49 protein-coding genes (1 of these 49 running past the window's edge) are annotated in these 56,915 nt (G+C 67.0%); 15 read left to right on the top strand and 34 right to left on the bottom strand.

The window, feature by feature from the left end; genetic code table 11:
- The 3 genes from argF to HNO88_RS22715 all read right to left on the bottom strand — a co-directional run.
- A protein-coding gene (argF, locus tag HNO88_RS16535; RefSeq protein ID WP_184248050.1) for an ornithine carbamoyltransferase crosses the window boundary here: on the bottom strand, positions 1–790 show its 5' portion. The gene continues 155 nt to the left of window position 1, outside the view; the window shows 790 of its 945 coding nt (coding positions 1–790); it begins with the start codon at positions 788–790; the stop codon falls past the left edge of the window.
- Positions 787–1,977 (bottom strand): aspartate aminotransferase family protein, encoded by a 1,191-nt coding sequence (locus HNO88_RS16530; protein ID WP_184248047.1) that lies wholly within the window; start codon positions 1,975–1,977, stop codon positions 787–789. The genes argF and HNO88_RS16530 overlap by 4 nt, the downstream gene beginning before the upstream one ends.
- 143 nt (positions 1,978–2,120) lie before the next feature.
- Complete coding sequence (locus HNO88_RS22715; RefSeq protein WP_184248236.1) at positions 2,121–2,909, bottom strand: cold-shock protein; 789 nt, start codon at positions 2,907–2,909, stop codon at positions 2,121–2,123.
- Between the two features lie 250 nt (positions 2,910–3,159).
- Between HNO88_RS22715 and HNO88_RS16520 the strand changes: the two genes are divergently transcribed.
- On the top strand, positions 3,160–3,591 hold the full coding sequence (locus HNO88_RS16520) for a protein tyrosine phosphatase family protein (protein WP_184248044.1): 432 nt from the start codon (positions 3,160–3,162) through the stop codon (positions 3,589–3,591).
- 146 nt (positions 3,592–3,737) lie between these two features.
- Here the strand turns inward: HNO88_RS16520 and HNO88_RS16515 are convergent, their stop codons facing one another.
- From HNO88_RS16515 to HNO88_RS16505, 3 genes are all read right to left on the bottom strand, one after another.
- Positions 3,738–5,171 carry an ammonium transporter gene (locus HNO88_RS16515; protein ID WP_184248041.1) on the bottom strand — a complete coding sequence of 478 codons (1,434 nt, stop codon included), beginning with the start codon at positions 5,169–5,171 and terminating at the stop codon, positions 3,738–3,740.
- 11 nt (positions 5,172–5,182) lie between these two features.
- Entirely contained in the window at positions 5,183–5,521 is a 339-nt protein-coding gene (locus tag HNO88_RS16510; protein ID WP_159873644.1) for a P-II family nitrogen regulator, read from the bottom strand.
- Positions 5,522–5,670: 149 nt separating this feature from the next.
- On the bottom strand, positions 5,671–6,372 hold the full coding sequence (locus tag HNO88_RS16505) for an endonuclease/exonuclease/phosphatase family protein (protein WP_184248038.1): 702 nt from the start codon (positions 6,370–6,372) through the stop codon (positions 5,671–5,673).
- A gap of 158 nt (positions 6,373–6,530) precedes the next feature.
- On the opposite strand from HNO88_RS16505, the gene HNO88_RS16500 reads away from it, so the two are divergent.
- Positions 6,531–7,130 carry a phosphatase PAP2 family protein gene (locus HNO88_RS16500; protein ID WP_184248036.1) on the top strand — a complete coding sequence of 200 codons (600 nt, stop codon included), beginning with the start codon at positions 6,531–6,533 and terminating at the stop codon, positions 7,128–7,130.
- 121 nt (positions 7,131–7,251) lie between these two features.
- Here the strand turns inward: HNO88_RS16500 and HNO88_RS16495 are convergent, their stop codons facing one another.
- The 11 genes from HNO88_RS16495 to HNO88_RS16445 all read right to left on the bottom strand — a co-directional run bounded on the left by HNO88_RS16495 (position 7,252) and on the right by HNO88_RS16445 (position 18,134).
- Positions 7,252–8,781, bottom strand: a complete 1,530-nt coding sequence (locus HNO88_RS16495; protein ID WP_184248033.1) for a peptide chain release factor 3 — start codon at positions 8,779–8,781, stop codon at positions 7,252–7,254.
- 57 nt (positions 8,782–8,838) lie between these two features.
- A complete protein-coding gene (locus HNO88_RS16490) occupies positions 8,839–9,585 on the bottom strand; it encodes an SDR family NAD(P)-dependent oxidoreductase (RefSeq protein WP_184248030.1) in 747 nt (248 codons plus the stop codon).
- Positions 9,582–10,469 (bottom strand): aldose 1-epimerase family protein, encoded by an 888-nt coding sequence (locus HNO88_RS16485; RefSeq protein WP_184248027.1) that lies wholly within the window; start codon positions 10,467–10,469, stop codon positions 9,582–9,584. The genes HNO88_RS16490 and HNO88_RS16485 overlap by 4 nt, the downstream gene beginning before the upstream one ends.
- A gap of 4 nt (positions 10,470–10,473) precedes the next feature.
- Complete coding sequence (pheT, locus tag HNO88_RS16480; RefSeq protein ID WP_184248024.1) at positions 10,474–12,882, bottom strand: phenylalanine--tRNA ligase subunit beta; 2,409 nt, start codon at positions 12,880–12,882, stop codon at positions 10,474–10,476.
- A gap of 12 nt (positions 12,883–12,894) precedes the next feature.
- Complete coding sequence (gene pheS, locus HNO88_RS16475) at positions 12,895–13,968, bottom strand: phenylalanine--tRNA ligase subunit alpha (protein WP_376768781.1); 1,074 nt, start codon at positions 13,966–13,968, stop codon at positions 12,895–12,897.
- 57 nt (positions 13,969–14,025) lie between these two features.
- Positions 14,026–14,352: a GIY-YIG nuclease family protein gene (locus HNO88_RS16470; protein ID WP_184248018.1), complete on the bottom strand. Its 327-nt coding sequence runs from the start codon at positions 14,350–14,352 to the stop codon at positions 14,026–14,028.
- 192 nt (positions 14,353–14,544) lie between these two features.
- On the bottom strand, positions 14,545–14,904 hold the full coding sequence (gene rplT, locus HNO88_RS16465) for a 50S ribosomal protein L20 (protein ID WP_184248015.1): 360 nt from the start codon (positions 14,902–14,904) through the stop codon (positions 14,545–14,547).
- Between the two features lie 17 nt (positions 14,905–14,921).
- Positions 14,922–15,125, bottom strand: a complete 204-nt coding sequence (rpmI, locus tag HNO88_RS16460) for a 50S ribosomal protein L35 (RefSeq protein ID WP_184248012.1) — start codon at positions 15,123–15,125, stop codon at positions 14,922–14,924.
- Positions 15,126–15,515: 390 nt separating this feature from the next.
- Positions 15,516–16,211 carry a response regulator transcription factor CtrA gene (gene ctrA, locus HNO88_RS16455; protein WP_184248009.1) on the bottom strand — a complete coding sequence of 232 codons (696 nt, stop codon included), beginning with the start codon at positions 16,209–16,211 and terminating at the stop codon, positions 15,516–15,518.
- A gap of 382 nt (positions 16,212–16,593) precedes the next feature.
- Positions 16,594–17,964: a DUF5935 domain-containing protein gene (locus HNO88_RS16450; RefSeq protein ID WP_184248006.1), complete on the bottom strand. Its 1,371-nt coding sequence runs from the start codon at positions 17,962–17,964 to the stop codon at positions 16,594–16,596.
- Positions 17,961–18,134 (bottom strand): hypothetical protein, encoded by a 174-nt coding sequence (locus HNO88_RS16445; protein ID WP_184248003.1) that lies wholly within the window; start codon positions 18,132–18,134, stop codon positions 17,961–17,963. The genes HNO88_RS16450 and HNO88_RS16445 overlap by 4 nt, the downstream gene beginning before the upstream one ends.
- A gap of 65 nt (positions 18,135–18,199) precedes the next feature.
- Between HNO88_RS16445 and HNO88_RS16440 the strand changes: the two genes are divergently transcribed.
- The 5 genes from HNO88_RS16440 to HNO88_RS16420 all read left to right on the top strand — a co-directional run bounded on the left by HNO88_RS16440 (position 18,200) and on the right by HNO88_RS16420 (position 27,796).
- Positions 18,200–19,444: a TIGR04063 family PEP-CTERM/XrtA system glycosyltransferase gene (locus tag HNO88_RS16440; protein ID WP_184248000.1), complete on the top strand. Its 1,245-nt coding sequence runs from the start codon at positions 18,200–18,202 to the stop codon at positions 19,442–19,444.
- 54 nt (positions 19,445–19,498) lie between these two features.
- A complete protein-coding gene (locus HNO88_RS16435) occupies positions 19,499–20,896 on the top strand; it encodes an amino acid adenylation domain-containing protein (protein WP_184247997.1) in 1,398 nt (465 codons plus the stop codon).
- 242 nt (positions 20,897–21,138) lie between these two features.
- Positions 21,139–25,776, top strand: a complete 4,638-nt coding sequence (gene gltB, locus HNO88_RS16430) for a glutamate synthase large subunit (RefSeq protein ID WP_184247994.1) — start codon at positions 21,139–21,141, stop codon at positions 25,774–25,776.
- Between the two features lie 101 nt (positions 25,777–25,877).
- Positions 25,878–27,311, top strand: coding sequence for a glutamate synthase subunit beta (locus HNO88_RS16425; protein ID WP_184247991.1), 1,434 nt, complete (start codon positions 25,878–25,880; stop codon positions 27,309–27,311).
- A gap of 176 nt (positions 27,312–27,487) precedes the next feature.
- On the top strand, positions 27,488–27,796 hold the full coding sequence (locus tag HNO88_RS16420; protein ID WP_184247988.1) for an antibiotic biosynthesis monooxygenase family protein: 309 nt from the start codon (positions 27,488–27,490) through the stop codon (positions 27,794–27,796).
- 115 nt (positions 27,797–27,911) lie between these two features.
- On the opposite strand, the gene HNO88_RS16415 is transcribed toward HNO88_RS16420, so the two are convergent.
- Entirely contained in the window at positions 27,912–28,604 is a 693-nt protein-coding gene (locus HNO88_RS16415) for a uracil-DNA glycosylase (protein WP_184247984.1), read from the bottom strand.
- A gap of 53 nt (positions 28,605–28,657) precedes the next feature.
- Between HNO88_RS16415 and HNO88_RS16410 the strand changes: the two genes are divergently transcribed.
- From HNO88_RS16410 to HNO88_RS16400, 3 genes are read left to right on the top strand one after another with little or no spacing between them, the layout of a single operon-like run.
- Positions 28,658–29,281 (top strand): ribonuclease D, encoded by a 624-nt coding sequence (locus HNO88_RS16410; protein WP_184247981.1) that lies wholly within the window; start codon positions 28,658–28,660, stop codon positions 29,279–29,281.
- A 6-nt stretch (positions 29,282–29,287) separates the two neighbouring features.
- Positions 29,288–29,935: an LPS export ABC transporter periplasmic protein LptC gene (lptC, locus tag HNO88_RS16405; protein ID WP_184247978.1), complete on the top strand. Its 648-nt coding sequence runs from the start codon at positions 29,288–29,290 to the stop codon at positions 29,933–29,935.
- A complete protein-coding gene (locus tag HNO88_RS16400; protein WP_184247975.1) occupies positions 29,932–30,432 on the top strand; it encodes an LptA/OstA family protein in 501 nt (166 codons plus the stop codon). The genes lptC and HNO88_RS16400 overlap by 4 nt, the downstream gene beginning before the upstream one ends.
- 190 nt (positions 30,433–30,622) lie before the next feature.
- Here HNO88_RS16400 and HNO88_RS16395 read toward each other — a convergent pair whose 3' ends face one another.
- From HNO88_RS16395 to HNO88_RS16375, 5 genes are all read right to left on the bottom strand, one after another.
- The gene (locus tag HNO88_RS16395) at positions 30,623–32,023 is read right to left on the bottom strand and encodes a sugar transferase (protein WP_184247972.1); all 1,401 of its coding nucleotides are present in this window, start codon (positions 32,021–32,023) and stop codon (positions 30,623–30,625) included.
- Between the two features lie 140 nt (positions 32,024–32,163).
- Positions 32,164–33,216: a DNA polymerase III subunit delta gene (gene holA, locus HNO88_RS16390; protein WP_184247969.1), complete on the bottom strand. Its 1,053-nt coding sequence runs from the start codon at positions 33,214–33,216 to the stop codon at positions 32,164–32,166.
- A 12-nt stretch (positions 33,217–33,228) separates the two neighbouring features.
- Entirely contained in the window at positions 33,229–33,729 is a 501-nt protein-coding gene (gene lptE / locus HNO88_RS16385; protein WP_184247965.1) for an LPS assembly lipoprotein LptE, read from the bottom strand.
- Positions 33,726–36,251: a leucine--tRNA ligase gene (gene leuS / locus HNO88_RS16380; RefSeq protein WP_184247962.1), complete on the bottom strand. Its 2,526-nt coding sequence runs from the start codon at positions 36,249–36,251 to the stop codon at positions 33,726–33,728. The genes lptE and leuS overlap by 4 nt, the downstream gene beginning before the upstream one ends.
- 166 nt (positions 36,252–36,417) lie before the next feature.
- Positions 36,418–36,882 (bottom strand): DUF3576 domain-containing protein, encoded by a 465-nt coding sequence (locus tag HNO88_RS16375; RefSeq protein ID WP_184247959.1) that lies wholly within the window; start codon positions 36,880–36,882, stop codon positions 36,418–36,420.
- A 230-nt stretch (positions 36,883–37,112) separates the two neighbouring features.
- Between HNO88_RS16375 and HNO88_RS16370 the strand changes: the two genes are divergently transcribed.
- Together HNO88_RS16370 and phbB are read left to right on the top strand one after the other, a co-directional pair.
- Complete coding sequence (locus tag HNO88_RS16370) at positions 37,113–37,862, top strand: Rho GTPase-activating protein (RefSeq protein WP_184247956.1); 750 nt, start codon at positions 37,113–37,115, stop codon at positions 37,860–37,862.
- 136 nt (positions 37,863–37,998) lie between these two features.
- On the top strand, positions 37,999–38,721 hold the full coding sequence (gene phbB, locus HNO88_RS16365; RefSeq protein ID WP_184247953.1) for an acetoacetyl-CoA reductase: 723 nt from the start codon (positions 37,999–38,001) through the stop codon (positions 38,719–38,721).
- Between the two features lie 685 nt (positions 38,722–39,406).
- Here phbB and HNO88_RS16360 read toward each other — a convergent pair.
- Positions 39,407–39,862 (bottom strand): nuclear transport factor 2 family protein, encoded by a 456-nt coding sequence (locus HNO88_RS16360; protein ID WP_184247950.1) that lies wholly within the window; start codon positions 39,860–39,862, stop codon positions 39,407–39,409.
- Between the two features lie 99 nt (positions 39,863–39,961).
- Here HNO88_RS16360 and HNO88_RS16355 point away from each other — a divergent pair, with 99 nt between their 5' ends.
- Entirely contained in the window at positions 39,962–40,186 is a 225-nt protein-coding gene (locus tag HNO88_RS16355) for a ribbon-helix-helix domain-containing protein (RefSeq protein ID WP_184248233.1), read from the top strand.
- Positions 40,183–40,599 (top strand): GNAT family acetyltransferase, encoded by a 417-nt coding sequence (locus tag HNO88_RS16350; protein ID WP_184247947.1) that lies wholly within the window; start codon positions 40,183–40,185, stop codon positions 40,597–40,599. The genes HNO88_RS16355 and HNO88_RS16350 overlap by 4 nt, the downstream gene beginning before the upstream one ends.
- 226 nt (positions 40,600–40,825) lie before the next feature.
- Here the strand turns inward: HNO88_RS16350 and HNO88_RS16345 are convergent, their stop codons facing one another.
- Together HNO88_RS16345 and murA are read right to left on the bottom strand one after the other, a co-directional pair.
- On the bottom strand, positions 40,826–41,077 hold the full coding sequence (locus tag HNO88_RS16345) for a hypothetical protein (RefSeq protein ID WP_184247944.1): 252 nt from the start codon (positions 41,075–41,077) through the stop codon (positions 40,826–40,828).
- Positions 41,078–41,137: 60 nt separating this feature from the next.
- Positions 41,138–42,421: a UDP-N-acetylglucosamine 1-carboxyvinyltransferase gene (gene murA / locus HNO88_RS16340; protein WP_184247940.1), complete on the bottom strand. Its 1,284-nt coding sequence runs from the start codon at positions 42,419–42,421 to the stop codon at positions 41,138–41,140.
- A 234-nt stretch (positions 42,422–42,655) separates the two neighbouring features.
- Here murA and galU point away from each other — a divergent pair, with 234 nt between their 5' ends.
- Positions 42,656–43,537 (top strand): UTP--glucose-1-phosphate uridylyltransferase GalU, encoded by an 882-nt coding sequence (gene galU / locus HNO88_RS16335; protein WP_184247936.1) that lies wholly within the window; start codon positions 42,656–42,658, stop codon positions 43,535–43,537.
- A 184-nt stretch (positions 43,538–43,721) separates the two neighbouring features.
- Here the strand turns inward: galU and cobA are convergent, their stop codons facing one another.
- The 8 genes from cobA to HNO88_RS16295 all read right to left on the bottom strand — a co-directional run bounded on the left by cobA (position 43,722) and on the right by HNO88_RS16295 (position 56,373).
- Positions 43,722–44,540 (bottom strand): uroporphyrinogen-III C-methyltransferase, encoded by an 819-nt coding sequence (gene cobA / locus HNO88_RS16330; protein ID WP_184247933.1) that lies wholly within the window; start codon positions 44,538–44,540, stop codon positions 43,722–43,724.
- Entirely contained in the window at positions 44,537–47,227 is a 2,691-nt protein-coding gene (locus tag HNO88_RS16325) for a nitrate reductase (RefSeq protein WP_184247930.1), read from the bottom strand. The genes cobA and HNO88_RS16325 overlap by 4 nt, the downstream gene beginning before the upstream one ends.
- A 145-nt stretch (positions 47,228–47,372) precedes the next feature.
- Positions 47,373–47,720 carry a nitrite reductase small subunit NirD gene (gene nirD, locus HNO88_RS16320; RefSeq protein WP_184247927.1) on the bottom strand — a complete coding sequence of 116 codons (348 nt, stop codon included), beginning with the start codon at positions 47,718–47,720 and terminating at the stop codon, positions 47,373–47,375.
- On the bottom strand, positions 47,720–50,224 hold the full coding sequence (gene nirB, locus HNO88_RS16315; RefSeq protein ID WP_184247924.1) for a nitrite reductase large subunit NirB: 2,505 nt from the start codon (positions 50,222–50,224) through the stop codon (positions 47,720–47,722). The genes nirD and nirB overlap by 1 nt, the downstream gene beginning before the upstream one ends.
- A 370-nt stretch (positions 50,225–50,594) precedes the next feature.
- Positions 50,595–51,806, bottom strand: a complete 1,212-nt coding sequence (locus tag HNO88_RS16310; protein WP_184247921.1) for an alginate export family protein — start codon at positions 51,804–51,806, stop codon at positions 50,595–50,597.
- A 472-nt stretch (positions 51,807–52,278) separates the two neighbouring features.
- Positions 52,279–53,958, bottom strand: coding sequence for an ABC transporter ATP-binding protein (locus HNO88_RS16305; protein WP_184247918.1), 1,680 nt, complete (start codon positions 53,956–53,958; stop codon positions 52,279–52,281).
- 14 nt (positions 53,959–53,972) lie between these two features.
- The gene (locus HNO88_RS16300) at positions 53,973–54,968 is read right to left on the bottom strand and encodes an ABC transporter permease (protein WP_184247915.1); all 996 of its coding nucleotides are present in this window, start codon (positions 54,966–54,968) and stop codon (positions 53,973–53,975) included.
- Positions 54,969–54,978: 10 nt separating this feature from the next.
- Positions 54,979–56,373 (bottom strand): CmpA/NrtA family ABC transporter substrate-binding protein, encoded by a 1,395-nt coding sequence (locus HNO88_RS16295; RefSeq protein ID WP_184247913.1) that lies wholly within the window; start codon positions 56,371–56,373, stop codon positions 54,979–54,981.
- Between the last annotated feature and the right edge of the window lie 542 nt (positions 56,374–56,915).

Here is a 56,915-nt window from a genome sequence, read left to right as displayed (position 1 = left end):
GCGCAGCGCGCGCCATCAGCGCTGCATCGACCTGATAGGGCGCCATGGCCGCAAGATGCGCATCGCCACCAGCCTGGCCCATCGAGACCCAGGTGTCAGTGACGACCACCTGCGCACCGCGGATCGCCTCGTCTACGTCCTGCGTCAGCACGACCGATCCGCCAGCCGCCTGCGCGGCGGCGATGAAAGTGGGGTCGGGCTCGTAGCCAGTGGGGCCACCCACGCGCACGGTGAACTTCATCAGCCCGGCCGCCTCGATCAGAGAGTTGGCGACGTTGTTGCCGTCGCCCAGCCAGGCAACCTGCAGTCCCGGGAGAGCGAAGCCGCGCTCGATGACCGTAAGCAAGTCGGCGACGATCTGGCAGGGGTGCGACAAATCGGTCAGCCCGTTGATCACAGGCACGTCGGCATAGTGCGCCAGTTCCTCGATCTTGGCGTGATCGTCGGTGCGGATCATGATCGCGTCGACCATGCGGCTGAGCACGCGCGCGGTATCGGCCACGGTTTCGCCGCGGCCGAGCTGCGTGCTGCCCGATTCCATGATCAAGGCGCTGCCGCCCAGTTGGCGCATGGCCATGTCGAACGAGACGCGGGTGCGCGTCGAGTTCTTCTCGAAGATCATCGCCAGCACATGGCCGGCCAGGGGCGCGTCCGCATCGGGGCGCCCCTTGGTCCAGTCCTGGCGCGCGGCCTTGCGGTCGAGCGCGTCGTTGAGAATCGCCGCGACGGCATCGCCACCCGCGTCGGACAGGCCGATGAAGTGGCGCCGGCTCCTTGCAGGACGGCTCATGCCGTTTCTGCCGGCTGGTAACTTGCGGCCGCAGCCGAGAGCTTCTCCATGAACTCGTCGATATGCGTATCGTCGATCACCAGCGGCGGAACGACGCGCACCACGTTATCGCCCGCCGAGACGGTCAGCAGGCCGTGATGGTCGCGCATGTGAGCGACGAAGGCACGCGGCTCGATCTTCATCTTGAGGCCGATGAACAGGCCGCGGCCCCGCACCGATTCGAACAGCTCGGGATAATTGCCCAGGAACTGCTCGATGCGCGAACGCAGTCGATCGCCCTTGGCGCGCACGCCAGCGAGGAACGCTTCGTCGGCGATCACGTCCAGCACCGCTTCGGCCGCGGCCATGGCGAGCGGGTTGCCGCCATACGTGGAGCCGTGCGCTCCGGCGACCATGCCGCGTGCCGCCTTCTCCGTCGCGAGGCAGGCACCGATGGGAAAGCCGCCGCCGATGCCCTTGGCCGTCGCCAGGATGTCCGGCTCGATGCCGAACTGCTCGTAGGCATAGAACGTGCCCGAACGTCCGACGCCGCTCTGCACTTCATCGAGGATGAGCATCAGGTCATGCTCGTCGCACAGCGCGCGCAGGCCCTGAAGGAAGGCGTCGTCGGCGATGCGGATCCCGCCTTCACCCTGGATCGGCTCGACCAGGAAGCCGGCCGTGTGCGGCCCGATCGCGGACTTCGCCGCTTCGAGATCGTTGAACTCGATGTAGCGGAAGCCCGGCAGCAGCGGGAGGAAGCCCTTGTGCATCTTGTCCTGGCTCGACGCGCTGATGGTTGCCAGCGTGCGGCCGTGGAAAGCGTTGTTGAAGGTGATGATCTCGAACCGCTCGGCCGAACCATCGTGCTGGTGGTAGGCGCGCGCCGTCTTGATCGCGCACTCCACCGCCTCTGCGCCGGAGTTGGTGAAGAACACGGTGTCGGCAAAGGTCAGGTCGACAAGGCGACGGGCCAGGTGCTCGCCCTGGGGGCTGCCATAGAGGTTGGAGACGTGCATCAGGGTCGCCGCCTGCTTCTGGATCGCGGCGATCAGGCCTTCATGCGAATGGCCGAGCGCATTCACCGCGATGCCGCTGGCGAAATCGAGGAACCGACGGCCGTCCTCGCTGATCAGATGGCAGTGTTCGCCGCGCACGGGGCGCACGTCGCACCGGGGGTAGACAGGCATCAGCGGAGTGATCGACATGGCCGGGTATCCTAGGTCTTGGGCAGTGTGGTGCTCATTCGGGAATCGCAAACGACAAATGGCGGCCCTTGTGGACCGCCATCTGCGCGCATTTAGGTGTTTGCAGCCCTGCGGTCAAACGACCGCAGGGGGTGCGGGCAGGATCAACCCTGGCGCGGGACGAGGTTGACCGCCGAGTACTTGCCTCGTCGGTCGACTTCGATGTCGAATTCGACACGATCGCCTTCGTTGAGCCCGGACATGCCCGAACGCTCGACCGCACTGATGTGCACGAATGCGTCGGGCTGGCCATCGTCACGGGTGATGAAGCCGAAGCCCTTCATGGAGTTGAAGAACTTGACGGTGCCGGTCGCCTTGTCGCCGGTGAGCTGACGCTGCGGCGCCGAGTCGCGAGGTGCTTCGTCGCGCTTCTCGACCGGGATGACATCGCCCACCACGACCAGGTCGCTGGCCGAGATCTTGCCGCCGCGATCGACGAGCTGGAATTCCAGCTGCTGACCTTCCGCCAGACCTTCGAGGCCGGCCCGCTCCACCGAGCTGATGTGCACGAACACATCGTCGCCGCCTTCATCGCGCTGGATGAAGCCGAAGCCCTTGGCTGCGTTGAAGAACTTTACGACGCCCTTGCCCTGGCCGACGACCTGGGCCGGCATGCCGCGGCCACCGCCGCCGCCACCGCCGCCAAAACCACCGCCGCCGCCGCCGCGCTGACCGCCGCCGAAGCCGCCACCACCGCCGCCGCCGCCGAAGCCACCGCTGCGCGGGGCACCGCCACCGAAGCCGCCGCCACCACCGCCGCCGAAGCGATCACCGCCGCCGCCGCCGCCGAACCGGTCCTGGCCAGCGTAGAAGGGATCGAAGCCACCTTCGTCTTCGCCGAACCGATCGCGCTTGTCGCGTCCCCTACCGCGACGTCCTCTGTCAAAACCCATCTCTACGAACAAACCTTCGATGCGCCCCATAAGCAGTCGCCCGGCCGCGTGGACGAGCCGCGCCGGGCGTCAGGGCAAGTGACCCGCAGCATGCGGCCTTTTCCTGCGATTTCGGCTTATATACGAGTCGCAAGTCCTTGGCGAACAGAAATGCGGGGGTTTTCGCCGCACTTGTCGAAATGAACCCAGCCTGTGCTAGGACCGCACATCCTTTCCGCCCTTGGGCGATGCGCAGGAGCCGAGTACCGCCATGTTTCGCAAGCTTACCGACACCGTCTATGCCAGCCCGCAGATCGGCCTTGCCGAAGTGGAGCAGGCCAAGGCCCTGGGCGTCACGCTGATCGTCAACAACCGGCCCGAGGGTGAGAGCGAGGATCAGGTCCCCGGTCCGGACATCGAAGCAGCGGCGCGTTCTGCCGGCATCGACTACGTGGCCATTCCGGTCACCCATGCCGGGTTTTCGCAGCAGCAAGTGACGGCGATGGCCGAGGCGCTCGATCGCACGCAGGGCCCGGTGCTCGCCTATTGCCGGTCGGGCACGCGCTCGACGCTGCTGTGGGCGCTGGCCCAGGCCAAGGAGGGCGCCGATTTAGACGACGTTGCCGCCAGGGCCGCGCAGGCGGGATACGACGTGTCGCCGGTGCGGCAGATCATGGACTTGCTCGCCGCTTCGGCGCGCTGAATCCTCTCTCCAGGAAGACCAACGAAAAGAGGGCCGGAGCGCCTGGCTCCGGCCCTTTTCAGTTTGTGTTCGCAGGAGGAACAACGGATGGCGGGAGAGGAGAAGGAGGAGAGGAGGTTATCCCCGCCCCCGCCAAGCTCTTGAAATCAGTAGTTGTAGGCGCGCTCACCGTGGCTGGTGATGTCGAGGCCGGCGTTCTCGTCCTCGATCGACGGGCGCAGACCGATGGTCTTGCCGACGATGAAGTAGAGGATGGCCGAGATCACGCCCGAGTAGACGAGGGTGAACAGCACCGCCTTGATCTGCGTCACGACCTGCCCACTGATCGAGTAGCTGGCCGGATCGAACGCCGCCGGGAACTGCGTGTAGTCGAACACGCCCTGGCCGCCGAGCGCCGGCGAAGCGACGATGCCGGTGCCGATGGCGCCAACGATACCGCCGATGCAGTGCACGCCGAACACGTCGAGGCTGTCGTCGTAGCCCAGCTTGATCTTCACCTGGGTGACGAAGATGTAGCAGATCGGCGAGACGACGAGGCCGAGCACGATCGAGGTCATCGGCGCGCCGAGGCCGGCAGCCGGGGTAATCGCCACCAGGCCTGCAACGGCACCGGTTACCGCGCCCAGCACGCTGGCCTTGCCGTGGTGGAACTGCTCCACCAGCGACCAGGCGACGGCTGCGGCGCAAGTGGCGAGCATGGTGTTGACGAAGGCGACCGCGGTCACGCCGTTGGCTTCGAGGTTGGAGCCGGCGTTGAAGCCGAACCAGCCCACCCATAGCAGGCTCGCGCCGATCATGGTCATGACGAGCGAGTGCGGCGGCATCGGCTCCTTGGGATAGCCATGGCGCTTGCCGATGAAGAGGCAGCCGACAAGACCCGCGATACCGGCGTTGATGTGGACCACGGTGCCGCCCGCGAAGTCGAGCGCGCCCCAGCCCCACAGCAGGCCCGAGTCGGTCGGAGCGTCGGCCAGGAAATCCGGGCCCGCCCAGTACCACACCATGTGCGCCATCGGATAATAGACCAGGATCGACCACAGCACCACGAAGACCAGCAACCCGCTGAACTTCACGCGCTCGGCGAAGGCGCCGACGATGAGGGCCGGCGTGATCATCGCGAAGGTCATCTGGAAGACCACGAAGACCAGTTCGGGGATGTAGACGTTGTTGGAGAACGTCGCACCCACGGTGGTGGCGTCGACACCGACCAGGAAGGCCTTGGAAAGGCCGCCGAAGAAGTGGTTCTCACCGCCCGAGGTGAAGGCGATCGAGTAACCGATCGAGGCCCACAGCAGGCCGGCGACCGAGACGATCATGAACACCTGCATGCAGACGCTCAGCATGTTCTTGGCGCGGACCAGGCCGCCGTAGAACAGGGCGAGTCCCGGGATGGACATCATCAGCACCAGTGCGGTGCAGACCAGCATCCAGGCGGTATCGCCCTTGTTGATCATGGCGGCGGCAGCGGCGGCGTCGGGCGCCTTAACCGGGCCGGCGGCAGCTTGTGCCCAGGCGGAGGAAGCGACGCCGAGCGACGCGATCGTCGCACCGATGCCGCTAAGAAGCTTGCGGTTCATCATGGATACCCCCCTCAGAGCGCGGTGTCGCCGGACTCGCCGGTGCGGATGCGCACGGCAGAGGCCAGGTCGAGAACGAAGATCTTGCCATCGCCGATGGCTTCGGTGCTGGCGACCTGCTGGATCGTCTCGACGATCTTGCCGGCCAGATCGTCCGGTGCGGCGACCTCGATCTTCACCTTGGGCAGCATGTTGGTCGAGTACTCCGCACCGCGGTAGATCTCGGTCTGCCCCTTTTGCCGCCCGAAGCCCTTCACCTCGGAAACCGTCATGCCGGCGACGCCGATGGCGCCGAGGGCTTCCCGGACTTCGTCGAGCTTGAACGGCTTGATGATGGCGATGATGAACTTCATGCCTATCCCCTGTTAGCCCCCGGCCGCATGCCGGTAGACTAGGGGTTGCAAGCTGCGTGCCAGTTTACTTTTCGGTAGGAAAACAGCAGCGGTTGCGTCGAAGCTTGCCGCCCAGTGGATAGACGACGCTCCATTCCTGAGCAGAGTGCCTAATTATTAGGCAGGTTCAGCGAGGCAAACACAGGCAGGTGGTCAGACCCGACTGCCGATAATGCGCTGCGGTGAACTCCAGTTCCCACCACTTCGCACCCGTCCGAGACGATGATGCGATCGAGCGCCGCGACCGGCCGGCGGGACGGGAAACTGCGGCCGGGCGCCAGCACCTGCCACGCCCGATCGAACTCGCGGAAGCAGCCGCCGTGGCTCGCCCACTCGTTCATGTCGCCCATCAGCACGGTCGGCATGGACTGCGCGCAAGCCGCCGCATGCATCAGGACGGAGCGCACCTGATGACGGCGGCGCAGGCCGGAGAGGTCGAGATGCATGCCGACGACGCGGATCTCACGGCCATCGATGCGCACGTCCGCGCGGATGGCCCCGCGTGGCTCCAGCACCGGCAGTGGCACGGGCACTGCCTCGATCAGTTCGATGTCGCGACGGATCAGCAGCGCATTGCCGTGCCAGCCCAGGCTATCGGGCTTCATCGACAAGGGAACGGGCTTGTAGCCGGTGTGGTGGATCGCCTCGAGCGGCAGCGTGCTCATCCGCCGACCATAGCGCCGGTCGACTTCCTGCAGGGCGATGACGTCCGCGTCGATCTCTCGCAGGATCGCCAGGATGCGGTCGGGATCGCGCCGACGATCGAGCCCGACGGCCTTGTGGATGTTGTAGCTGGCGAAAGTGATGGGCACGTGACGGTGGCTGACTGTCCGCAAGAGGAGCTGGCGGCGGCATGGCAGGCCCAGTCCGCCCGAGCCATAATTCTCGAATCCCGCTCCTGTTCCGCGCGGGCGCCTTTCGGTCCAAAGGGCAGCGGCACGTTTGCTGCGCCCGGGTGTTGGTGCGGGTGATGAGCAAGAAACAGGACGCGCGGGACGCCGGCAGGGCAGTCCTCGACATCGATCACAAGGCCCGTGCAGCTGCCGAGCAGAAGCGCGGCCACCTTGCCGTGCGATTCGCCGGAGCGCTGAGCGAAGTGGGCGATCAGCCGCAGGCGCGGATTTTGTGCGCGGGCGTGCTGCTGCTCGGACTGGTGCGGCGCGACGCTCGGATGGTCGGCGCCGGGGCCCGCATGCTCGTCGCGCACGAAGTGGCGACGGCGGGGAAGAACGCAGTCAAGCGCCGCGTGGACCGCCGACGCCCACGCAGCGCGTCCGATCGCGAGGACGAAAAGCCGCGCGCCGGCCGTTCGCGCGACAAGGAGGACAGCAGCTTTCCGTCCGGTCACAGCGCCGGGGCCATGGCCGTGGCTTCGGCATATAGCGCGGTCTACCCCGAGCATCGCTTGCCGGCGATGATCGGCGCCGGAGCAGTGGCGGTGGCGCAGATCCCCCGCTGCGCCCACTACCCAAGCGACGTCGGCGCAGGGCTGGCGGTCGGTGCCGTGTCGAGCGGAGCGGTGAGCCTTGGATGGCGGGCTTTGCGGGCGATGGTTGCGCGCTGGGCGTGACACCGAGCGCGGAACTTCGAAAAACAACTGCCGACTTCGTCATTCGCGCATAGGCGGGAATGACGATCACGGGAGGAGCGGAGGCAAGTGTCGTCGTCGTGTCAGGTCGCGACAGCTGCCCTCAGCGCTCCTTGGTGGCACTGAACGCGAGGTCCGGATTGCGCTCCTGCTGGTAGCTCACGTCCCAGGCCGATCGCGCCATGAACACCGGGTCGCCATCGCGGTCGCGCGCCAGGTTCATCTTGTTGAAGTCGGCAAAGGTCTTCAGCGCCGCGTCGGTGCCCTTGAGCCAGCGCGCGGTGTCGAACGGCGCCGGCTCCAGCATCGCCTCGACCTTGTACTCGGCCTCCAGGCGAGAGATCAGCACTTCGAGCTGCAGCTGGCCGACCACGCCGACGATCCACTGAGAACCGATCTCCGGATAGAACACCTGGATCACGCCCTCTTCCGACAAGTCGTCGAGCGCTTTCCTCAGCTGCTTGGTCTTGGTCGGGTCCTTCAGCTGCACGCGGCGCAGGATTTCGGGCGCGAAGTTGGGCAGTCCGGTGAAGCGCACGTCGTTGCGTTCGGACAAGGTGTCGCCCACGCGCAGCGTGCCGTGGTTGGGGATGCCGATGATGTCGCCCGGCTCGGCGCTGTCGGCGATTTCGCGGTCCTGCGCGAAGAACAGGATTGGCGAGTGCACCGCGATCGGCTTGCCCAGGCCCGACGGCGTCAGCTTCATGCCGCGCTTGAAGGTGCCGGAGACGAGCCGCATGAAGGCGATCCGGTCGCGGTGCATCGGGTCCATGTTGGCCTGCACCTTGAAGATGAAGCCGGTGACTTCGTCCTTCGACGGTTCGATCGTGCCCTGTTCGCTGGGCTGCGGACGCGGCGGCGGGGCATAGCGGGCGATGGCGTCGATCAGCTCTGCCACGCCGAAGTTCTTTAGCGCGGAGCCGAAATAGACGGGCGTCAGGTTGCCCGCACGATAGTCTTCCAGGCTGAACTCGGGATAGCCGCCCTGCGCCAGCTCCATCTCGTCCGCGACTTCGGTCGGCAGTGTGACGTCCTGATCGACCTTGCCCAGGAACTCGCGGCTGGGACCCTCGGGCCGGCTGACCTTGCCGGTCTCCAGGTCGTAGATGCCCTCGAACACGCCGCCCATGCCGACCGGCCAGGACATCGGGCACACGTCGAGCGCCAGCATGTCGGCCACTTCGTCCATCAGGTCGAAGCAGGCCCGGCCCTCGCGGTCGACCTTGTTGATGAAGGTGATGATCGGCACCGAGCGCAGGCGGCAGACCTCGAACAGCTTGCGGGTCTGCGGCTCGATGCCCTTGGCGGCATCGATCACCATGATCGCGGAATCGACCGCGGTCAGCGTGCGGTAGGTGTCTTCCGAGAAGTCTTCGTGCCCCGGCGTGTCGAGCAGGTTGAAGGTAATGCCCTGGCGCTCGAAGGTCATGACCGAGCTGGTGACGGAGATGCCGCGCTGCTGCTCGATCTTCATCCAGTCGGACCGCGCGCGGCGCGCCGCACCGCGCGCCTTGACCTGGCCCGCCAGGTGGATCGCGCCGCCCTGCAGCAGCAGCTTTTCCGTCAGCGTGGTCTTGCCCGCGTCGGGATGCGAGATGATGGCGAACGTACGGCGGTTGTCATGGGAACTCATGCGCGGCCCATACTGGTGCCGGGCCGCTCCCGCAACGTTGCGCTCCCGCGCCGGCGGTCAGCCTTCGCGCGCCACCTGGAAGCCGGCGAAGGACTGGTTCACCGGCATGACCTCAAGCGCGTTGATGTTGACGTGGGGCGGCTGCGTGGCGACCCAGAGCACGACATCGGCAATGTCCGCCCCGGTCAGCGGGTTCACGCCCGCGTAGAAGTTGTCCGAAGCCGCCTGGTCGCCGCCATTGCGAACGACGGTGAATTCGGTCTCCACCATGCCCGGCTCGATCGAGGTTACGCGCACGCCGGTTCCCGCCAGGTCCGAGCGCAAGCCCAAGGCGAACTGGCGCACGAAGGCCTTGGTGCCGCCGTAGATGTTGCCGCCGGTGTAAGGGTAGGTCGCGGCGACCGAGGAGAGCATGACGATCGCGCCGCGCCTCTCGATCAGCTGCGGCAGGAGTTTGTGCGTCAGCGAGGCGAGCGCGGTGACGTTGGTGTCGATCATCGTGCGCCAGGCATCGAGATCGGCATCCTGCGCCTTGGCGCTGCCGAGGGCCAGCCCGGCGTTGTTGACCAGGCAATCGATGCCGCGGAACGCCTGGGGCAGCGCGGCCAGAGCCGAATCGCGCGCCGCTTCGTCACGCACGTCGTAGACACACGGCTGAAAGCGCTCGCCGAGTTCGGCCGCCAGGCGCTCCAGCCGTTCGGTGCGGCGTCCGGTGCCTACGACCTGCCAGCCGGCGCCGATGAAGGCCCGGGCACAGGCTTCGCCGATCCCCGAGGTGGCGCCAGTGATAAGTGCAGTCTTCATGCGGTCTCCTGCGTCACGGTCACGCCCATGCGGAAGCTTCGTGCCTCATCCGGGGCAAGCGTGAGCACGCCCGGCTTGTCGCGAAAGTCGCCGTCGTAGCCTATGGGATCGGCGATCCCCTGCCAGGGTTCGATGCAAAGGTAGTTGGCACCCGGCTTCTGCCAGATGCCCAGCATCGGCATGTCCGGAAAGGTAATCTGGAGCGACGCACCGCCCGGAGCGCCGAACCGAACGGAACGGCTTGCAAGTTGATCCCAGATCAGTGCGTCCGCCTCGAACAGAGCAGCGGTCGGTACCAGGGTGTCGCCCTCGACCGGCGAGGAGAAGCTCTGCTCAAGCAGCAGGCCGCTCACCGGATCGATGCGCCTTACGGGGCCGGGCTCGGGCTCGGCGAATACCACCCGGTGATCCTCCTTCGCCGCGCCGCCGGGCAGCGGCCAGGCGAAGGCCGGGTGGTAGCCGAAGCTGAACGGCATCGGCTGATCGCCAAGATTGGTGACGCGGCTTTCCACTTGCAGCGTCGCACCTGAGAGACGGAACAGCACGTCGAGCATGAAAGCGAACGGGTACGATGCGCGGGTCTCGGGCGTGTCGCCGAGCCGGAAGTGAGCGCTGTCCGCTTCGGCCGCTACCACGTCGAAGTGCGAGTGCCGGGCGACACCATGCTTGGGGATCGCGTAACTGGCGTCGCCCAGGCGATAGCGCCCATCGCGCACCATGCCGACAATCGGGAACAGGATCGGCGCGTGGCCGGTCCAGAACGCCGGGTCGGCATCGGTCATGTACTCGCGCCCGTCCGCGTCGGCGAGCGACCACAGCTCCGCACCCAAGGGATTGATGCGCGCGGTCAGCTTATCCGATGCGATCGAGACGAGTTCGCTCATGGCGCTATCCCCGCAGCGTCGCGCCGAGCTTGGCGGCGGCGGCGGTGACCTTGTCGGCAATCGCCTTCAGGTCTGCCTCGGCATAGCTCTTCTCGCCGGGCTGGAGCGTCACGTCGATCCCGAGCGATTTGTGGCCGTCCGGCACACCGGCACCACGGAAGTCGTCGAACAGGCGGCCCGCGACGATGTTCGCCTTGTCCGCGCCCTGCACCGCACGCACGAGATCGGCGGCAGGCAGCGAGGATGGCACCAGGAAGGCAAAGTCGCGCGTAACCGGCTGCAGCGCGGGCGGCGCATAGGCGTGGCGGGCGAATCCGCTGGCAGACTTGCGCGCGGGGATCGCATCGAGGAACAACTCGGCCAATGCCACCGGACCTTCCAGGTCGAACTGGCGCGCGGTCGCGGGATGCAGCATGCCGAAGCGGGCCAACACGGTCCTGGGCCCCAGCCGCAAGGTGCCCGACTGGCCGGGATGGAACTGCGCCCCGGCTTCTCCCATCACCTGCAGCTTGTCGACCGGTGCACCGGCCTCGGCCAGCAAGGCGAGGGCCTCGGCCTTGGCGTCATAGGCATCGAAGCTGGCCGCCTTGCCCGTTGCCCAGCCGCGCGGGCTCTTCTCGCCGGCGAGCACGAGGCCGAGCGCCAGGCGTTCGTCGCTGGCGCCGCTGCCCCCACGCAAGTAGCGCCGGCCGAGTTCGAACAGGCGCAGCCCCTTCGCGCCACGGTCGAGGTTGCGCCTGGCGGCCGAGAGCAGGCCCGGCAGCAAGGATGGGCGCATGGCCTTCATGTCCTCGCTGATCGGATTGGCCAGCGTCCAAACCTCACCGTCCGCGAAGTGCTCGGCCTCGGCCACCGGCAGGAACGACCAGGTCACCGCCTCGTGCAGGCCCCGTGCGGCTGCGGCGCGGCGCACCCGCCGCTCCAGCCTCTGCGCCGGAGTAGCGGTCGGCCGCGCGACCCCGTCCGCGCGCGGCAGGGCAACGCTCTTCACTTCGTCGATGCCGTGGATGCGCACGACTTCCTCGACCAGGTCTGGCCCACCGTCGATGTCGGGCCGCCAGCCCGGGACGGTGACGATCCACCGCTTGTCGAAGCCCGCCTCTTCCGCGACGACGCCAAAGCCGAGACTTTCCAGGATCGCCTGCTGCCGCTGCGGCGAGATGGCGACGCCGCCCAGCCGCTCGGTCAGATCGGGATCGAAATGGACGGTCTTGGGTGTTGACGGCGCGGCGCCCGCCCGGACGATCTCGGAAGCCTCGCCGCCACACAGCTCCAGGATCAGCCCGGAAAGGATATCGAGGCCGGAATCGAGGAACGTGGGGTCGATCCCGCGCTCGAAGCGGCTGCGCGCATCGGAGGTGAGGTTCAGCTTGCGCCCGGTGCGGGCGATCCGCTCGGGATCGAAGTAGGCGATCTCCAGCAGGACGTCGGTGGTGCTCTCCTCGCAGCCCGAGTGCTCGCCACCCATGATGCCGGCGATGTCGTGCACGCCGACCGTGTCGGCAATCACCGTCATCTCGGCGTCGAGCGCATAAGTCTTGCCGTTCAGCGCGATGACCTGCTCGCCGTCCCGCGCACGGCGGGCGACGACCGCGCCGGTCAGCTTGGCTAGGTCATACGCATGCGCGGGCCGGCCATATGCGAGCATGACGTAGTTGGTCGCGTCCACCAGCGCCGAGATCGGGCGCTGTCCGGCGGACTTGAGGAAATCCTGCAGCCACTGCGGCGAAGGACCATTGCGCACGCTCTTGATGACGCGGCCGTAGAACGCCGGGCAGCCTTCCGGATCGTCGGTGCGGATCTCGATCGGGCACGGGAAAGTCGCGGCGACGTTGACTGCAGGGACGGGCTTGAGCGTGCCGAGCCCCTTGGCGGCAAGATCGCGCGCGATGCCGTAGACGCCCATGCAGTCGGGCCGGTTGGGGGTGATCGATACGTCGATGACGGGATCGACGCCACGGTATTCGGCGAACGAGGTGCCCACCGGCGCATCCTCAGGCAGCTCGATGATGCCGTCGTGATCGTCGCCCAGTTCCAGCTCGCGGGTCGAGCACATCATGCCGTTCGATTCGACGCCGCGGATGGCGGACTTCTTGAGCTGCAGACCATTGGCCGGCACCACCGCGCCGGGCAGCCCGAGCACGCCCACGAGGCCCGCCCGAGCATTGGGAGCGCCACAGACGACCTGCAGCGGCTCGCCGGAGCCGGTGTCGACGGTGAGGACCTGCAGTTTGTCGGCATCGGGATGGCGCGCCGCGGTTAGCACCCGGGCGACCCGGAAGCCCGAGAGCTTGGCGGCAGGATCCTCGACGCCTTCCACTTCGATGCCAATGGCGTTGAGCGCATCGCAGATCGCATCGACCGAGGCGTCGGTGTCGAGATAGCGGCGCAGCCAGGAGAGCGAGAACTTCATATGGTCGTTACCTCAGGCCGCAGTGCCGACGCCGGCCGACAGGGTCGGCACGTCGAGCGCGGAGAAGCCGTAGTGCGAAAGCCAGCGGACATCGCCGTCGAAAAAGGCACGCAGATCGTCCATGCCGTATTTCAGCATGGCCAACCGATCGACGCCGGTGCCGAAGGCAAAGCCCTGCCACTCGTCCGGATCGAGCCCGGCGGCGGCGATCACCTTGCGGTTGACCATGCCGCTGCCCAGCACTTCCATCCAGCCTTCCGAGCCGCCGACGACGCGCTTGCCATTGACCATGGTGTAGCCGACGTCGACCTCGACCGAAGGTTCGGTGAACGGGAAGTAGCTGGGGCGCAGGCGCAGGACGACATCGTCGCGCTCGAAATAGGCCTTCAGGAAGGTCTCCAGCGTCCATTTCAGGTGGCCGAGGTGGATGCCCTTGTCGATCACCAGGCCTTCGATCTGGTGGAACATCGGCGTGTGCGTGGCATCGCTGTCCGAGCGATAGACCCGGCCTGGCGCGATGATCCGGATCGGCGCACCCTGCTCGATCATGGCGCGGATCTGTACTGGCGAGGTGTGCGTGCGCAGCAGCATCTCGCGGCCCTCGGCATCGCGGTCGGGGAAGTAGAACGTGTCGTGCATTGCGCGCGCCGGATGGCTCTCGGGCATGTTGAGCGCGGTGAAGTTGTGCCAGTCGTCCTCGATCTCCGGGCCGGTGGCGACGGCGAAGCCGAGATCGGCGAAGACTTCGGCGAGTTCGTCCATCACCTGTGAGATCGGGTGCACGCTGCCGCGCGGCGTTTCGGGTGCGGGCAATGTGAGGTCGATCGTCTCGGAGGCCAGCTGCTCTTCGAGCGCGGCGTTCTCCAATGCGGCCTTGCGAGTGGCCAAGGCCCCGGCAACGCTTTCGCGCAGGGCGTGAATCTTGGGGCCCTCGACCTTGCGCTCGTCCGGGCTCATGGCGCCCAGCGTCTTGAGCAGGGCGGAAACGTCGCCCTGCTTGCCCAGGTGCTTGACGCGCAAGGCTTCGACTTCGTCCAGCGAGCCGGCGTAGGCGATCGAGGCCAGGATGGTATCTAGATCAATCACAACGTACCTTACCTTCGTCATTCCCGCGTGGGCGGGAACCCATTTCCTGACCTTACGTCAGACATCCCGGTGCGGCGGCAACGCGTCAAACCCGAAATCAACCGCCAGATCGCGCCAGTCCGGATTGGCTTCCTCGATCAATTCGATTTTCCATGCGCGCGCCCACTTATTGAGCCGCTTTTCACGCGTGATTGCGTGCTCCATCGTCGCGTGCTGCTCATACCAGACCAGGTAATGCACGCCGTAGTCCTTGGTGAACCCGTCTATCAACCCCTCTCGATGTTGGTGCACCCTTTGCGCGAGGTTCGATGTGACACCGACATAGAGCGTGCCGTTGCGATGCGACGCCATGAGATAGACGCAAGGCTGGAACACGGCGTGCATTACCCTCCCCTTCGTCACTCCCGCGAACGCGGGAGTCCATCTCCTGAGCTCGCGTAACAGGAAACACCTGGAGATGGATTCCCGCGTTCGCGGGAATGACGAGGTTCTTTTGGTTGAGGGAGCAGCACAAAGAAAAAGGCGCGGGTAGCTTTCACCACCCGCGCCCTCGTCTGTCTCGCTAGCCTGCAGCGCTTACGCGGGAAGCGCGGCCTTGGCCTGGGCGATCACCGTGCTGAACACGCCGCCTTCGTTCATGGCGAGGTCCGCCATGGTCTTGCGGTCGAGTTCGATGCCGGCCAGCTTCACGCCGTGGATGAACTGCGAGTAGGTCAGGCCTTCGTTGCGCACGGCAGCGTTGATGCGCTGGATCCACAGTGCGCGGAAGGTCCGCTTCTTCACCTTGCGGTCGCGGTACGCGTACTGGCCGGCCTTCTCGACGGCCTGACGCGCGATGCGGATGGTGTTCTTGCGGCGGCCCCGATAGCCCTTGGCCTGGTCCAGGATCCGCTTGTGCTTGGCGCGGGTGGTAACACCCCTCTTGATACGGCTCATTGTCTATGCGCTCCTAATCAGCCCAGCCCGTAGGGCGCCCACTTCTTGATCGTCTTCGCATCGGCGTCGGAAATGACGTCGGTGCCGCGATTCTGGCGGATGTACTTGGCGTTGTGGCTGATCAGGCGGTGGCGCTTGCCGACCACGCCATGCTTCACCTTGCCGGTGGCAGTGAGCTTGAAGCGCTTCTTGACGCCGCTCTTCGTCTTCAGTTTGGGCATTTTCGTCTCCTTGGTCGGGGACACGTACGGCCGGCCCTGGCAGCCCTTTTCGCCAGGCCGGCGCGCGAATCTCTAAAAGCGAGATGCGATCGTGCCGATTGAAGGGCGCGCGCTTACCGATGTGTGGGCGGGAAAGCAAGGTGGTTCACGCGGAAGCGCGGAGATGCGGAGGAGAGAGAAGGGTGCGTGAGCGCGCGCAGAGGCGCAGAGGCGCAGAGAGGATGCAGCGCGTGCGGCTTCGCCGCGATGCGTACTTTGCTTTCCTCCCTCTGCACCTTTGCGCGCGCACTTTCTTCTTCTCCGCGTCTTGGTGCGATGCTTGAATTGAAAACGGCCCGTCCCCCCAGTCGGGACGAGCCGCTCGCATCACCCCACGGGTAACTTATGCAATCAGGCAGCCACGTCCTGCTCGTCGGGATCGCGCAGCACGTAGCCGCGGCCCCAGACGGTCTCGATGTAGTTGGCACCGCCGCAGGCGTGAGCCAGCTTCTTGCGCAGCTTGCAGATGAACACGTCGATGATCTTGAGCTCGGGCTCGTCCATGCCGCCGTAGAGGTGATTCAGGAACATTTCCTTGGTCAGCGTCGTGCCCTTGCGAAGCGAGAGCAGCTCCAGCATCGCGTATTCCTTGCCGGTCAGGTGGACGCGGGCGCTGTCGACTTCGACGGTCTTGGCGTCGAGGTTGACGATCAGCTTGCCGGTCTTGATCACCGACTGCGAGTGGCCCTTCGAACGGCGCACCACGGCGTGGATACGGGCGATCAGCTCTTCGCGGTGGAACGGCTTGGTGACGTAGTCGTCGGCACCGAAGCCGAAGCTGCGCACCTTGCTGTCCATCTCGGAGATGCCGGAAAGGATCAGCACCGGCGTCTGCACCTTGGCGACGCGCAGTTTCTTCAGCACGTCGTACCCATGCATGTCGGGCAGGTTCAGATCGAGCAGGATGATGTCGTAATCGTACAGCTTGCCGAGATCGAGGCCCTCTTCGCCAAGGTCGGTAGAATAGACATTGAAGCCTTCCGCGGTCAGCATGAGCTCGATGGCTCGGGCGGTTGTCGGCTCGTCCTCGATCAACAGCACACGCATTCGATTTTCCTTTGGTTGCCCCGAAGTGTGCGACCTTTTCGCGCTCCGAAAGAGTGCTGCCGCGAATTAACCATGAGACGTATGAAGATTAAAGGTTAATTCGTTGTAAACGCCAAGGCAGGGAGACGACGCAGCCGAGTGGTGGCTTTTCAGCCACTTGGTCCGCAAGCACTGAGCCGTTGAATGGGATGGATCCGGTCTGCCGACGTAAACGGATCGAGCGACTGGTAGCCGAAGATCCTACCCTTCAGGGGAAGGTGGCAGACGCGGAGCCGCTGGCGGAAGGGTGTCCCCGCTGGCCTGCTGTTCGGACGACGGGGTCATACCCCTCCACCACTCGCCTGGCAGCGGTTTCCTCCCTTTATTCGGGGAGGAGCAGAACTCAGGCGGTTACCGCGTTCGTCCGGACCCGTGTGGCACGCCGTTGCGCCAGTTGTCCGGCCAGCTTGGGTTCGACCCGGCGCAAGTAGGTCCACAATCCGCATTGCACGCCGATCAGCATGAGGATGAACGGCTGGAAGGCGATGCCCACGAACAGCGAGCCGAACAGGTAGATCACGTGCGCCAGCTGCAGCGACACCGCGAGCGGCGCCTGCCATTGCTCGTCGGCGCCGGTGCGCTTGCGCCAGCGGCGGCGGATCATCTCCATTTGCAGCAGGCCCGAGATCTGCAGCGTCAACCATAGCAGGAAACCGGGAATCCCCTGCTCGCCCAGCATCTCGAAATAGCTGGAGTGGAACGCGCGGCCGCTGTCCTCCTGCACTTGCGTGCGCAGGATGGTGGTGCTGCCGCTGGTCTGCGCCACCACCGTCTCGAAGCGCAGGGTGTTGCCCAGGTATACCTCGAAGCCGCCGCCGAACGGATGGCTGCCGACATAGCCGAGCGTCCACTTCCACACCGCGAGGCGCGTGCTGGCGGACTTGTCGGACTGGTTGTTCTCGATCGTGCCCATGCGCTCGGTGTAGGACGCCGGCAGGAATGGCACGGCCAGCGCCACCGCCCCCGACATCAGCGCGACGATGAGGAACCGGTGCTTGGCCGTCCGCAAGTAGAGGACCGCCAGGATACCGAGGCAGATCAGTCCGGTGCGCGCCTGGGTGCCGACCGGGATCAGCGCACAGGCGAAGATCAGCGCCCCGGCGAAGGTCCAGACCCGCCAGTCGGGCGGGAACACGGTGCCGTGCCTGGCCAGCCACAGGATCAGCGGGATGATGGCGATCGCCACGCAGCTGATGATCGAGCCTTCGTAAAGGCCGGTGTTGTTGTCGACGAAGAAGCGCAGTGCGCCGTAGCCGCCACCGCCGCCGATCGTCTTGATCGCGCCGTCGATGATGATCGCGCTGGCGGACAGCACCATGACCAGGATCACCGCCTCGATCCGCAGCCGCGTGCGAAGGGTGAGCGGCAGGAACATCGCGAAGACCAGCGCCTTCCACACCCAGGACCATTTCTCCGCCGCTTCCTTGGGGAAGTCCGCGACCAGGGTGGAATAGCCGCAGTAGAGCAGCAGCAGGAAGATCAGCGCCTGCCGGCCCGAGAAGCGCGAATCGGTCTTGTCGTCGAAGAACAGCCAGCCGGCGAAGGCGGCGGCGAAGAAGATCAGCGACGTCGGGATGTGCGAGAGGATGCCCCACGAGATGATCTGCGGCGCGACGATGTCGACATAGAGATAGGCCAGCACCCACAGGAACGGCCGCTTGCAGCCCAGCGCAAGGTAGAAGCACAGGAAGGCGGTAAGGCACAGGTCGATCACGACCGCGGCTCCGCATCGCTGCCGGAGTCCTGCTTCGACACGCCCTTGCGTCGCCAGCCGAACGCCCGCTTCGCGCTGCCCTCGGCATCAAGGTCGTCGCGCAGGAACAGCCGGATGCCGGCCAGCACCAGCAACCCATGCGCAACGGACAAGGCGAACATGTCGACCATGGCGGGCAGCGTTAGCGGGATCGAGTTGACGGCGCGTTAAGCGTTCCTGCACTAGACAATGCGCCATGATCAGGGTCCTCCACGTCCTCGACCACTCGCTGCCCATGCACAGCGGCTACACCTTCCGCACGCGTGCGATCCTGAAGGCGCAGCAGCGGCTGGGCATCGAAGTGCACGGCATTACCGGTCTGCGGCACACCATGCCGAGCGCCGCCGCCGAGGAGGCGGACGGGCTGCTGTTCCACCGTACCGCCGGCCAGGCCAGTGGCATGACGGGCCTGCGCGAATGGCGCGAGGTCGGGCTGTTCGCCGACGCCATCGAGCGGGTGGTGGAAGACTGGCGCCCCGACGTGATCCACGCGCACTCGCCCGCGCTGTGCGGCCAGGCGGCGCTTCGCGTCGCTCGCCGTCAGGACATCCCGCTGGTCTACGAGATCCGCGCCTTCTGGGAAGATGCGGCCGTCGGCAACGGCGTCACCCGGGCAGGCTCCTTGCGCTATCGCCTGACACGGCGGCTGGAGAACTTCGTCGTCGGCCATGCCGATACGATCGTGACGATCTGCGAAGGCCTGCGCGGCGACCTGATCGCACGCGGCACGGCGGCCGAACGGATCACGGTCGTTCCCAACGGTGTCGACCTCTCGCTGTTCGGCACGCCGCCCGAGCCCGATCTCGATCTCGGACGTGAGCTCGACCTGCTCGATGCCTCCGGCAGGCGGCGGCCCGTGGTGGGCTTCATCGGCAGCTTCTACGATTACGAAGGCCTCGATATGCTGATCGAAGCGATGGAACTGCTGGTGCGCTATCATCCCGAAGCGCGCCTGCTGCTCGTCGGCGGGGGGCCATGCGAGGAGGCCTTGCGGAGGCAGGCCGCCGAGTCGCCCGCGGCCCAGGCGATCCGCTTCGTCGGACGCGTTCCGCACGACCAGGTCGGGCGCTACTACGCGCTGACCGACATTCTGGCTTTTCCCCGCAAGCACAGCCGGCTTACCGATCTCGTCACGCCGTTGAAGCCGCTGGAGACGATGGCCCAGGGCAAGATCGTCTGCGCCTCGGACGTCGGCGGCCACCGCGAGCTGATCGAGGACGGCGTTACCGGTCGCCTGTTCGCGCCGGACGATGCCCAGGCCTGTGCCGGCGCGCTCGCCTCGCTGCTGACGCACCCTGGGCGCTGGCCCGCCATGCACGAGGCCGGTCGCCGCCACGTCGAGGATCGTCACGATTGGGCTCGCAATGCCGCGCGTTATCAACTTGTTTACCAAACCCTCCTAGGCCTGAACGCTCAACCGAGGCTGGGGGCAGCCGCTTAGACCCTTCGAAGGCCTGGCACTTCCCGCACTCGCCGCTGCAATTGGGGTAAGACTTTGGCCGAAGCAAAGCGCAGGAAACCGGCAGCCAGGCCGCCGATCACCAGCCATCCGCTGTTCCCGGTAACGGTGGTCCTGTGGTTCGGCGCGCTGTTCGGCCTTTGCAGCGTGGCGATTCGCCCCGGCCTGATCGAGCACATGGTGCTGGTGACCGGCATCGACCGTGTAATCCCGATGGCCGCGCCGCCGCTGGGCACCACCACGCGCATCCTGCTGGCCCTGATGATGACCGCGATCGGCTGCCTGGTCGGTTTCGTCGTCGCCCGCCGCCTTGCCAAGCCCGCGCCGCAGGCCACCGCGCGCCGCCGCCGTGCTTCTGCTGTCCCCATCGCCGCGGATGAGGGCGATTCGCCTGTCGCGCTGTTCGGTGCGGGTCGCCAGGATCTACCGGTCGATTCGGCGGACCTTGAAGAGGAGCCCGAGAGCGTCCCGACGATCCGCCGCCGCCAGCTGGCCGCGATTGCGCAGGAAGAGCGCTTCGACGATCACGCGCCGGTCCCAGGCGCCTTACCCATCCTGAACGTCGCCGATCTCGATCTCGAAAGCTTCGACGCGGCGCTCGAGGAAGAACCCTGGGTCCGCCGCAGCGAGCCGCTGCAGCTCGACTCGGCCGCTGAGGCCAAGCCCATCGACGCGCCCGAGCTTCAAGCACCTGAACGCCCTGGCGAGAAGGCAGCGTCGGCCGAGCGCCTGTTCGACGTCTACACGCACGCTGCGCCCAGCCGGTCGGTCGATGAGGAGAGCGCCCCGAGACCCGGTTTCGATCTTTTGCCGCGCGAAGAGGACATCGTCGCCGCCGCGAGTGCCGAGGCTCCGGCCATGGAGGCCCCGATCACCCCGTCCCCGGCCATGGAGGCTCCCGAGGCTCCGGCCGTCAAGGACATGACCGCTGCGGAGCGCATCGCGTCGGCCCCGCTTGACGCCTTGTCGCCTGTCGAGCTGCTGGAACGCCTGGCGCTTACCATCGCGCGTCGCCGGGCTGGCCAGGTTCACAGCGCCGCGCAGGCTCCCGCCGAGGCGCCCGCAATGCCTGCCACGCCCGTTCTCGAGCTGCCCGCCGCGCTGCGCGCGGTTCCCACGGAGGCCGCCGATGACGCATTGCCCGGCTACGTTCCGCCGCGGCAGATCGGCCGCAGCGACGACGATGCGCTGGCAGCTGGCTATTCCTCGCTGCGCAACCTTACTCGGCCGACGCTTGCTCCCTCCGCACAGGATAGCGAAACGCCCGCAGCCAAGCCTGTGATCGCCTTCCCAGGCGCCGGCGATCCCGATGAAGACCAGCCCAGGCCCGCAGCTCCGCGCGCGTTCGATGCTCCGGGTGCGACGAGCGATCGTACCGAGGAGGCTCTGCGCGCGGCTCTTGCCACCTTGCAGCGGATGAGCGGCGCCGCCTGATCGGCTGCCTTCCTCGGGATCGGCAGGCAACAAAGCTTCACAACCCACCCCGTCGTCTGGCCGGATCGTTCCGTGCCTGGGGGCTTCGCAGTTGCAAATATTACCCGCAATCGTCATGGGGAGAGTTCGGGTCAACTTGCCGCGGATCGCATCGGTGCGATTCGCGTCCTTCGCGGACGGCTGCTTGCGGTCGCCCGGAGGAGCAGGGCTGGCCCGGCAAATGACAGGACGGGTATTTATCGATGGGATTTCCGGAGCCCCAGGGCCTCTACGACGCGCGCAACGAGCATGATTCCTGCGGTGTGGGCTTTGTCGCCCATATTAAAGGCATCAAATCGCACGCCATCGTATCGCAGGCGCTGGAGATCCTCAAAAACCTCGACCACCGCGGTGGGATCGGCGCCGACCCGTTGCTGGGCGATGGCGCGGGCATCCTGATCCAGACGCCGGACGCCTTGTTCCGCAAGTGGGCGGACGCGGAAGGTCTCTCGCTACCCGCGCCCGGCGATTACGGCGTGGCGATGTGCTTCATGCCGCAGGACCAGGCCAGCCGCGACCTGATCACCCAGACGTTCGAGAAGTTCATCGCCAAGGAAGGCCAGTCGCTGATCGGCTGGCGCGACGTGCCGACCACGCTCGAAGGCCTGGGCAAGGCGGTGATCGAATCCATGCCGGTGATCCGCCAGTGCTTCGTCGCGCGCGGCCTCAACTGCGCGGATCAGGACGCGTTCGAGCGCAAGCTGCTCGCCATTCGCAAGCAGACGCAGAACCCGCTGGCGCAGATGGCGGAAAAGCACGGGCTGCCGGGCATCGCCCAGCTGTACATGCCCAGCTTCTCGACCCGCACGGTCGTCTACAAGGGCCTGCTGCTGGCGACGCAAGTCGGATCGTTCTACGACGATCTGCGCGATCCGGACTGCGTCTCGGCGCTCGGCCTGGTGCACCAGCGCTTCAGCACCAACACCTTCCCCAGCTGGAAGCTGGCGCACCCCTACCGCTTCATGGCCCACAACGGTGAGATCAACACCGTGCGCGGCAACGTGAACTGGATGAACGCGCGCCGCCGCACGCTCGAATCGGACCTGCTCGGCGCCGATCTCGACAAGATGTGGCCGCTCATCCCGCATGGCCAGTCGGACACCGCGTGCCTCGACAACGCCTTCGAGCTGCTGCTTGCGGGTGGGTACAGCCTCAGCCACGCGATGATGATGCTCATTCCGGAGGCGTGGGCCGGCAACCCGCTGATGACGTCCGAGCGCCGCGCGTTCTACGAATACCATGCCGCGCTGATGGAACCGTGGGACGGCCCCGCCGCCGTCGCCTTCACCGATGGCCGCCAGATCGGCGCCACGCTGGACCGCAACGGCCTCAGGCCCGCGCGCTTCCTCGTCACCGACGACGACCTGTGCGTCATGGCGTCCGAAAGCGGCGTGCTGCCGATCAAGGAAGACAACATCGTGCGCAAGTGGCGGCTCCAGCCGGGCCGCATGCTGCTGATCGACTTCGACCAGGGCCGCATCATCGAGGACGAGGAGCTGAAGAACCAGCTCGCCGCCGAAGAGCCCTACCAGCAGTGGCTGGACCAGGCACAGTACAAGCTCGAGGACCTCGACGTCATCGAGTCCGAGCTGACCGAGATCCCGCAGCCCACGGGCACGCTGCTCGATCGCCAGCAGGCGTTCGGCTACACTCAGGAAGACACCAGCCGCTTCCTCGAGCCGATGGCCGTCAATGCCGACGATCCGATCGGCTCGATGGGCACCGATACGCCGATCCCGGTGCTGTCGAAGAAGTCGCGCCTGCTCTACGACTACTTCAAGCAAAACTTCGCCCAGGTCACCAACCCGCCGATCGACCCGATCCGCGAGGAGCTGGTGATGAGCCTGGTGTCGATGATCGGCCCGCGTCCCAACCTGCTTGGCCACGTGGCCGGCACGCACAAGCGCCTGGAAGTCAGCCAGCCGATCCTCACCGACGAGGAACTGGCGAAGATCCGCTCGGTCGAGGCCGCACTGGACGGCGCGTTCCGCACCACGACGATCGACATGACCTGGGACGCGAACACCGGTGCCGCCGGGCTCGAACTCGCGATCAAGGAAATGTGCTGGACCGCGACCGAGGCGGTGCTGGCCGACAAGAACATCCTGATCCTGTCGGACCGCGCGCAGGGGCCTGACCGCATCGCCATGCCGGCGCTGCTGGCCACTGCCGCCGTGCACCACCACCTCGTCCGCCAGGGCCTGCGCATGCAGACCGGCCTGGTGGTCGAAACCGGCGAGGCGCGCGAAGTGCACCACTTCTGCGTGCTCGCGGGCTACGGCGCCGAGGCGATCAACCCCTATCTCGCGTTCGAGACGATCGAGGCGATCCGCGTCCGCAAGGAGCTGCCGGTCGAGGCGCGGCAGGCACAGAAGAACTACGTCTACGCCATCGGCAAGGGCATCCGGAAGGTCATGTCCAAGATGGGCATTTCGACCTACCAGTCCTATTGCGGTGCGCAGATCTTCGACGCGGTCGGCCTCCAGACCAAGTTCGTCGACAAGTACTTCACCGGCACCGCCACCGCCATCGAAGGCGCGGGCCTGCTGGAGATCGCGGAAGAAACCGTCGCTCGCCATGCCGCGGCCTACGGCGACAACCCGGTCTACAAGTCGATGCTGGATGTGGGCGGCATCTACGGCGTGCGCGTGCGCGGCGAGGAGCATGCCTGGACGTCCGAGAACATCGGCAACCTGCAGCACGCGGTGCGCGGCAATATCCCTGAGAAGTACGCGGCATTCGCACAGTCGATCAACGACCAGTCCGAGCGCATGCTGACGATCCGCGGCATGATGGAGTTCGTGCCCGGCCAATCGATCCCGCTGGACGAGGTCGAGCCGGCCAAGGAGATCGTCAAGCGCTTCGTCACCGGCGCGATGAGCTTCGGCTCCATCAGCCGCGAGGCGCACACCACGCTGGCGCTCGCCATGAACCGCATCGGCGGCAAGTCCAACACCGGCGAAGGCGGCGAGGAAGTGGATCGCTTTACCCCGCTGGCCAACGGCGACACCATGCGCTCGGCGATCAAGCAGGTCGCGAGCGGACGGTTCGGCGTGACCACCGAGTATCTCGTCAACGCCGACGACATCCAGATCAAGATGGCCCAGGGCGCGAAGCCCGGCGAAGGCGGCCAGCTGCCGGGCGACAAGGTCGACAAGACCATCGGCAAGGTGCGCCACTCGACGCCGGGCGTCGGCCTCATCAGCCCGCCGCCGCACCACGACATCTACTCGATCGAAGATCTCGCGCAGCTGATCCACGATCTCAAGAACGTGAACCCGGCGGCGCGCATCTCGGTCAAGCTGGTGTCCGAAGTGGGCGTCGGCACCGTGGCCGCGGGCGTCTCCAAGGCCCGCGCCGATCACGTCACGATCTCGGGCTACGAGGGTGGCACCGGCGCCTCGCCGCTGACTTCGCTGACCCACGCGGGCTCGCCCTGGGAGATCGGCCTCGCAGAGACGCAGCAGACGCTGCTGCTCAACAACTTGCGCAGCCGCATCGTGGTCCAGGCCGACGGCGGCATCCGGACCGGTCGTGACGTCGCGGTCGCCGCGCTGCTCGGCGCGGAAGAGTTCGGCTTCGCCACCGCGCCGCTGATCGCGGCCGGCTGCATCATGATGCGCAAGTGCCACCTCAACACCTGCCCGGTCGGCGTCGCGACGCAGGACCCGGTGCTGCGCGCGCGCTTCACCGGCCAGCCCGAGCACGTGGTGAACTACTTCTTCTTCGTCGCCGAGGAACTGCGCGCCATCATGGCCGAGCTGGGCTTCCGCACGATCGAGGAGATGGTCGGCCGCGTCGACCGGCTCGATACCCGCAAGGTGATCGCGCACTGGAAGGCCAAGGGCGTCGACCTGTCGAAGATCCTCTACAACCCCGGCAAGGGCGACAGCCCGTCCCTGAACTGGTCGCAGCACCAGGACCACGGGCTGGAGCACGCGCTCGACAACCAGCTGATCGAAGCCAGCGCCGATGCGCTGGACAACCGTCAGCCGGTCCGCATCGAGAAGCCGGTGATCAACGTCAACCGCACGGTGGGCGCCATGCTCTCGGGCGAAGTGGCGCGCCGCTTCGGTCATGCCGGCCTGCCCGACAACACGATCAACGTGAAGCTCACCGGCGTCGCAGGCCAGAGCTTCGGCGCTTGGCTCGCCCACGGCGTCACGCTCGACCTGACGGGTGACGCCAACGACTACGTCGGCAAGGGCCTCTCGGGCGGCCGCGTGATCGTGCGCCAGCCCGGCCACGTGGACCGTGACCCGACGCGCAACATCATCGTCGGCAACACCGTGCTCTACGGCGCGATCGCGGGCGAGGCGTTCTTCAATGGCGTCGCGGGCGAGCGCTTCGCCGTCCGCAACTCGGGCGCCGTCGCGGTGGTCGAAGGCTGCGGCGACCATGGCTGCGAGTACATGACCGGCGGTGTCGTCGCGGTGCTGGGCAACACCGGCCGCAACTTCGCGGCAGGCATGTCGGGCGGCATTGCCTACGTCTACGACGAGGACGGCGTGTTCGATCAGCTCGCCAACAAGGCGATGGTCGACTTGCTGCCGATCAGCGCCGATCGGGACGAGGATGACGGCGCCGGCCGGCCGCAGCAGCGCACCAACGGCGTGAACGACGCCGGAATGGGCGATCCGCTGCGCCACGACGCCGATCGCCTGCGCGTGCTGCTCGAACGCCACCACCTGCATACCGGCTCGAAGCGCGCCCGCGCGCTGCTCGACGACTGGAGCAATGCGGTGGGCAAGTTCGTGAAGGTGATGCCGCGCGACTACGCCAAGGCGCTCAAACAGCTCGAGGCCGAACGGTTGGAAGCGGCTTCGGTGGCTGCCGAGTAAGCGCAAGTTCGGGCTCCGGCCTCGCCGGAGCCCCCAATTTCTGGCATAAGCCATGATGCGGGAGCGTCGTCGGGATCGGCGCTCACGGGGAGTATCTCAAGATGGGTAAGGAAACCGGGTTCCTCGAACTCGACCGCCACGACCGCGGCTACGAAGCGCCGGAAGCGCGGCTGAAGAACTACAAGGAGTTCATCGTCCCACTGCCGGAGGCCGACCTCAAGGCCCAGGCCTCGCGCTGCATGAACTGCGGCGTGCCGCATTGCCACACTGGCTGCCCGGTCAACAACATCATCCCCGACTGGAACCACCTGGTCTACGAGAACGACTGGAAGAACGCGCTCGAGGTCCTGCACTCGACCAACAACTTCCCCGAATTCACCGGCCGCATCTGCCCCGCGCCGTGTGAAGCGGCCTGCACGCTGAACATCATCGACCAGCCCGTCACCATCAAGTCGATCGAATGCGCGATCGTCGACAAGGGCTGGCAGAACGGCTGGATTAGCCCGCAAGTGCCGGCCAAGCGCACCGGCAAGACCGTGGCCGTCGTCGGCTCGGGCCCCGCCGGCCTCGCCGCCGCGCAGCAGTTGGCGCGGGCCGGTCACACCGTCACCGTGTTCGAGAAGAACGACCGCCTGGGCGGGCTGATGCGTTACGGCATCCCCGACTTCAAGATGGAGAAGCACCTCATCAACCGGCGCGCCATGCAGATGGAAGCCGAAGGGGTCACCTTCCGCACCGGCATGGAAGTGGGCGTGACGATCTCGGTCCATTCGCTGAAGGAGAACTTCGACGCGATCGTCTTCGCGGGCGGCGCCGAGGAAGCGCGCCGGCTCGACATCCCGGGTGCCGAGCTGCCCGGCGTGCGCCTGGCGATGGAATTTCTGACCCAGCAGAACAAGCGCAATGCCGGCGACGATGAGCTGCGCGCCGCCCCTCGCGGTTCGCTGACCGCCACCGGCAAGCACGTCATCGTCATCGGCGGCGGCGACACCGGCTCGGATTGCGTCGGCACCAGCAACCGCCAGGGCGCGCTCTCGGTCACCCAGATCGAGATCATGCCCAAGCCGCCCGAGATCGAAGACAAGGCGATGAGCTGGCCGTTCTGGCCGCTGCGCCTGCGCACCTCCTCCAGTCACCAGGAAGGCTGCGAGCGCGACTGGGCGGTGCTGACCAAGCGTGTCGTCGGCGGCAATCAGGTTTCCGGGCTGGAATGCGTGCGCGTCGAGTGGAAGGACGGCAAGATGGTCGAGATCGAAGGCAGCGAGTTCACGCTGCAGGCCGATCTGATCCTCCTCGCCATGGGCTTCACCGGCCCGCGCACGGCCGGCATGCTGGACCAGTCGGGCGTCGAGCTCGACCCGCGCGGCAACGTCAAGGCGAACGTCTTCGAGTACCGCACCAGCGACGACAAGATCTGGGCCTGCGGCGACATGCGCCGTGGCCAGAGCCTGGTGGTCTGGGCGATCCGCGAAGGCCGCCAGTGCGCCCGCGCGGTCGACGAAGCGCTGATGGGCGTCTCCGAACTTCCGCGCTGAGGCGATACCTTAACGCCCCGTCGTCCCGGGCTTGACCCGGGACCGGTTTCGGCAGTGATGAACCTCGAAAGCTTGCGCCGGCAAGCTCGCACGATGGCGGAACCGGTCCCGACTCCCTCGCCTGCGCGAGGGCAGGCAGCCCGGGACGACGCTATAGCGTAACCGGGAGATACACGATGCTGCTGGAAATCGCCGAGATCGAAGTCAGGCCGGGCCAGGAAGACGCCTTTGCCGCCGCCATGAACGAAGGCGGTCTCGCCGACCTGGCAGCCTGCAAGGGCGCGGTGGAAGTGCGATTCGGCCGCGGTGTCGAGAACCCGAGCAAGTTCCTGTTCCACGTGGTCTGGACCTCGATCGAGGACCACGTTGCGGCGCGCGATCTCGAAAGCTTCGGCAAATTCCGGGCGGCGTTCGGCGATCTGACGCAGGGCGGCTCCATGAGCCACTATGTGCTGGGAGATGTGGTCGCCGGGGCTTTGGCCTGAAGACCCGTCGTCCCGGGTTTGACCCGGGGCCGGTTTCGCCATGTCGCGAGTTCGGTGGCTGCACCGACAGGTTCATCACTGCCGAAACCGGTCCCGGGTCGAGCCCGGGACGACGCTAGGTCCAGTTGATCGGCTCGCGGCCGTTCGCCCCCAGGAACGCGTTCGCTCGGCTGAAATGCCGGCAACCGAAAAACCCGGTCATTGCCGACAACGGGCTGGGATGCGGCGCCATCAGCACCAGGTGCCGCCCGTCCATCAGCCCCGGCACCCGCTGGGCCTTGCGCTGGGCGTGATTGCCCCAGAGCAGGAACACGCAAGGCTCGCTCCTGGCCGCGACCGCCGCAACCGCCGCGTCCGTCACTGCCTCCCACCCGCGGTTGGCATGCGAGCCGGCCTTGCCCTCCTCCACCGAGAGCGAGGTATTGAGCAGCAGCACACCCTGCCGCGCCCAGCGCTCCAGGTTGCCGCCGACCGGCACCGCGCCGCCGATGTCGGCCGCGATCTCCTTGTTGATGTTGCGCAGCGAGGGCGGGACCTTCACGCCGTCGGGCACAGAAAAGGCCAACCCGTGCGCCTGCCCGGCACCGTGATAGGGATCCTGCCCCAGGATCAGCACCTTGACCGCGTCCAGCGGCGTCAGCGTGAAGGCGCGAAGGCGGCTCTCGCGCGGCGGGTATATTCGCTTGCCGGCCGCTTCCTCCGCATCGAGAAACCCCAGCAGCGCCTGCGTTTCCGGCCGCTCCAGCACCGGCTGCAACGCGGCCTGCCAGCTTGGCGGCAGCAATCCGGCGGGATCGAGAGTGCTCATGACGGATGCGCCCATTGCGAAAGCGAAGGGCAAGCCTTAAGCATCCTAGGCTTATGGCTGTCCACCTCCACGAAGAAGATCTCCCCGCAGGCGTCCTGGCCCCCGGCCCAGTCGCCGTCGATACCGAGACCATGGGGCTGATCACCCCGCGCGACCGCTTGTGCGTGGTCCAGATCTCCGATGGCCAGGGCGACGAACACCTGGTGCGCTTCCGCGTCGGCAGCGACTATGCCGCGCCGAACCTGCGCGCCGTGCTCGGCGATCCCGAGCGCCTGAAGCTCTACCACTTCGCCCGGTTCGACCTTGCCGCGATCGAGCACTATCTCGGCACCACCGCGGCGCCGGTGTTCTGCACCAAGATCGCCAGCAAGCTGACCCGCACCTACACCGACCGGCATGGCCTGAAGGACATCGTGCGCGAGCTGCTGGGCAAGGAAATCTCCAAGCAGCAGCAGTCGAGCGACTGGGGCGCGGCAGAGCTCTCCGAGCCGCAGCGCGAGTATGCCGCCAGCGACGTGCGGTACCTGCATGCCATGCGCGACATCTTCGTCGAGCGCCTGGCGCGTGAGGGCCGGACCGAATTGGCGCAGGCCTGCTTCGACTTCCTGCCGCATCGTGCCCGGCTCGACCTGTCCGGCTGGCCCGACCACGACATCTTCAGCCACGAAGCGGCCTGACTTCCCGTGTCGCTGCAAGCCAACCAGGTCCGCGATCGCCGCCGCCACTTCGCGGCGCCCGGCGGCTCGCACGATCGCATGGTCGGCTTCCTCGGCAAGGCCCTGCCCGCCGGCATTGGCCTGATGGCCGCGGTGATGATCCTGGTGCCGCTGTCCCCGCGCGGCGAAATCAGCTTCCTGCTGGACCGCAACAAGGTGGCGATCACCAACGAGCGTGTGCAGGTGGCGGATGCGGCCTACAAGGGCGCGGACAACAAGGGGCGGCCCTTCGTGGTGACCGCGGGCAACGCCGTCCAGCAGACCGCAGCCGTGCCGGTGGTGCGCCTCAACGATCTGATCGCCAGGCTGAACCTGACCGACGGGCCGGCCGAGATCCGTGCGCCTACCGGTGCCTACAACTACGACACCGAGAAGATCGCAGTGGATGGACCGGTGGATTTCACCGCGTCCGACGGCTATCGCATGCGGACCAACAACGTGGCGGTCGACATCAAGTCGCAGAACGCAGTCGGCGCGGGCGGGGTCACGGGATCGGTGCCGACCGGCACGTTCCGCGCCGACCGCATCGTCGCCAATCTGGAAGACCGCACCGTGAAGCTCGAAGGTAACGCCCGGCTGCGCATGACGCCCGGCAAGCTGAGGATCCCGAAATGACGCGCAACCGCCTTCGCAGCGCGATTCTGGCCGGTGCCGTGGCGAGCCTCGGCGTGGTCGGCGTGCAGCAACTGGGTGCGCAGGCGCTCGCGGGCCACAACAGCAACGCGCCGGTCGACTACGCCGCGGACCGCATCGAGCTGCAGGACAAGCAGAACCGTGTCGTCCTGTCCGGGAACGTCGACATCAAGCAGGCGGAACTGCGACTGCGCGCGACCCGAACGGTCGTCGACTTCACCAATGCCGGCTCAATGCAGATCCAGCGCATCACCGCCAGTGGCGGCGTCACCGTCAACCGCAACGACGAGACGGCGACCGGCGATGTCGGGATCTACGACTTCAATCGCCGCATCATCACGATGGTCGGCAACGCCTCGCTGAAGCGCGGCGGTGGCGACACGCTGCACGGCAACCGCTTCGTGGTGGACCTGAACAGCGGCGTGTCCTCGGCGGAAGGCCGGGTGACGGGTACGTTCAGCGTGCCCAAGAAGCAGTAGCGACCACCCGCTTCGGCATTCCCGCGAAGGCGGGAATTCATCTCCAGGTCTCTCCTGTTACACGTCGGTAAGTGCAGGCATGCGCTTGCGGACCGCGCGTGCGCCGCTGCGCAGCGGCGTGAGTTCAGGAGGGTGGAATCCCGCCTACGCGGGAATGACGAAGATTGGGCGCGCGAAGCCGACGGCCGCGTCAGAACGCCCGGTCGTGGACCAGCACGCGCAAGGTCAGGAAGATGATCTTGATGTCGCGCAGGATCGTCCAGCCCTCGAGGTACTCGAGATCGGACTGCAGGCGCGACACCAGGTCCGATTCCTTCTCGGTCGCGCCGCGGAATCCGCGGACTTGGGCAAGACCGCTCAGGCCGGGCTTGAGGCTGTGGCGCTGCCAGTAGCGCAAGTCGACTTCCCAGAACAGCTTGGAACCCGCCTGTGAGCCGATCGCGTGTGGCCGCGGGCCTACCAGGCTCATGTCGCCCAGCAGCACGTTGAACAGCTGCGGCAGTTCATCGATCGAGGTGGAACGGATGAAGCGGCCGACCCGGGTGATCCGCTGGTCGCCCTTGGAGGCGGAGACATTGCCCTCGCTGTCGCACAGCGCCACCGTCATCGAGCGGAACTTGTACATGTTGAAGAAGCGGTTGCCCCGGCCCATGCGGCGCTGGACGAAGAACACCGGACCGCGGTCCTGCAATTTGATCGCGGCAGCGACGGCGAGCAGCAGCGGCGAGAGCATCAGGATCGCGGTACCGGCAAACGAGACGTCGAGCAGGCGCTTGATGATGCGGTCGCGCAGGCCCAGCGGGCCCGCCGACACCAGCAGCAGCCCGTGACCACTGTGAACGCGAGCGCCTTGTGCGCCAAGGCGCGCCACTTCGTCGTCCAGCACTTCGCCATCGACGTTGGCACCCTTGAGCATCATCGCCCAGTCGGCGCGGCGTGCGGCGGGGCAGCTGACGATAACCCGATCGATGTTGCGCAGCGCCAGGCCGATGCGGTCGAGCATGTGCGGGTCGTTGAGGTTGGGCTTGAGCCCCATCGCATTGGCCGAGACGCGGATCGCTCCGGGAATGTCGACGCGCGGGCCACCGTCGTCGATGACGAGTTCGTTGTAGGGATTGGAGCCGCAGCGGAACTGCGTAAAGCTGCGCATCTGCAGGCGCATCCATAGCAGGAGCAGGATGGTGCAGATGGTGCCGCTGCTGAAGCCCAGCCGCGAGAAGTCGGACGAGGCCTTGGCGAAGAAGGCGATGAACACCACGGCAGCAACGGAGAGCAGCAGCGCCGCCTGCGAGCGGAAGATACCCACCCACGAATCGCGCAGGGCAGCGACCGAGTACGAGCCGTTGTACAAGGCGATGGTCAGGAAGACCGGCAGGAGCAGTTCGCTCTGCCCCAGGGCATCCGAGAGCCCGACCATCCCCGAGAACAAGTAGCCGGCAAGTCCGAAGCCGGCGAAGATCGAGACGATATCGCCCACCATGAGGGCAAGGTAGCACTGCAACCTGCGCCGCTCGAGCGAGGGTGCGACGACCAGCTCGTCGGCGGCCGTATCGATACCCGCAAGCGGGCGCACTGCGAACGGCGCATTCATTCGCTCTTGGCTCCCTGAACCGGTTTTACCCCGCAGCGCCGTCATGCGTTCCCATTCGCCCACGTCGACACTGCTTTGCTGCAGTGCAACAGGTATAATCCCCTAACAAATCTTATGCAATGCCAAGGTTCTCGCCAAGATCAGAGTGCCTGGCGTTTACGTGTCAATTCGGAACCGGCGAGCCGCGCTATTGTCGCAAGTTCTTGTGCCAGCAGCAGTTCACTATCGGCGCTGTTGCCAAGCATGGTCTGGTGCAGGGCGAGGATTCGCTGCACCAATCGTTCGAGTCGCGGACCGCGCCAGGCGCGCAGCTGGTCACCGAGCACCGCCTTGTCGCGCCAGAAGATTCGCCGCGCGTTCGCTTCGGCATCGAGGAACTGCGCGAGGTTCTGGCCCGGCCCCATGCGCGAGGACAGCGCCGCGAGCTGGGCCACGCGCCGCTCGATCGCCAACAGGATGCCCACGGGTGAGATCTGCATGGCGCGCATGCGCGCCAGTTCGGGGCCGAGCCGCTCGCGCTTGCCGCCCATCACCGCGTCGACGATCGGCGCGAAGTCGTCGTCCGAGGTCTGCGCGCCGATCGCCTCCAGGTCATCGCTGGTGACCGTGCGGGGGCTTTCGGGGCTGGCGTCGCAATAGAGCGCGAGCTTGGCAATCTCCGAGCGGGCGAGTCGCGTATCGAGTCCGGCCCCCCGGGCGATCCGCTCGGCCAGGTCGCTGCTCAGCCGTAAGCCCGCCGCGCCGGCCTGGTTGCGCACGCTGGCAGCGACCGAGCCCAGGTCGGGCGGATGGAACATCGCCACCAGCGCGTCGGGCCGGGTGGCCAGGAGCTTGGCGGTGCGCGACTTGTCCGAGGCGCCGGTCGCCACGATCAGCACCGGGCAGGGGTCGACATCGCCTTCGATCAAATTGGCGACAGCATCGTGCGCGTCGTCGCCGGCAGCGCGGATCCAGATGTGGCGGGTGCCGCCGAACAGCGACGTGGAGCGCGCCTCGTCGCCGAGCCGCACCGGGTCCCGGCGCAGTTCGGCACCGGAGAACTCGATCCGCTCGCCGGGGTCGGACAGCAGCGAGACGATGCGCGCGGCGGCGTCGGCGGCACCGGCCTCGTCGGGGCCGCAGAAAAAGAACACGCGCGCCAAGGCTGCGGCCTTGGGCGCTAGGCTCGCAAAATCCTTCTGAGTCGCCTTCACGCGCGGATCACCTCAGCGCGACGGGGCCGCGCCCTTGCGAAGCTGCAGCGCCACACTGGTGACGATGCGGTCGGCGATGTCCCTGGCAAGGTTTTCGAGCGCGGTCTGCTCGGCCGCGACCGTGGCGTAGTCGGACGAGATCACGTCGATGCCCGCGTCCGAGCCGGCGGTGGCATCGAGCAGGATGGCATTGTCGTTGAGGTCAACCAGTTGATAGCGCGCACGCAGGGTCCGCCGCTCGCGGCTGACGGTGTCGTCGCTCAGCAAGCCGAAAGCTTCGAGCCTGTCGTCGAGCCGCACGTCGAGCCGATAGCGCGGTGCCTCGCTCGTCGAGCCGCCGAGCTTGTCGTTCAGCGCATTGCGCACCAGCCAGCCGGCGCGGCCATCGATGGCCGCGACCTGGATCCCGGCCAGTCCGCGCGCGACGGTGCCGTTGCCGCCGCCGGCGTACATCGGCTGCAGCCCGCATCCGGCGAGCGACAGGGCGCACAGAGCCGCAGCAAGGAGCCTCATGCGACCAGGTTGACCAGGCGGTCAGGCACCACGATGACTTTCCTTATCTCGGCCCCGTCGAGCGCACGCTGCACCTTGTCGCTGGCGAGCGCAAGCGCCTCCAGCTCCTCCCTGGACGTGCCCTTGGCAACGGTCAGGGTGTCGCGCAGCTTGCCCTTGACCTGGACGGCGATGGTCACCTCGTCTTCTACCAGCAGTGTCGGGTCGACCGCTGGCCAGGCCGCGAGCGAGACGAGATCCTCGCCCCCGATCGTGCCCCAGGCCTCTTCGGCGAGGTGCGGCATCATCGGCGCGACCAACAGCAGGAGAGTGCGGATCGCGGCCGAGCGGCTGGCGGACGGCTGGGCCTTCTCGACCGCGCTGGTCAGTTCGTAGATACGCGCGACGGCCTTGTTGAACGACAGCGCCTCGATGTCCTCGGCCACCAGCGCGACAGTCTGGTCGCGCTTGCGGTCGATTGCCTTGTCCTCGCCGGTGGCATTCGCGTCGAACTGCGCAAACAGCCGCCACAGACGCTGGACGAAGCGGGCGCAGCCTTCAATGCCGGCTTCCGACCACGGCAAGTCGCGCTCGGGCGGGCTGTCGGAGAGCATGAACCAGCGGATCGCGTCGGCGCCGTATGTTGCGACGATCGCGTCGGGATCGACGACGTTCTTCTTCGACTTCGACATCTTGATGACGCGGCCGATCTCAACCGGAGCGCCATCGGCCAACAGCTTGGCCGACTCGCCGCCGCGTTCGATTTCCGCAGGGCTGAAGTAGACCGGCTGGCCGTTGGCATCGTCGATGCGGAAGTACGTCTCGTGCGTCACCATGCCTTGGGTGAACAGGCTGGCGAACGGCTCCTTCACCTCGATCTTGCCGATGCGGGCGAGCGCGCGGGTCCAGAAGCGGGCGTAGAGCAAGTGCAGGATCGCGTGCTCGATGCCGCCGATGTACTGCTCGACCGGGAGCCATTTCGCGATGGCTTCGCGGTCGAACGGCTTGTCGCCCGGCTGGCTGGCGAAGCGAAGGAAGTACCAGGACGAATCGACGAAGGTATCGAGCGTGTCGGTCTCGCGCACCGCCGGCTTGCCGCAGTCGGGGCAGTCGACGTGCTTCCAGGTGGGATGACGCACCAGCGGATTGCCCGGAGTCTGGAAGTCGACGTCCTCGGGCAGCACGACGGGCAGCTGGTCCTTGGGGACGGGCACCACGCCGCAGGCCTCGCAGTGGATGAACGGGATCGGCGTGCCCCAGTAGCGCTGGCGGCTGACGCCCCAGTCGCGCAGGCGCCATACCGTCTTGCCTTCGCCCCAGCCTTCCGACTCGGCGCGCCCGATGACGGCGGCTTTGGCGTCGGCGACGCTCATGCCGGTGAGGAAATCGGAGTTGACCAGCACGCCGTCGCCCGCTTCCGCCTCACCGCCGAAAGGCTTGTCGGCGTCAGCCGGATCGGCGGCGACCACGCGCACGATCGGCAAGCCGAACTTGGTCGAGAACTCGAAGTCGCGCTGATCGTGGCCCGGAACGCCCATGACCGCGCCGGTGCCGTAGTCCATCAGCACGAAGTTCGCGATCCACACCGGCAGGTCCGCGCCGGTGAACGGATGGCGGACCTTGAGGCCGGTGTCGAAGCCCAGCTTCTCGGCGGTTTCCAGCTCGGCGGCGGTGGTGCCGCCCTGCTTGCACAGCTCGATGAAGGCCTGCGCCTCCGGCGAGTTCGCGGCAATGGCCTGCGCCACATGATGCTCGGCGGCGACGGCGACGAAGCTGGCGCCGAAGATCGTGTCGGGGCGAGTCGAGTAGACTTCGATCTCATCTGCGAAGTTGATCGGCTTGAACCGAAACTGCAGGCCCCGCGACTTGCCGATCCAGTTCTCCTGCATCAGCTTGACCTTGTCGGGCCAGTTCTCGAGGCTCTGCACGCCTTCGAGCAGTTCCTCGGCAAAGTCGGTGATCTTAAGGAACCACTGGGAGAGCTTGCGCTTCTCCACCAGCGCGCCCGAGCGCCAGCCGCGCCCGTCGATCACCTGCTCGTTGGCCAGCACGGTCTGGTCGACCGGGTCCCAGTTGACCGAGCTTTCCTTGCGATAGACGAGGCCTGCTTCGTACAAGTCGAGGAACAGCGCCTGTTCGTGGCCGTAGTATTCAGGCTCGCAGGTCGCCAGTTCGCGGCTCCAGTCGAGCGCGAAACCCAGGCGCTTCAGCTGCGCCTTCATGTTGGCGATGTTCTCGCGAGTCCAGCCGCCGGGGTGGACGCCCTTCTCCATCGCCGCGTTTTCCGCCGGCATGCCGAACGCGTCCCAACCCATCGGGTGGAGCACTTCGTGCCCGGTCATCCGCTTGTAGCGGGCCAGCACGTCGCCCATCGTGTAGTTGCGCACGTGGCCGATGTGGATGCGCCCCGAGGGATAGGGGAACATCTCCAGCACGTAGCTGCGCGGCTTGGGGCTGGCGTCGTCGGCGGCGAAGCACTGGCGCTCGTCCCAGACACGCTGCCAGCGCGTGTCGGCGGTGGCGGGGTCGAACCGCTCGGTCATTGTCGGGGATTCTCCAGCGGGCATGCGCGCCACTTACACAGCTTCGTCATTCCCGCGAAGGCGGGAATCCATCTCCAGGTGGTTCCGGTTACGCGACGTCAGGAGATGGATCCCCGCGTTCGCGGGGATGACGAAGGTAAGTATAAGGCGTGGCTCCGCCGCCCTCTCAGCCGACCGAATTGCGCCGCAGGTCGCGGGCGCGGGTGAGGATGATGTCTTCCAGCTTCTGCACGGTCGCGGCCTGCACCGGCGCGGCGACCCAGCCACCGCCCTGCTGCACTTCGCGGCTGGCGGCGACGCGCAACGCATCGGCGCGCAGATCGGCGTCCAGGATGGTCACCGAGACTTTCACGCGCTCGCCGGGGTTCTTGGGGTTGGAATACCAGTCGGTCACGATCACGCCGCCGTTGCTGTCGGTCTGCAGCAGCGGCATGAACGACAGCGCATCGAGGCTGGCGCGCCACAGGTAGCTGTTGACACCGATCGTCGTCACCTGGGTCGGCGCGACTTCCTTGCGCACTTCCTTCTTGCCGCCGCAGGCGCCGAGCGCGGCGACGAGCGCGAGGCCGAGGCCGGCGCGCAGCACCGGGGCGAGAGTCGTGCCGAGTTTTGAGGCGCTGCGGACTGTCATCGTCGTTCCCAGTTTCCTGTATCTCGCGGGTGGCTTGGCGCGCGTGTGCGCTTGCCCGCTCATCCTCAGCCTCTATCGCCGCCGCGCCGACCCGGCAAGTGCGCCCTGTTCCCGTCCGCCGCAGCCGCCGAGCGCGGTTGCCTGTCGTCTCGCATCAGAATGTGTTAAGCGGGCGATCGACAAGCAGAGTCCGTCAGTGGACCGGATTGGACGTCATGAGGAACATAAGGATGAAGGCGGGGCAGGATCGCAAGGGCGGAACCACCGCGTCGGTGCTGCTCGCCGGCGCCGTGACCTTGCTGGCGTTGCCGAGCGCCGTGCTGGCGTTCACCGCGGATTTCAGCGCCAAGGACGAGGCTGGCCCCAGCATCGAGCCGGCACCTGTCGCCCAGCCCTCGCACGGACTGTCGCGCGCACTGGCGATCCGCTCGCTGGCGAAGGGGCAGCTGTTTCCCTTCACCCCGGCGGGAATCGCCAACCAGTCCGAGCGCGCGGTCACCGTCGCCGTGCGAGTCGATGGAGCGGCGGCGCGGGCGATCACGGTGCGCGGACGCAGCCTGGCGCAGCAGGACGGCGATGCCAGCCACCTGCGGATCGCGCCGACCGGCTTCAGCCTGGGCGTTTCGCGTGGCTATCGCAATTTCGCGCAGGACATCACCCAGCAGGCCGCGCCGCCGAAGACCGCCATGGACCTGCCCGACCTGCACAAATACAGCCTGGCACCGTCGCGTTCCAAGGGCGACGACTCGCGCTTCTCGCCCCGGATCAGCCTGGAAGAGAAGGCCACCACCGGCCGCGCGCCGCGCACGTTCGGAGTCGACGGCAGCGAAGTGGACCTGGGCGGAGCCTATCGCGTCACCGGCAACCTGGCCGTGACGGCCGGCGTTCGCTACTCGCAGGAGCGCGAGCGGCTCACACCGTTGACCGATGGCAAGCAGGACAGCCAGGCGGTCTATGTGGGTACGCAATTCAGTTTCTGACCGGCGCCGCGCCAAGCCGCCGCAGCATATTCCATGCACGGCATGTCATGACAGACCTTCGGAGCAACTTGTGCTGTCCTGCTCCTGCCCCTAGCAAGGTGTGGGAGTGAGAACGCTTGGCGAGGACAGCAGCTCAATGGCACGCGTAGCAATCGTTACCGGCGGCACCCGAGGCATCGGTGCGGCCATTTCCCTCGCATTGAAGGACCGCGGCCACACCGTGGTGGCCAATTATGCGGGCAATGACGAGAAGGCCAAGGCCTTCACCGAGGAGACCGGCATCCCCGTCTACAAGTGGGACGTGGGCGATCACGAGGCCTGCCTTGCCGGCTGCAAGCAGGTCGAGGCGGAGGTCGGTCCGATCGACATCGTCGTCAACAATGCCGGCATCACCCGCGACGGCACACTGCACCGCATGTCGTTCGAGGACTGGAACGAGGTCATGCGGATCAACCTGGGCGGTTGCTTCAACATGGCCAAGGCGACCTTCTCGGGCATGCGCGACCGTGGCTGGGGCCGGATCATCAACATCGGCTCGATCAACGGCCAGGCCGGCCAGTACGGCCAGGTCAACTATGCCGCCGCCAAGAGCGGGATCCACGGCTTCACCAAGGCGCTGGCTCAGGAAGGCGCCAAGTTCGGCGTGCTCGTGAACGCGATCGCGCCCGGCTACATCGACACCGACATGGTGGCCGCGGTGCCCGAGCCGGTGCTGGAGAAGATCGTCGCCAAGATCCCGGTCGGCCGCCTCGGCAACGCCTACGAGATCGCCCGCGCCGTGGGCTTCCTGGCCAGCGAGAACGCCGGCTTCGTGACCGGATCGACGCTGAGCATCAACGGCGGGCAACATATGTACTGACGATGGCAGGCGCGTGAGGCAGCCGTTCGCCAGAACGGCAACTTACGCGCCGGTGCCGCGATGGCGGCAGTCATCGTCCCGGCCGGGGTGCGGCGGGCAGCTGGTCCGCCGCACCCGTCGGACTTCATGGCGGCGGATCTGCCGTTGCCTGCCCGCGCTTACCGTCGGGCAAGCGGCGCATGCCTCTGCTGCGCGCGTACGCGGAGGTGTGCTTCTTCTCGGACAGGTCCTGCTTCGGGAAGAACAAGCGGGGCCCCCGCCTGCGCGGGGGCGACGGGTTGGTCGGAACCGAGGTAGACAGAACAGACGTGACCGCTTTTGCCGGCTGCGTCCCTCGACTTTGCGCGTGAGGCGCTGGTGCCCGCAACGTGGCAGGCACGGCCGCCATCCGATGTAGCGGCGGCGGATCTGCCGTTGTCCGGCTGGTCCCGCTCACGTGATGACACAGACACCCACCTTCGTCGCCCCCGCGCAGGCGGGGGCCCCGCTTCTTCTCGGACAGTCCTGCTTCGGAAAGAACAAGTGGGGACCCCAGCTGCGCGGGGGCGGCGGGGTGGTCGGAACAGTCGAAGTGGACAGAACGCAGCCCGACAGCTCTTGACGCCGATCGGCGTTGTCTGAACGCGCCAGGCTCCCTCCAACTCCGGCAGGCAGGCACTTGAAAGCCCAACCTCAGGCCACGGCGCTAAGGCGTCGCGCTTGCGATCGTCGCCTGCCGGGCAACCAGCCACCACCGCTCGCCGCGCTTGGCCCAGACGTCGGTGAACGGCCGGAACACCTGCTTGCCGGCGCCCGGCCCCTTGAGCGGGACCATGGTGTCATGTCCCATCACGATCACTAGTGCGGGCTGCACCCCGACGTAGGCGATGGTCTTCTTGAAGTCCCTATAGTCGAGCAAGTCACCGTCCATCGCCGCGATCACCTCGTCGCGATGGAGGATCGTGTTGCTGGGCGCGTTGACCACGAAGTCGTCCGCCCAAACCTCCTTCACGCCCGCCGCATCATGGGTCGTGATCGCCTTGCCGAGCTGGCCGTACAGCTTGCCGATCTCCGGCGGCAGGGCCGCTCGCGCCGCGGGTTGTGCGAGCGAAGGCATGGCAGTTGCGGCAAGCGCCAGGCCGGCAATCAATTCGAATCGCATGGGCATGTCCCTTGTCGACGATGGGGGTGCAGGATGGCGGATCGCCCGGATGTTCGCCAGAGGCTTGCCGGCCTGCTCCGGCGCACGCTACCCTGGCGCATGGCCGTGCCGTTCCATCCTCCCGTCAAGCGCTCGGTCGAGATCGCGGGGCACAAGACCTCGATCAGCCTGGAGCCGGTGTTCTGGGACATGCTGCGTGCGCGGGCGAGCGCCGAGGGTGTGCCGATCAATGCGCTGGTCGCACGGATCGATGCCGAGCGGCTCGAGGCCGAGACCCCGCCCGGCCTGGCCGGGGCGATTCGGGTCTGGCTCGTCTCGACATGAAGGTCATCGGCTACCAGCCGCGCCACTTCGACCAGGTCGATGCCTTGTGGCAGGCGTGCTTTCCCGACGATCCGCCGCGCAACCGTGCCGCCGCCGCCATCCCCGCCAAGCTTGCGCTGGGCGACGGCCTGCTGCTGGTCGCCGAAGACGCAGCCGGCCGGGTGCTCGGCACAATCATGGCGGGCTACGACGGCCATCGTGGCTGGCTCTATGCCGTCGCGTCCGATCCGGGACATCGTGGCAAAGGCATCGGCCGGGCGTTGGTGGAGGAAGCCTGCCGCCGACTGGCCGAGCTCGGCTGCGTCAAGGTCAACCTTCAGGTGCGCGCGGGCAACCAGTCCGTGGCCGAATTCTACCGCAAGCTGGGCTTCGGCGAGGAAGCGCGGATTTCCATGGGGCGGGCGCTGAGCTGATATCTCGCAAGGCTTCGCCGTCGTTACGGGCCAGAGGTCCGACGAATCGGCAGGAGGCGGCCGTTGCCGTGGATTGCTTCGCTACGCTCGCAATGACGAGGGGGAGGGGAGAGGGCCAAACCTAACTACGTCGTGACCCTCGCCTGCGGCTCTGTGTCTCATGCCCATACGAAAAGGCGGCGGATGCGTGCCCGCCGCCCGTTTCGTTGGCGATCCTCTCAGGGCTTCAGTAGTTTGCGGGCGGGTCGCTCGCGGGGAAACTTTCGTCGCTGGCTTCGTCGACCCTGTTCCAGGTCTTGGGTGCATTCGACATCTCGTGAGGACCGGCGTCGCGCACTTGTGAGAAGTTGCCGGTCGGACCACCGATAGAGCCGGCATAGGCCGCCTTGCCTTGGGTTTCGCCCGTGTCCTGACGGGTGGCATACTTGTATAATGCGTAACCGGCACCGCCGGCGAGTGCCAACCTGATCAAGCCCATGACGTACTCCTCTCGGATTTTCTCAAGTGAAACGCGCGAGGGCTCGGGCCGGTTCCTGCGTTACTCGCCGCCGACGCGCTCGACCTGTGCCCCGAGCAGCGAGAGCTTCTCCTCCAGCCGCTCATAGCCGCGATCGAGGTGGTAAAGGCGGTGGACCTGCGTCTCCCCCTCCGCCGCCAGGCCCGCGATGACCAAGCTCATCGAGGCGCGCAAGTCGGTCGCCATGACCTCGGCGCCGTGCAGCTTGCCCACGCCGTGGACGATGGCAGTGCGGCCCGACGTCTCGATCCGCGCGCCCATGCGGTTGAGCTCGGGCACGTGCATGTAGCGGTTCTCGAAGATCGTCTCGGTCAGCACGCTCGATCCCTCAGCCATGCACAGCAGCGCCATCAGCTGGGCCTGCATGTCGGTGGCGAAGCCCGGGTACGGCGCGGTCGCCAGGGTCACCGCGCGCAGCTTGCCATCGGCGGCGATGTGCAGCCCCTCGGGCCGTGGCTCGACATGCACGCCGGCGCTGCGCAGCGCCTGGATGGTCGCATCCATCTCCTCGATCCGCGTACCGGTCAGCGTCACTTCGCCCCCGGTGATCGCGGCGGCGCAAGCATAGCTGCCCGCCTCGATCCGGTCCGGCATGACGCGGTAGGTGGCGCCATGGAGACGCGGCACGCCGTGGATGGTGAGGTCGCTGCTGCCGATCCCCTCGATCTGCGCACCCATCGCCACCAGCAGGTTGCACAGGTCGACGATCTCCGGCTCGCGCGCGGCGTTGTGTAGCGTCGACTTGCCGCGCGCGGTCGCCGCCGCCATCAGCGCGTTCTCGGTCGCGCCGACCGAAACCACCGGGAACGAGTAGCGCCCACCGGGCAACCCGCCGTCCGGCGCGATCGCGCGCACGTAGCCCGCCGCCATCTCGATCGTCGCGCCCAGCGCTTCGAGAGCCTTCAAGTGCAGGTCGATCGGGCGGTTGCCGATGGCGCAGCCGCCGGGGAGCGACACGGTCGCCTCGCCCATGCGCGCCAGCATCGGGCCGAGCACCAGGATCGAGGCGCGCATCTTGCGCACCAGTTCGTAAGGCGCGACCGAGCTGGTGATGCGGGTGGCGGCCAGCGTCATCACCCGGCCGAAGTCCTCCGGCCGCGAACCGGCGATCGTGGTCGAAATGCCGAACTGGTTCATCAGGTGCTGGAAACCGTCGATGTCGGCCAGGCGCGGCAGGTTGCGCAACGTCAGCGGCTCGTCGGTCAGCAGCGCGCAGGGCAACAGGGTCAGTGCCGCATTCTTGGCGCCGGAAACGGGGATGGTGCCCGAGAGGCGCTTGCCGCCTTCGATGATGATCTTGTCCATCACGGCCCTTTAGCGCGTTTGTGACAGGCAGCAAGCGAGCGCGGCCGGGCACAAGGCCAGGCCGTTACCTCACACGGCCGGTCGCTCCGAAACGGATGATGCACCGCGGCGTTCACGCAATCGCAACCATCGTCTGCAAGCAATTGCCTTGCTAAGACGATGCCGCTTTAAGATGCAGTGCAGCATAGAGTTCCACATGCCACAGAGTGCCGCTTACAGGGGATTGAAGCGCCGATGTCCGACACCCAGTTTCGCAAGCCCGTCAAAAAAGCCGTTTTTCCCGTTGCCGGTCTGGGCACGCGATTTCTGCCCGCGACGAAAGCGATCCCCAAGGAACTGCTGCCGATCGTCGATCGCCCGCTGATCCAGTACGCGGTCGACGAAGCACGTGAGGCTGGGATAGAGGAATTCGTCTTCGTTACCGGCCGCGGCAAGACCGCCATCGTCGAGCATTTCGACACCGCGTACGAGCTGGAAGCGACCATGACCGGTCGCGGCAAGTCGCTCGATCCACTCGAATCGACGCGGATGCAGCCCGGAAATCTCACCACCGTGCGCCAGCAAGTGCCGCTGGGCCTGGGCCATGCCGTGTGGTGCGCGCGCGCGGTGGTGGGCGACGAGCCCTTTGCAATCTTCCTGCCCGACGAGCTGATGTACGGCAAACCCGGCTGCATGGCGCAGATGATCGAGGCCTACAACGAAGTGGGCGGCAACCTGATCTCGGTGCTGGAAGTGCCGCGCGAGGACGTCTCCAGCTACGGCGTGATCGCGCCCGGTGCCAGCAAGGGGAACCTGACCGAGGTCAAGGGCCTGGTCGAGAAGCCCAAGGTGGACGAGGCGCCATCCAACCTAATCGTCTCGGGCCGCTACATCCTCCAGCCCGAAGTCATGGGTTTGCTGGCCACGCAGGACAAGGGCGCCGGCGGCGAAATCCAGCTGACCGACTCGATGGCCAAGCTGATCGACACGCAGCCGTTCCATGCGGTGACCTTCCAGGGCCGCCGGTTCGATTGCGGTTCCAAGCTGGGCTTCGTGGAGGCGACGCTGGCGATCGCGCTCGACCGGCCGGACATGGGCGCCGACGTGCGCAGGATCGCCGAGAGGCTGCTGGGGTAATGTAGGAACCGGGTCGATCACACGTGGTCCCGGCCCCGCAGATTCCTCTTACCCCCAAGATGCTCGTCATCCCCGCGCAGGCGGGGATCCATCTCCGGTACGCGCCGATGGTTCGACGGTAAGGGCAGGGTCGAAGGGCAGCGGCATCGCCCCGCGGCAACTCACCGTAGCGCCAATCGGGAGCTCAGGAGATGGATTCCCGCCTTCTCGGGAATGACGTGGTGGTGGATTTCAGCTCGCGTCGGGATGACACCGCCCGCAACGCCTCACCGATCAGGAGCAGCGCCGGACCGTCCCCCAGCGCCGTTTTCGCGCTGAGCGCCAGCAGATCGAGCCGCGTCAAGAACACCCGCTCTTCGGGCAAGCTGGCCGATTCGACCAGCGCGACGGGCGTGTCACCCGCAAGGCCTTGTGCCATCAGCCGTGACGATACCTCGCCAGCAGCCGCCTTGCCCATGTAGACCGCCAGGGTCGCTTCGGGATCGGCCAGACGCGTCCAGTCGAGATCGAGCGGCTCACCCGCACGGGCATGCGCGGTAACGAAGGTCAGCTTGCGCGCGAGGCCGCGCAGCGTCAGCGATGCGCCCAGGCTCGCCGCCGCGGCGCTCGCTGCGGTCACGCCGGGACAGACGCGCACCTGCACCCCGGCGGCGCGACAGGCTTCCAGTTCCTCGGTCGCGCGGCCGAAGATCGAGGGATCGCCACCTTTCAGGCGCACCACCCGCTCGCCGGCCAGTGCCGCCTCAACGATCAGCGCGTCGATCGTCGTCTGGTCCTTCGAATGCCGGCCCGAACGCTTGCCGACATGCACCAGCCGCGCGGACGCCCGTGCCATGTCCAGCACCTCGGGACCGACCAGCGCATCGTAGAACACGACGCTGGCCTGCCCGATCAGCCGCTCTGCCTTGCGAGTCAGCAGCTCGGGATCGCCGGGACCGGCGCCGACCAGCCAGACCGAGCCTTTCGGGAAATCGGCTGCGAAATCCTTGGACGAGCGCGTCATTCGGCGGCCTCCCTCTCGCGGGCGTTGCAGGCTTCCAGCAGCCGCGCGATCGCCGGACGGCAGCTGCCGCAATTGGTGCCCGCGCAGGTCGCCGCGCCGATCGCCGCGACAGTGGCGGCGCCGACCTCGAAGGCGGCGGCGATGTCCTTTTCGCCGACGCCGTGGCAGACGCACACGATCGCACCGCGTTCCACCATCGGCGTCGAGGGGCGGCCGGCAAGCAGTTCGACCGGGTGGGCCTCGCCCCCGCCGAGCTGCGCGGCGATCCAGTCCCGGCGCGGCAGGTCGCCCGAACGCGTGAGATAGAGCGCGGCGGCAAGGCTGCCGTCCCCGCCTTGTACCACGATCCGGCGCATGCCACGGGCCACGTCGACCACTTCGACGCGCTCGCCCGCAGGCAACAGCGCGCCAAGGTCCACCGCGCCCTCTCCGGCGAGTTCGGTCAGCCAGCCGCCGGGGATGCGCGAGCGGCTCCAGTAGAGCAGGCCCGCTGGCGCGATCGCCTCTCGGCTCGCGACAAAGGCGCGCCACTCGGGCTTGACCGGCTGGACGCGGGCGGCGGCGTTCTTGAACCCGGGTTGGCCGGAGATCGGGTCGGTGCCCTGCCCCGGCAGCCGGTTAGCGCGGGCACCGCAGGCCATGGCGTCTGTCCAGTGCATCGGCACGCAGATCTCGCCGGGCCGCTGCGTGGCGGTGACCCGGACCCGGAACACGCTGGCGCCGCTGGCGCTCTCGACACGGGCAAGCCCGCCATCGGAAAGCCCCTGCGCCAGCGCATCCTGCGGGTGCACTTCGAGCAGCGCCTCGGGCCGGTGCTGCGACAGCGTCGGCGAGAGGCCGGTGCGCGTCATCGTGTGCCATTGGTCGCGGTAGCGCACGGTGTTGAGGCGCAGCGGGTAGGCGCTGTCGGTATGCGGCTCTGCCGGCGCGACGCTGACGAGGCGGGCCTTGCCGCTCGGCGTCGGGTAGCCGTGCGCGAGCGGGTAAGCGCCGCCCCACTGGAACGGGGCCATGGTCTCGTAGGCCGCGTCATCGAGGTTGGCCAGGGCAGTGAGGTCGAGCACCTTGCCGCGCTCTGCGGCAAGGCCGGTCATGGCGGCGAACTCGCGGAACACGCCCGCAGGGTGGTCCCACGCGAAGTGCTCGCCCCAGCCCAGCCGTTCGGCGACTTGCGCTACGATCCGCCAGTCGGCGCGGGCCTCGCCCGGTGGCGCGAACAAGGCGCGCTGGCGGCTCACGCGGCGCTCGGAGTTGGTGACGGTGCCGTCCTTCTCGCCCCAGGCGAGCGCGGGCAGGCGGATGTGGGCGAAGCGGCCGGTGTCGGTGTCGGCGATGACGTCCGAGACGACCACGGTGGGGCAGCGGGCCAGCGCCTCGCGCACGAAGCCGCTGTCGGGCATCGAAACGGCGGGGTTGGTGGCCATGACCCAGAGGAACTTGATCCGACCGTCATGCACCGCGCGGAACAGGTCGACCGCCTTGAGGCCCGGGCCGGTGCAGATGTTCGGCGCCTGCCAGAACCGCGCCACCGCATCGCGCTCATCGTTCGTGAAGCCGAGGTGGCAGGCGAGCATGTTGGCGAGCCCGCCCACTTCGCGCCCGCCCATGGCGTTGGGCTGGCCGGTGATCGAGAACGGTCCCGCGCCGGGCCGGTTGATGCGGCCGGTGGCGAGGTGGAGGTTGATGATCGCGTTGCCCTTGTCGGTGCCGCAGACCGACTGATTGGCGCCCTGGCTGAACAGGGTGACGGTGCGGGGGTGGGCGGCGACGAGGTCGGCAAGCTGGGTGAAGGTGGCGGCGGGGATGCCGGCTTGGCGCGCAAGCTCGGCAGCAAAACTCGCCGTCGCCCCCGCGCAGGCGGGGGCCCCGCTTTCTTGGTCCACGCGCTGCCCTGTGCCGCAAGTAGCGGGGCCCCCGCCTGCGCGGGGGCGACGGTAAGGAGCAAGTTCGGACCAGAACCCCGCATCCACCTCGACGCGTTCGGCGAGGTAGCCTTCATCCAACAGCCCGCGCTCCCGCATCTCCGCGAGCAGTGCGTTGAACAGCGCCACGTCGCCATCGGGCGCGACTGGTACGTAGAGATCCGCCTGCTCGGCGGTTTCGGTGCGGCGCGGGTCGATCACGACCAGCCTGGTGCCGCGCTTCTCGCGCGCCGCCTCGATGCGTTGCCAGATCACCGGGTGGCACCAGGCGGTGTTGGAGCCGACCAGCAGGATCAGGTCCGCCTCCTCCAGGTCCTCGTACGAGCACGGCACCACGTCCTCGCCGAAGGCCCGGTTGTGCGCGGCGACGGCGCTGGCCATGCACAGGCGCGAGTTGGTGTCGATGTTGGCGCTGCCGACGAAGCCCTTCATCAGCTTGTTGGCGGCGTAGTAGTCCTCGGTCAGCAGCTGGCCCGAGACGTAGAAGGCGACCGAATCGGGACCATGCTCGGCGATGCAGTCGCGCATCCTGCCGGCGACGAGGTCGAGGGCTTGGTCCCAAGTGGCGCGATTGTCGCCGATCATGGGGTGGAGCAGGCGGCCTTCGAGGCTGACGGTTTCGCCCAGGTGCGTGCCCTTTGAGCACAGCCGGCCGTGGTTGGCGGGGTGCTCGGCGTCACCCTTGATCTGTACCGAGCGGGGGCCGGTGACGGTGGCGGTGATGCCGCAGCCGACGCCGCAGTAGGCGCAGGTGGTGTTGATCATTGCTGTCCTCCCCGGACCGGGGAGGTGGCGCGCGCGGAGCGCGTGACGGAGGGGAGTCTCGCCATCTCCAAAGGTCGCCGGAGGACGCGAATCCCCTCCACCACCCTGCGGGCGGTCCCCCTCCCCGGATCTGGGAGGACAGGCATCACGCCAGAACCGCACGCGGGGACAGCACCGCCGAGCGCTTGAGGTAGATGCGCCCTGCATCCACCCTCAGCGGGATGGTCGGCACGCAGCCCTCGTCCGCGCCCAGGGCATTGCCGCTCCTCAGCGAGATGTTCCAGTTGTGCAGCGGACACGTCACCACGTCGCCATGGACGATGCCCTGGCTGAGCGGGCCTTGCTTGTGCGGGCAGGCGTTCACCAGCGCGAAGAACTCGCCGCGCATGGTGTGGAACACGGCGATCTCCTCCCCGCCTTCGACCGGCAGGGTGCGCGCGGTGCCGGGTTCGATCTGCGTCTTGGGACCGATGTCGAGCCAATCGCCGTGCATCAGGCGTTCTCCATCTCAGGGGTCACGACCAACGGGCGGACGGTCGCGATGTGGGCGTGCAGGTCGCGGCGTTCTCCGGAGGCGCGCTTGGCCCAGGGGTCGTCCTGCGAGAACTGCTGCGAATAGCGGAAGCGCGCGGCGTAGCGCCGGATCGCGTCGGGATCGTCGAGCAGCCTGGACTTGATATGATCGAGGCCGACCCGCTCGATCCACGGCGCGGTGCGCTCCAGGTAATGCGCCTCCTCGCGATAGAGCTGCGTGAAGGCGGCGCACACGTCCATCGCCTCTTCCTCGGTGGCGACCTTGCACAGGAAGTCGGTGGCGCGCACCTTGATGCCGCCGTTGCCGCCGACGTGCAGCTCGTAGCCCGAGTCGACGCAGACCACGCCGAAGTCCTTGATCGTCGCCTCCGCGCAGTTTCTGGGGCAGCCGCTGACCGCGATCTTGAACTTGTGCGGCATCCAACTGCCCCAGGTCATCTGCTCGATCTTGACGCCAAGGCCAGTGGAATCCTGCGTGCCGAAGCGGCACCATTCCGAGCCGACACAGGTCTTCACCGTGCGCAAGCTCTTGCCGTAGGCGTGGCCCGAGACCATCCCCGCGGCGTTGAGATCCGCCCAGACGGCGGGCAGGTCCTCCTTCCTGATCCCGAAAATGTCGAGCCGCTGGCCGCCGGTGACCTTGACCATGGGTGCGTTGAACTTCTCGACGACATCCGCGATCGCCCGCAATTCACGCGGGTTGGTGAGGCCCCCCCACATGCGCGGGACCACGGAATAGGTGCCGTCCTTCTGGATGTTGGCGTGCATCCGCTCGTTGACGAAGCGGCTTTTCTGATCGTCCACGTACGCGCCGGGCAGCGCGCAAAGCAGGTAGTAGTTGAGCGCCGGGCGGCACGAGGCGCAGCCGTCGGGCGTCGACCAGTGCAGTTCCTGCATCACCTGCGGGATCGACTTGAGCTGCTTCTCCACGATTAGGCGGCGCACGTCGTCATGGCCGAAGCTGGTGCACTTGCAGAGCGTCTTCACCTCGCGAGCGCCGCCGTAGTCCTCGCCCATGGTGAGGCTCAGCAGCAATTCGACTAGGCCCGTGCACGACCCGCAGCTGGCCGAGGCCTTGCAGGTGGAGCGCACCGCGTCGAGCGAGCAAGCACCGGCGAGGATCGATTTGACCACGGTGCCCTTGGAAACGCCGTTGCACCCGCAGATCTCGGCCTCGTCCGAGAGGTTGGCAACGGCGGCATTAGGGTCCGCGAGGGCGCCCCCGGAAGCGAAGGCCTGCCCGAAGATCAGGCCCTCGCGGAGATCGGCAACGCTCTCGCCCTTCTTGAGCAGATCGAAGTACCAGGAGCCATCGGCGGTATCGCCGTAGAGCACCGCGCCGACCAGCTTGTCGTCCTTCAGGACCACGCGCTTGTACACGCCGCGCGCGGCGTCGCGCAGGACGATGTCCTCGCAGCCTTCGCCGCCCGAGAAGTCGCCCGCGGAGAACAAGTCGATCCCGGAAACCTTGAGCTTGGTCGACGTGACAGAGCCGAGGTAGCCGCTAGGCGCGTCGGTGACATGGTCGGCGAGCGCGCGGCACATTTCCCACAGCGGCGCGACGAGGCCGTAGCAAAGCCCGCGGTGCTGGACGCATTCGCCGACCGCGAGCACGTCGGGGTCGGAGGTGACCATGTGGTCGTCGACCATGACACCGCGCTCGCACTCCAGGCCGGCGGCCTTGGCGAGGCCGGTCGAGGGGCGGATACCGGCGGCCATGACGACGATGTCGGCCTTGACCCTGGTGCCGTCCTCCAGCTCGATCCCGACGACTTTCCCGTCCAGCCCATGGATCGCCTTGGTGTTCGCGCCGGTGAGGATGGTCTGGCCACGACGCTCCAACTCGGTCTTGAGCAGGTAGCCGGCGGCTTCGTCCAGTTGGCGCTCCATCAGCGTCGGCATCAGGTGGACGACGGTGACCTTCATGCCGCGCAAGGAGAGGCCGTGCGCCGCTTCCAGGCCGAGCAGCCCGCCGCCGATCACCACCGCATCCCCGCCCTTCTCGGCGGCCGCAAGCATCTTGTCGACGTCATCCAAGTCGCGGAAGGTCACCACGCCGTCCAGATCGTGGCCCGGTATGGGGATGATGAACGGGTCGGAGCCGGTGGCGATCAGCAGCGTGTCGTAGGGCTCGACCCGGCCGGACCGGGCGACGACGCACTTGTGCGCACGGTCGATGTGGTCGACCCGGTCGCCCGATACCAGGGTGATGCCGTTGTCGGTGTACCAGTCCGCACCGTTGATGACGATCTCGTCGAAGCTCTTGTCGCCGGCGAGCACGGGCGAGAGCATGATGCGGTTGTAGTTCACCCGCGGCTCGGCGCCGAAGATGGTGATCTCGAAACGGTTCGGATCGCGGGCTAGGATCTCCTCGACGGCGCGGCAGCCGGCCATGCCGTTGCCGATCACGACGAGCCGCTCCCTAGAGCCTTTGGGCGGAGGCGCTCCTGTGTCGAAGGTCATCGGTGCATTCACATCGCGTCTCCGTCAGCGACGCGCACAACGAAAAAAGCCGCCAGCGATCCTTCGAGAGGATCACGGGCGGCTTCATTGCCACGCGTCTGTCAGTGGGTGGGCGAGGCGCTGATCGTCCTTCGTCGGACGGCGCTCGATCGCTTGGCTGGAGTGTAAGCGATTCGCCTACTTGGGGGCAAGGTGTTTTTGCAGTGCAGCAGAGTTGCGGTGAGGTCCCTGCCCCTCCACCACTCGCCTCGCGAGCGGTCCCCCTCCCCGAGCAAGCTCGAGGAGGACTTCAGGCCGTTTTAGATCCTCCCCGAGCTTGTCTCAGGGAGGGGGACCGCCGCCGCAGGCGGGGGTGGAGGGGCGATCCACCTTACAACGCAAACTCAGCCTGCAGCCAGAGGATCTCCTTGTCCGCCGTGCGCGCGTTCGCGGCCTGGTAGTTCGCGTACTTGGCCAGGAAGCCGTAACGCCCGACCTTGAATGCGACCTGCGCGTCCCATTCGGTGCCGAATTCGATGCCGCCCTTGTCGCTGTCGAACTGGTGGTAGATCACCTGCGTGTTCAGGCCCTGCACCGCCTTGACCTGGCTGAAGCTGTAGCCGACCGAGCCCCAGGCATCCTGAAGCCCCTGCGCCGGGTTGGTGAGGAACACGTCGGCCCAGCCGTTGAACTTGTGCAGGGTGGCGAGCGGCGTCTGCACCGAGACGTTGCGGTTCGATCCCAGCATTTCCCAGCCGCCGCCCAGGCGCAGGCCCGAGACGGTCACCCCGCCTTCCGCGTAGCCGTAATTGGCGGCGTAATCGCGCGGGCTGCTCTTCCAGTCGGACTGTCGGGCGTAGGAGCCCAGCAGGTCGATCTTCACCTTGGGCGTGACCGGCAGCACCGTCTGCGCACGCAGGCCGAAGGTCTGGGTCGAGTTCACCAGTTGCAGCGGGTCGTCGAAGTCGAGCAGGTAGGCGAAGGCCTTCACCTGCACCGGGCCGGCCTTCACGCCGCCGTTGAGCAGGAACAGGTTGCCGTCGTAGGCCTGGCGCGGCCCCGCATCCTCGCCGAAGATCGTGCGCTGGCTCCAGGCATAAGTCGCGTCGAGCACGACCGGGCCCAGCTTGCCCTCGCCGCGCACGGCGTCGAAAGTCTGCTCGTTCTGGCGCCAGCCGACGGAGCCGACCCAGCGCTGGTCGTCGTGGTTGATCCGCTGACGCCCAAGGGTCAGGGCATTGCCGTTGTTCCTGTAAGCCAGCTGGAGGCGGTTGAGCTCGACGTTCTGCGGATCGGGAACCACCGAGTAGCCGGGGCGGCGCTGGCTCGATCGCGGCACCGCGAACGGGAAGGCATTGTAATTGTCGTCGAGCGCCAGCGTGCCCTCGCCTTCCGCCAGCACGGAGAAGTTGCCGGATCTCAGCTCTGCGCCGGCGCGCAGTCGCATGGTGACGGCGTCGGCATCGAGGTTCAGGCTGTCCTGGTCGACATGCTCGTAGCGCAGGCGGCCCTCGACGATCGGATCGATGGTAAGGGGGTCGCTGATCTTGACCGGGTCGCCCGGCTGGGCGTGAGCGGGAGTGGCGAGAGCGAGCGTTACCATCACTCCGGCAACTACAACCGACGCTGATACTTTCGTCGCCCCCGCGGAGGCGGGGGCCCCGCTTCTTGTGCTCCGGCGCGGCGATGGAAGAACAAGCGGGGTCCCCGCCTGCGCGGGGACGACGGCAGTTCTCGGCGCGATGGGTTGCTCGATCTTCATAGTGCACTGCCTCCCTCAAGGCGGGCGCGTCCACGCTCCGCCAGGCCCCGGATGGGACCGGAAGGCAGGCGCCATTGCCTGCCGCGGTTCGGGCGCTCCCTCACGCCCGGTGTCGGCTGCCTGAAAGGCGGGCGGCTATGCCCGCGGCAGTGTTGTTTCGCTCAGATCCTCCCCTGCAAGGGGAGGTGGCAGACGCGAAGCGGCTGACGGAGGGGTGTAACCCTCTCGATCGAGCACTCCGCCAGCGGTGACACCCCTCCACCACCGCTTTCAGCGGCGGTCCCCTTCCCCTTGCAGGGGAGGATCTATGGCGTCACGCCGCCTTCGCCGGCCCGTGGTCGTACTCGGCCAGGAAGTGCAGCACCTCCTGCCGGTACTGGTAGAACCTGGGATCCTCCAGCAGCGCCTTGCGGTCGCGCGGGCGGGGCAGGTCGACCTTGAGCACCTTGCCGATGGTCGCGTTCGGGCCGTTGGTCATCATCACCACCCGGTCGGCGAGCAGGATCGCCTCGTCGACATCGTGGGTGACCATGATCGCGGTCACCTTGGTGCGGTTCCAGGTCTCCACCAGCACGTCCTGCAAGTCCCAGCGCGTCAGGCTGTCGAGCATGCCGAAAGGCTCGTCGAGCAGCAGCAGCCGGGGCGAGAGCGCAAAAGCCCGCGCGATGCCGACCCGCTGGCGCATGCCGTTCGACATCTCGGCCGCCAGCTTGTCCTTGCTGTCCGTCAGGCCGACGCGGTCGAGGTAATAGTCGACGATGTCGCGCCGCTCGCCCTTGGTGGCGTGCGGATAGACTCGCTCGACTCCCAGCGCGACGTTCTGGCGCGCGGTGAGCCAGGGCATCAGGCTGGGCGCCTGGAACACCACCGCCTTGTCCGGCCCGGCCACGCTGATCTCGCGGTTGTCGAGGACGATGCCGCCCGAACTGATGGCGTTCAGCCCCGAGGCCATCGTCAGCACGGTTGACTTGCCGCAGCCCGAGTGGCCGATCAGCGAGACGAACTCGCCCTTGTCCATCAGCAGGTTGAAGTCCTCGACCACGGTCAGCGGACCCTTGGACGTGGGATAGACCTTGTTGAGCTTGAAGAACTCGAGGTAGCGCCGCTCCACCGCCGACCGGGCGGCGTCGGTGTAAGCCTTGGGCAGGCGCAGCGCGGACAAGTCGATCGGCTCGACCTTGGGCAGCGCGACCGCGCTTTCGCCGGCGCTGCCGCCTTCGTTCAGCATGCCGAGATAACCGACGATCTCGCGCCGCAAGGCCTGGAAGTGCGCGTTGTCGTTCACCGCCTCGCGATCCCGCGGGCGCGGCACGTCGACGGTGAAGATACGGCCGATCCGCGCTGCCGGGGCGGGCGTCAGGATCGCGACGCGGTCGGCCAGCAGCAGTGCCTCGTCGACGTCGTTGGTGACGAGGATGATGGTGCGCCGCTCTTCCTTGCGGATACGCTCGATCTCGTCCTGCAGCTTGGCGCGGGTCAGCGCGTCTAGGGCCGACAGCGGCTCGTCGAGCAGCAGGATTTCCGGCTCCATCGCCAGGGCCCGCGCCACCGAGACGCGCTGGCGCATGCCGCCCGACAGCTGCGCCGGCTTGCGATCCATCGCATGGCCCAGGCCGACCAGCTCGATCTTCTGGCGCACCAACGCGGCGCGCTCGGCGGGCGAGCGGTCCTTGTGCACCGCATCCACCGCCAGCGCGACGTTCTTCTCGACGGTGAGCCACGGGAATAGCGAATAGGACTGGAACACCAGGCCGCGATCCTTGCCCGGCCCGTCGATCGGTTGCCCGCGCAGCAGGATCTGCCCCGCGTCCGGCTCGATCAGCCCGGCGATGGCGGAAACCAGCGTGGTCTTGCCCGCGCCCGAGAAGCCGAGGATCGCGATGAACTCGCCCTCCTCCACTTCCAGGCCGACGTTATCGAGCACCTGGGTCACCGCGCCGGTCTTGCCGGTGTAGCTTTTGGACAGGCCGCGGATCGAAAGGATCGTGGTCATGGTCTCTCCCCCTCTCAGACGGCGTGGTTGCGGCTGGCGAGCTGCTGCAGGACCATCATCACCCGGTCGAGCAGGAAGCCGATCAGGCCGATCACCACCACCGCCACCATGATGCGGCTGAGCGACTGCTCGTTGCCGTTCTGGAACTCGTCCCACACGAACTTGCCGAGGCCCGGGTTCTGCGCAAGCATCTCGGCCGCGATCAGCACCATCCAGCCCACGCCCAGCGACAGGCGCATACCGGTGAAGATGTAGGGCAGTGCGCTCGGCAGCACGAGCTTGGTCAGCCGCGCGAACCAGCCGAGCTTCAGCACCCGGCCGACGTTGATCAGATCCTTGTCGATCGAGGCGGTGCCGATCGCGGTGTTGATCAGCGTGGGCCAGAGCGAACACATCATCACCACGATGGCCGAGATGACGAAGCTCTTGGGCAGGGTCGGATCGTCGCTGGTGACCGAGGCGGAGACGACCATGGTCACGATCGGCAGCCAGGCGAGCGGGCTGATCGGGCGCATGATCTGCACCAGCGGGTTGATCGCGGCGTTGATCCGCTTCGACATGCCGGCGACGAGGCCCAGCGGCACGGCGACAATGGAGGCGAGTACGAATCCCGCGCCCACGGTCTGCAGCGAAGTGAAGATCTGGTCCACGAAAGTCGGCGGGCCGGTATAGATGGAGCCGGCCGCTTCGATCGTGGCGGCTTCGGTCCGCGCGGCGGCGTATTCGCCGAGCAGGCCGACGAAGGCGTTCCACACGTCCCCCGGTCCGGGCAGCGCGCCGAGCGAGGTTTCGACCATCGGCGCCAGCATGGCCCAGAGCGTCAGGAACACCGCGATGCCGACGAGCGGCGGCCAGGCGCTTTCGAACGCCGCCTTGCCGCTGGGCAGCTTGAGCCCGAACGGCAGCTTGCGCGCGGCTGCGGGAGCCGATGCTGGCGGCGCGATCCGGGCTGGAGCGGCGATCGGCTCGGCCATTGTGAACTCGTCTTTTCGGAGGGTGGCTGCGTTCATGGGTCTGTCCTCACTTCACGCCTGCGGGGGTGACGCTCTGACCGTCCTTCAGGCCGATCGCGAAACCGGCGGCGTAGGCGGCGGGGTGGTGCGCATCGAAGGGCACGCCGTCGATCGCCTTGTGGGTCTGGTTGCGAAAGCCGTCGGTCTTGGGGAACTGCTCCGCCCTGGCCTTGCCGGCATCGACCAGCGACTTGGCGGCCTGATCGTAGAGGTCGGGGCGGTAGGTCGCCTTGACGGTGTCGAGGTACCACTGGTCGGGCTTGGCCTGGGCGATCTGGCCCCAACGGCGCATCTGCGTCAGGTACCAGATGCCGTCCGAGTACATCGGATAGCTCGCCTGGTTGGCGAAGAACTGGTTGAACTCGGGCGTCGCGCGGGTGTCGCCGGGCGCGAAGGTGAACTTGCCCGTCATCGAGGCCAGCAGCACCTTCTCGTCGGCGCCGACGTACTTGCTGTTCGCCAGCAGCTTGACCGCCTCGGGCCGGTTCCTGCCGCCGTCCGCGTCCAGCCACATCGATGCCTTGATCAGCGCGCGCAGCATGGCCTGGACGGTCTTGGGGTTCTTGTCGGCGAACGCTTGCGTCATGCCGAAGACCTTGTCGCCGGTGGTGCCGGCAATGTCGGGGTCGACGATCAGCGGCACGCCGATCTTCTTGGCGACGGCGGCCTGGTTCCACGGCTCGCCCACGGAATAGCCGCTGATCGTGCCCGCCTCCATGGTCGCCGGCATCTGCGGCGGCGGCGTGACCGAGAGCTGGACTTGCGCGCCCGTCGTGCCCGCGGTGTCGCCCGGCAGGTAGAAGCCGGGGTTCAGCCCCCCGGCGGCCAGCCAGTAGCGCAGGATGTAGTTATGGGTGGAGACCGGGAAGACCATCGCCAGCTTGAACGGCTTGCCCTGCGCCTTGAAGCTTTCGACCACCGGCTTGAGCACCGAGGCGGAAACCGGCTGGCCCTTGGGCACGCTGCCGGCGATCATCTGGTAGACCTGGTTGGATACGGTCACCGCCTTGCCGTTGATGTCCAGGCTGAAGGGCGTGATCAGCCTGGTCTTGGCGCCGATCCCCGCGCCCGAGGCGAGCACCTGGCCCGCCAGCATGTGCGCGGAGTCGAGATCGCCGGCGACCACACCGTCCAGCAGCACCTTCCAGTTCGCCTGCGGCTCCAGCGTGACGTTCAGGCCCACTTGCGCGAAGAAGCCCTTCTCCTTGGCGATCACCAGCGGGGCGATGTCGGTCAGCTTGATGAAGCCCAGCTTGAGGTTCGGCTTCTCGATCCCGTTTGCGGTGGCGGCCTTGTTCTCCGTGGGCGCGCCGCTCTTGCCGCAGCCCGCCAGCGAGACGCTGACCAGCAATGCCGCCAGCACCGCGCGCCGCTTGAATGTGTTCCCCCGAAGCTGAGCCATGCTTTCCCCGTTTCGCCATGCGACAGACGCGAAAAAGCCGCCACGACATGAGGTCCGAGGACCAGGTCGGGCGGCTGCGTTGCCACGTATTGTTGAAGTGTGAGCGGTGCGTTCTGGAAGCGACCCATCCTTGGGCCACCACGCGAACCGCGACACCGATTAAGTAAGCGATTCGCGGGGCCGGCGTAAAGCGGTTTTTTGCAGTGCAGCGAAGGTGTGGTTTTTGCGGCAAGGTTGAGGAGGCGGGCGGAGTGCGCGGTCTCGCCTGCGGACTGCCACGAGGATCTGTCCTCCCCGGCACGGGGAGGGGGACCGCGCGCAGCGTGGTGGAGGGGAGTCTCGGCGTGGCGCGAGGCTGCCGGCGGGTTCCTCCGAGGTTTGCGGCAGGACGCGAGTCCCCACCACCCCTCGCTGCGCGAGCGGTCCCCCTCCCCGCATCGGGGAGGACAGATCCTCCCCTGCAAGGGGAGGTGGCGCGCCTGAAAGGCGTGACGGAGGGTTGTCACCGCTGGTGGAGTGCTCGACCGAGAGGGTTACACCCC

Source organism: Novosphingobium chloroacetimidivorans (genome assembly GCF_014204535.1).
Classification (GTDB): Bacteria; Pseudomonadota; Alphaproteobacteria; order Sphingomonadales; family Sphingomonadaceae; genus Novosphingobium; species Novosphingobium chloroacetimidivorans.
This window is presented reverse-complemented; position numbering and strand designations above follow the sequence as displayed.

What these genes read in the sequence shown, in the direction of transcription:
- HNO88_RS16530 (WP_184248047.1), bottom strand. Translation starts at nt 1,977, where the DNA reads ATGTCGATCACTCCGCTGATGCCTGTCTACCCCCGGTGCGACGTGCGC.
- HNO88_RS22715 (WP_184248236.1), bottom strand. Translation starts at nt 2,909, where the DNA reads ATGGGTTTTGACAGAGGACGTCGCGGTAGGGGACGCGACAAGCGCGAT.
- HNO88_RS16520 (WP_184248044.1), top strand. Translation starts at nt 3,160, where the DNA reads ATGTTTCGCAAGCTTACCGACACCGTCTATGCCAGCCCGCAGATCGGC.
- HNO88_RS16515 (WP_184248041.1), bottom strand. Translation starts at nt 5,171, where the DNA reads ATGATGAACCGCAAGCTTCTTAGCGGCATCGGTGCGACGATCGCGTCG.
- HNO88_RS16510 (WP_159873644.1), bottom strand. Translation starts at nt 5,521, where the DNA reads ATGAAGTTCATCATCGCCATCATCAAGCCGTTCAAGCTCGACGAAGTC.
- HNO88_RS16500 (WP_184248036.1), top strand. Translation starts at nt 6,531, where the DNA reads ATGAGCAAGAAACAGGACGCGCGGGACGCCGGCAGGGCAGTCCTCGAC.
- HNO88_RS16495 (WP_184248033.1), bottom strand. Translation starts at nt 8,781, where the DNA reads ATGAGTTCCCATGACAACCGCCGTACGTTCGCCATCATCTCGCATCCC.
- HNO88_RS16490 (WP_184248030.1), bottom strand. Translation starts at nt 9,585, where the DNA reads ATGAAGACTGCACTTATCACTGGCGCCACCTCGGGGATCGGCGAAGCC.
- HNO88_RS16485 (WP_184248027.1), bottom strand. Translation starts at nt 10,469, where the DNA reads ATGAGCGAACTCGTCTCGATCGCATCGGATAAGCTGACCGCGCGCATC.
- pheT (WP_184248024.1), bottom strand. Translation starts at nt 12,882, where the DNA reads ATGAAGTTCTCGCTCTCCTGGCTGCGCCGCTATCTCGACACCGACGCC.
- HNO88_RS16470 (WP_184248018.1), bottom strand. Translation starts at nt 14,352, where the DNA reads ATGCACGCCGTGTTCCAGCCTTGCGTCTATCTCATGGCGTCGCATCGC.
- rplT (WP_184248015.1), bottom strand. Translation starts at nt 14,904, where the DNA reads ATGAGCCGTATCAAGAGGGGTGTTACCACCCGCGCCAAGCACAAGCGG.
- rpmI (WP_184248012.1), bottom strand. Translation starts at nt 15,125, where the DNA reads ATGCCCAAACTGAAGACGAAGAGCGGCGTCAAGAAGCGCTTCAAGCTC.
- ctrA (WP_184248009.1), bottom strand. Translation starts at nt 16,211, where the DNA reads ATGCGTGTGCTGTTGATCGAGGACGAGCCGACAACCGCCCGAGCCATC.
- HNO88_RS16445 (WP_184248003.1), bottom strand. Translation starts at nt 18,134, where the DNA reads ATGGTCGACATGTTCGCCTTGTCCGTTGCGCATGGGTTGCTGGTGCTG.
- HNO88_RS16440 (WP_184248000.1), top strand. Translation starts at nt 18,200, where the DNA reads ATGATCAGGGTCCTCCACGTCCTCGACCACTCGCTGCCCATGCACAGC.
- gltB (WP_184247994.1), top strand. Translation starts at nt 21,139, where the DNA reads ATGGGATTTCCGGAGCCCCAGGGCCTCTACGACGCGCGCAACGAGCAT.
- HNO88_RS16425 (WP_184247991.1), top strand. Translation starts at nt 25,878, where the DNA reads ATGGGTAAGGAAACCGGGTTCCTCGAACTCGACCGCCACGACCGCGGC.
- HNO88_RS16420 (WP_184247988.1), top strand. Translation starts at nt 27,488, where the DNA reads ATGCTGCTGGAAATCGCCGAGATCGAAGTCAGGCCGGGCCAGGAAGAC.
- HNO88_RS16415 (WP_184247984.1), bottom strand. Translation starts at nt 28,604, where the DNA reads ATGAGCACTCTCGATCCCGCCGGATTGCTGCCGCCAAGCTGGCAGGCC.
- HNO88_RS16410 (WP_184247981.1), top strand. Translation starts at nt 28,658, where the DNA reads ATGGCTGTCCACCTCCACGAAGAAGATCTCCCCGCAGGCGTCCTGGCC.
- HNO88_RS16400 (WP_184247975.1), top strand. Translation starts at nt 29,932, where the DNA reads ATGACGCGCAACCGCCTTCGCAGCGCGATTCTGGCCGGTGCCGTGGCG.
- HNO88_RS16395 (WP_184247972.1), bottom strand. Translation starts at nt 32,023, where the DNA reads ATGAATGCGCCGTTCGCAGTGCGCCCGCTTGCGGGTATCGATACGGCC.
- lptE (WP_184247965.1), bottom strand. Translation starts at nt 33,729, where the DNA reads ATGAGGCTCCTTGCTGCGGCTCTGTGCGCCCTGTCGCTCGCCGGATGC.
- leuS (WP_184247962.1), bottom strand. Translation starts at nt 36,251, where the DNA reads ATGACCGAGCGGTTCGACCCCGCCACCGCCGACACGCGCTGGCAGCGT.
- HNO88_RS16375 (WP_184247959.1), bottom strand. Translation starts at nt 36,882, where the DNA reads ATGACAGTCCGCAGCGCCTCAAAACTCGGCACGACTCTCGCCCCGGTG.
- HNO88_RS16370 (WP_184247956.1), top strand. Translation starts at nt 37,113, where the DNA reads ATGAAGGCGGGGCAGGATCGCAAGGGCGGAACCACCGCGTCGGTGCTG.
- phbB (WP_184247953.1), top strand. Translation starts at nt 37,999, where the DNA reads ATGGCACGCGTAGCAATCGTTACCGGCGGCACCCGAGGCATCGGTGCG.
- HNO88_RS16360 (WP_184247950.1), bottom strand. Translation starts at nt 39,862, where the DNA reads ATGCGATTCGAATTGATTGCCGGCCTGGCGCTTGCCGCAACTGCCATG.
- HNO88_RS16355 (WP_184248233.1), top strand. Translation starts at nt 39,962, where the DNA reads ATGGCCGTGCCGTTCCATCCTCCCGTCAAGCGCTCGGTCGAGATCGCG.
- HNO88_RS16350 (WP_184247947.1), top strand. Translation starts at nt 40,183, where the DNA reads ATGAAGGTCATCGGCTACCAGCCGCGCCACTTCGACCAGGTCGATGCC.
- HNO88_RS16345 (WP_184247944.1), bottom strand. Translation starts at nt 41,077, where the DNA reads ATGGGCTTGATCAGGTTGGCACTCGCCGGCGGTGCCGGTTACGCATTA.
- murA (WP_184247940.1), bottom strand. Translation starts at nt 42,421, where the DNA reads ATGGACAAGATCATCATCGAAGGCGGCAAGCGCCTCTCGGGCACCATC.
- galU (WP_184247936.1), top strand. Translation starts at nt 42,656, where the DNA reads ATGTCCGACACCCAGTTTCGCAAGCCCGTCAAAAAAGCCGTTTTTCCC.
- cobA (WP_184247933.1), bottom strand. Translation starts at nt 44,540, where the DNA reads ATGACGCGCTCGTCCAAGGATTTCGCAGCCGATTTCCCGAAAGGCTCG.
- HNO88_RS16325 (WP_184247930.1), bottom strand. Translation starts at nt 47,227, where the DNA reads ATGATCAACACCACCTGCGCCTACTGCGGCGTCGGCTGCGGCATCACC.
- nirD (WP_184247927.1), bottom strand. Translation starts at nt 47,720, where the DNA reads ATGCACGGCGATTGGCTCGACATCGGTCCCAAGACGCAGATCGAACCC.
- nirB (WP_184247924.1), bottom strand. Translation starts at nt 50,224, where the DNA reads ATGACCTTCGACACAGGAGCGCCTCCGCCCAAAGGCTCTAGGGAGCGG.
- HNO88_RS16310 (WP_184247921.1), bottom strand. Translation starts at nt 51,806, where the DNA reads ATGGTAACGCTCGCTCTCGCCACTCCCGCTCACGCCCAGCCGGGCGAC.
- HNO88_RS16305 (WP_184247918.1), bottom strand. Translation starts at nt 53,958, where the DNA reads ATGACCACGATCCTTTCGATCCGCGGCCTGTCCAAAAGCTACACCGGC.
- HNO88_RS16300 (WP_184247915.1), bottom strand. Translation starts at nt 54,968, where the DNA reads ATGAACGCAGCCACCCTCCGAAAAGACGAGTTCACAATGGCCGAGCCG.
- HNO88_RS16295 (WP_184247913.1), bottom strand. Translation starts at nt 56,373, where the DNA reads ATGGCTCAGCTTCGGGGGAACACATTCAAGCGGCGCGCGGTGCTGGCG.